This window comes from Roseivirga sp. AWQ4_251 (assembly GCF_056158225.1).
The window spans coordinates 115,344-173,014 of sequence record NZ_JBSWSW010000001.1 but is presented as its reverse complement, the minus strand read 5'-3'; the positions used below and the strand labels follow the sequence as shown (position 1 = coordinate 173,014).

Genomic DNA, 57,671 nt, shown 5'->3' with positions numbered 1-57,671 from the left:
TCAGTTCAGCAAAACCAGCTTTTGCAAGAACGGTAGTAATCGCTGCAGTTAAAGTGGTCTTACCGTGGTCAACGTGACCGATAGTACCAATATTAACGTGCGGCTTGGAACGGTCAAAGGTTTCTTTAGCCATGATTTGAAATTAGTTAATATTTAAATTCAATAAATTTATACAATACTCCGATCACTGAACCTACAGTAATCTTGAGCCAATGACGAGAATTGAACTCGTGACCTCTTCCTTACCAAGGAAGCGCTCTACCCCTGAGCTACATCGGCTTAAATAGTTATAAGTTCAGAGCTCTAAGTTTCAAGTTGAACTTGGAACTCTGAACTTCGAACCTATGAACTCAAAGTCAGAGCGGGTGACGAGGCTCGAACCCGCGACCTACAGCTTGGAAGGCTGTCGCTCTACCAACTGAGCTACACCCGCATCATAAACCCGTAAAATGCAAAGCCTCAAACTCGATTATAAAACCGAAAAAGAAGCATGAATTCACAACTTTAGATTGTTGTGGGGGGAGAAGGATTCGAACCTTCGAAGACATAAGTCAACGGATTTACAGTCCGTCCCAGTTGGCCGCTTTGGTATCCCCCCAACTGATTTTCCATCCCTAAAAGAACGACTTAAAGTATCCTTTCAGCGAAAGGGAATGCAAAATTAGACGCTTTTTTATATTATTCAAATTAAACAGAAAAAAAGATGTCTAGTTTTTTTCACCCCTAGAATTTGCCACCCGTTTGGGGCAATTGTGGCGCAAACTTAATTTTCTTTTTTCAAAATACAAGTCCTTTCTAAAGGTCTCTTCTAATCAAAATACTTCTCTATATTTGCAGGGTTTACAATAACAGCAAGGAACACACAGATAGTCAGGCTTTATCTACTCTGTACATCTTTTTTCTTAAATAAGCTCTATGTATAAAATAAGCCTTAAAGAAAACCAGCTAGCGGAAGTTGAATTCAAAAACGAAGAGGTTTTTCTAAACGGTTCGGTCATTGAATGGAACATTTCGAAATTATCTAAAAACCGTTTCCACATTATAAAGGATAATAAATCTTACAACGCGGAAGTCATCGGCTTTAACAAGGAGGAAAAAAAGGTTGATATAAAAATCAATAATCAAATTTACTCCACAACAGTTAAAGATAAGATGGATCAGCTGTTGGAACGCATGGGAATAAGCAATATGGCCTCAACATCCATTTCCGATGTTAAAGCTCCTATGCCTGGCCTCATTTTAGATATCTCCGTTCAAATTGGTCAAGAAATCAAAAAAGGTGACCAACTTATGGTTCTAGAAGCTATGAAAATGGAAAACGTAATCAAATCTCCTGGAGACGGAATTATAACTGGTATAGAGGTACAGATTGGACAAAGCGTTGAGAAAAATCAAATTCTGATAAAATTTTAACTGAAGCATAAATGAAATACAAAAGGATTCTTCTGAAACTGAGCGGTGAAGCCCTAATGGGCAGTCAACAATATGGTATAGACCCGAACCGCTTAAATCAATATGCAGAAGAAATCAAAAAGGTACACGACCAAGGGGTTGAAATAGCCATAGTAATTGGTGGCGGTAATATATATAGAGGCGTACAAGCCGAAGCTTCAGGAATTGACAGAGTTCAAGGCGATTACATGGGCATGTTAGCTACTGTAATTAATGCAATGGCTATTCAAAGCACCCTTGAAAGCCATGGAATGTATACCAGACTTATGTCGGGCATTAAAATGGAAGCCGTTTGCGAACCTTTTATAAGAAGAAGAGCCGTTAGGCACCTAGAAAAAAATAGAGTAGTGATTTTTGGAGCCGGAATTGGCAACCCATATTTCACTACAAACTCTACAGCCAGCCTTAGAGCAATTGAAATTGAAGCCGATGTGGTTTTGAAAGGCACAAGAGTTGACGGTGTTTATACCGCTGACCCTGAAAAAGACCCAACCGCAACTAGAATCGAAAAATTAACGTTCGATCAAGCGATTAAAGAAGGTTATAGCATTATGGATATGACCGCCTTTACCCTTTGTCAAGAAAACAATGTGCCTATCATTGTATTTGACATGAACAAATCTGGCAACCTTTTAAGCCTTATGGAAGGTGAAACTTCTGTTGGAACTTTGATAAGCTAATCTGAAATCATGGAAGAACTCGAATTATACCTAGACACTGCGAAAGAGATGATGGAAAAAGCCATCGTCCACACAAAACATGAACTAGCAAAAATCAGAGCTGGTAAAGCCATGCCAAGTATGCTAGATGTAATCAAGGTTGACTACTACGGAACATCAACGCCATTGAATCAAGTGGCTTCTGTTACCAGCCCCGATGCCCGAACTCTTTTTGTAAAGCCTTGGGAAAAAACAATGATCCAAGCCATTGAAAAAGCGATCTTGATTAGCGACTTGGGCTTGAATCCTCAAAATGACGGTCAGCAGATCATCATCAATATTCCTCAATTGACAGAAGAGAGAAGAAAAGAGCTTGTAAAACAGTCGAAAGCGGTAATTGAAGATGGCAAAATCAGTATCCGAAACGCCAGAAAGGAAACCAACGATGAGTTTAAACAACTTCAGAAAGATGGCTTATCTGAAGACATTGTGAAAATCGGAGAAGAAAAGGTTCAAGACCTTACTAATATCTACAACAAAAAAATGGACGATCTTCTAACAGCTAAGGAAGAAGAAATTATGACGGTTTAAACCAGAAGCGTTACCACACTAAAGAGGCTATCTTATTTTTTTAAGATAGCCTCTTTTTTGTTCTCAACTTTATCGTATTCAACTTAAAGTTGTCCTTAGGCGTTTTTCTTCACTCCCACTCTTCCTACAGTTCAGCGCTTAAAATCAACAGTTCAGTTTATTCCATTTTTTTCTTGATTGCGGTGTAACGAAATATGCACCATGGAAGTCTTAGCTATCAATATATTCTCTATTTGTATAATAAATGATTTTCGGCAAATCCATTTTTCATACATTTAAGGAATAAATAGTTTGGATAATTATGAAAGGAACAAACCTTGGCGAATTTGAAGAAGTGGTTTTGCTAACCATTGCTGCACTGCTATCCGAAGCATACAGTGTGGCGATTTGCGATGAAATAGAACGTGTAACCGAAAGGAAGATCAAACTGGGAGTTGTACATGCTGTTTTAAACCGCTTAGAAACCAAAGGCTATGTTAAGTCGCATTTGGGAGACGCCACCAAAACCCGTGGCGGAAGAAGAAAACGCTATTTCGAAGTTACCCATGCGGGCAAAGCCACTCTTCAAAAAGTAAAAGAACAACGCGACCAACTTTGGAGCCTAATCCCTGAGTTCAATTTAAAAATGATATGAACCAAAAAAGTGAACATATGCCACCCAAATGGGCTGACAGGTTTCTGGAATGGTACTGCCGACCAGAAATGCTAGAGGATTTGCAGGGTGATTTGTATGAGCACTTTGAGCGCAATCTGGTCAATAAGGGAAGAACAAAAGCACGCCTCACATACATCATAGATGTGTTCAAATTTATGAGGCCTTATACCATCAAGAAACTCAATTTTCTGAATCAAATAACTCAATTCATCATGTTTAAAAATTATTTCAAAACATCGCTTCGGAACATAGCGCGCAACAAGCTATTTACCGGAATCAACGTGTTCGGGCTGGCAGTCGGCATGTCCGTTTGCCTACTGATTATTTCAATGCTTTCGGAAATTACAAGCTACGATCGCTTTCATAAAGACGCTGATCGCATTTACCGACTTACCAATATTTACCAAGGCCTAAATGAAGACCCATCAACCTTTGCTTCTACTTCTATTTTAGCAGGAAAAAAAACTCAAGAAGAAATACCAGGAGTTGAAGCTGCTGTTGTTATGAGAAGAAGTTTTGGCGGAGATGCTAAGTTTGGAGATAAGGTCATTCCCATTTCCGGTCTGTATGCTTCCAAAGAATTCTTCGATGTATTTTCCTTTACCGTTTTAAGAGGAAATCCAGAAACTGCCCTTGCTGAACCCAATTCAATTGTGCTTACTGACGAAACAGCGTCAAAAATCTTTGGAGAAGGCACCGATGCACTCAATCAAACCATCAAACTCAACGATAAAGATTTTAAAGTAACTGCCATTGTTGAGAAACCACCTTTCAATTCTCATATGAAATTTCAATCGTTGGGTTCATTTGTAACCTTCGAAAATCAAGAGAAAGAAAAAAAATCGTCTATTCTTGGTTGGACTAACATGTGGATGAATTACTGCTACCTTAAACTAAAAGAAGGAACCACTCCAAACGATATCAATCAAAGGCTAGCAGAAATTAGTGTCACAGAAAATAAGAAATTTGACTATTTAGATATCGACATTAAGCTTCAATCTATCCTAAGTATTATGACGGGGCCCCAGCTCAGCAATGAAGTTGGAACCACCATAGGCTCTAAAGGATTATGGATTTTCGGCATACTTGTTTTCGTGGTTATTCTTTCCGCAGGCTTTAATTACACCAATCTTTCCATTGCAAGATCACTGAGAAGAGCCAAAGAAGTAGGCGTTCGCAAAGTTGTTGGAGCCACCAAAGGACAAATTTTCTCTCAGTTTATTGTTGAAGCGTGCATCATTTCAATATTCTCGCTCATTCTGGCTTATGTGTTTCTGATTGTATTAAGACCTCAGTTTCTCAATCTTTCCCCAGAAATTCAACACACACTTAAACTCGAATTAGAACCGAAACACTTTATTTATTTCTTTGCCTTTGCACTAATAGTGGGTGTATTAGCAGGCATTTTTCCAGCCCTTCTTCTTTCCAAATTGCGAGCAGCTCAAGTAATGAAGGGCGTGAGCAATACTAAACTGTTCTCAAAAATCAACCTTAGAAAAGTTCTGATCGTCATTCAATTTACGCTCTCTTTGGTGTTTATCATTTCTGCGAGCATTGCATTTAAGCAGTATAAATATGCCCTCGCATTCGATTTAGGCTATAAAACAGAAAACATTCTTAATGTAGAATTACAGGGAAATGAAGGAGACGAAGTGGTGAATCTATTCAAATCGATTCCTGAGGTTTCTGATATGGCCCTTTCATCTCATATGTTGAGTGTGGGCAGTCGCTGGGGTTCGGACATCAAATATGAAGATCCGTTGGATTCCGCAACTCTCTGGTATGCCAGCATAGATGAAAACTACATTCCATTGATGAAGCACAACTTGATAGCAGGGAGTAATTTTGAAAGAAAACTTGATCAAGAAGAGGAATCTGAAGTCATTGTAAATGAAGCCACTTTGAAACGCTTCAACGTTGGAACTCCGGAAGAAGCGATTGACAAATACCTTCAAGTGGACGACCATAAACTCAGAATTGTTGGAGTAATTGAAGACTTTCACTTCGCCAGAATCAGTGAAGGAATTGACTGCTTTGGTTTCAGGTACAGACCAAATGAGACTTACAACATCAATCTCAAAATTTCTTCTCCAGACCTTATCGGAACAATGAAAAAAGTAGAATCAGCTTGGAATGACTTCGATCAAGTTCATGAATTCCAGGCTACATTCTACGATAACAGAATACAACAGGCCTATTCTGAATATTCAGTGATGTTCACCATGGTTGGCTTCTTGGCTTTCTTAACCATGACCATCGCCTCTCTCGGGCTTTTAGGCATGGCCGTTTACACAGCCGAAACGCGTATCAAAGAAATTAGCATCAGAAAAGTTTTGGGTGCATCGGAAGGCAGTTTAATAACACTACTCGCTCGAGGCTTTATGTGGTTGTTAGTAATTTCTGCTGCCATTGCCGTTCCATTGGCTTATTATTTCTTTGACGGAGTTATTCTACAAGGCGCAGTAAACCGAGCTTCCATAGGAGTGATTGAGTTATTCAGCGGTGTTCTGCTAATCTTCACCATCGGATTTATTACCATTGGCTCCCAAACTTGGAAAGCCGCCAAATCCAACCCAGCACAAACACTGAGAAACGAGTAATCTCAGCTTACAATTTCATAAATGGGGACGGAAAATGATCAATGCATTTTCTGTCCCTATTTATATTTCAATCGGCCCCTACCCTACACATCCAATCATTCAACAAAAAATTAACCAGCATTAAATCGTCATTTACGAATTTTATCATTTATATTTAATCGTCATTTACGAATTAAATAAAATGAAAGGAACGAATCTTGGTGAATTTCAAGAACTCATATTGCTCACTATTGGCGCATTACACCCAGAGGCATATGGTGTGGGCATTAAGGAAGAAATTCTAGACCAGACAGGCAGAAAAGTCACGCTAAGTACAGTCCATGCAGCTTTAGTGCGTCTTGAAGAAAAAGGGTTTGTGAAAAGCGAGTTTGGCGAAGCCACCAACATGCGGGGCGGAAAACGTAAGCGCTATTTCACCATTACAGCCTATGGCGTAAAAATATTGGCTGAAGCCAAACAACAACGCGAAGCACTTTGGAATTCCATGCCTGATGTGGTTTTTAAACTCGATTTCAAATGATCAGCCATCACCCAAAACTTAAGCCTCCACGCTGGGCTCAACGGTTCTTACGATGGTACTGTAAACCCGATTTACTTGAAGACATAGAAGGCGACATCCACGAAGACTTTATAAAAAGAGGTATTGAATCCGGAGCCAGGTCAGCCCGATTCCATTATGCCTTGGATGTAATTCGCTTCTTCAAGCCCTTTGCTATCCGGAAATTCTCAAAAACTCAAAATACTACGCTCATGTTCAGAATCAATTCAAAGATTGCTTTCCGCAATCTCATCAAAGACAAGGTCTACTCCTTTATTAATATTACCGGGTTGGCCATTGGCATTGCGGCCTGCCTTATCATCACCCATTATGTGCTTTTTCAGCTCAGCTTCGATCGCTTTCATCAAGACTTGGATCGCATTTTCCGAGTCACAACCACATCTTACCGCAATGGACAATCGGGACATACAGGCATGTACTGCGGTTTTGCCCTCGCTCCTGCTTTAGAAAAAGATATTCCGGAAATCGAAGAAACAACCCGAATCCATGAATACTATGGAGGGGCTATTGTAAGAAACACAGCCAATGAATCGAAACCATTTCAAGAAGAAAATCTTCTTTTTGTCGACCCATCCTTCTTACAGATTTTCTCTTTCCCTCTGATTGAAGGAAATAAACAAAATGCGCTCAATGACCCTCTTTCGGTTGTCATTTCTGAAAAAATAGCCAACAAATACTTTGGAGAAAATCACGAATCAGTAATTGGCCAAACATTGAAAATTACGGGAAGATATTCCAATGAAGAATTTACAATTAAAGGAGTGGCTGAAAATCCTCCTTCAAATTCACACCTAAAGTTCGACATCCTGCTGCCTATGGAGAAGGTTCTTCAAAACAGCCAATACAAAGATGAAGGAGCAGATTGGGGCTGGAGCAATTTCTTTATGTATGCCAAAATCAACAACGGCACAACCGAAGCAAGTGTAGAAAACAAGATTGTAGATTTGATGAAAAACTACGATCCTGATCTTCAGCAGGACAGTTCTCTTAAAGTAGAGCTAGGTCTTGAGTCATTGCTCGACATCCACCTCAAATCTAGTGTTTCGGGTAAAAATGGTGCCGAATCTTTTGTTGGCAGTATGAACACTATCTATTTCCTCATTCTAATTGCTGCCTTTATCCTTGTTATTGTATGGATTAACTTTATCAACCTTTCTACTGCAAAAGCTTCGGAACGAGGTTTAGAAGTGGGAATCAAAAAGGCAATGGGAGCCATTAAACCTCAATTAATAGCTCAATTTCTAATTGAATCATTTTGGGTAAACCTACTCGCGTTAGTCTTGGGTATCGGCATTTCATACCTTTTACTTCCATCGCTGGGCCAAATTCTAGACGAACCCTTAACTATGGATTTACCCAATCCAGTCATATTCACAGGACTCTTATCCATTGCAATTGTTGGCCCTTTGCTGGCAGGTTTATATCCGGCATTCATCCTTTCTTCCTTTAAAACTATTCATACGCTAAAAGGAAAAATGGCTGCTTCAAAGGGGCAGTACAATCTGAGAAAAGGATTGGTGGTTTTTCAATTCGTGATTTCAACACTACTTATTGCTGGCACCTTTGCCGTATCGAGCCAATTGCGCTACATGAAAACTCGTGATACTGGCATTGATATGGATCAGATTCTAATTGTAAAAGGCCCAACTATTGGCGTGAGAGCCGATAATTTCGAAGCTTTTACCAATGGAGTAAAGAAAATTGCGTCAGTGGAAAATATGGGTACTTCGAGAAGCATCCCTGGAGCGGGCTATGCATTCGGAACAACCGCAAGTAAAGAAGGTGCTGAAGAAGGCGCCCAATATCGTATTGATGCCACTTGGGTTGACAATGGATTTATGGGCACTTATGGTATGGAATTAGTCGCAGGAAGAGATTTTTCCGATGCCACGCCAATTGAAAACAATCTCGACCATGGCCTAATCCTTAGCGAAACAGGTGTAAAAACCTTCGATTTGGGTTCACCCGAAGAAGCTATCGGTCAAAAGCTGATTGTAAGTGGAGAGACTATTCAGGTACGAGGTGTTGTAAAAGATCATAATTGGAGGTCGTTACATAATGGCTATGTGACCAGCGCATTTTTCTATACACCCGAATCGTTCCGGTATTTCTCGGTTCGAATGAATAGAGAAAACGTTAAAGCCACCTTAGAAGAAATAGAAAATCTCTACACTTCTTCATTTCCTTCAAACCCCATCGATTATTACTTCTTAGATGAATTCTTCAACCGACAGTATAGGCAAGATCAACAGTTCTCGCAGATTTTCAACGCATTCGCAGGCTTTGCCATCTTTGCAGCTTGTTTAGGTTTATTTGGACTTGCCTCTTACACAGTAGTTCAGAAAGCAAAGGAAATCGGGATCCGAAAAGTGTTGGGTGCGAAGAGCTTTCAAATTACCATACTCTTTTCTAAGCGATATATGATTTTGATATTAGTCGCCAACATTATTGCAGTGCCGATAGCATATTTCGGTATAAAATCATGGCTCCAAAACTTTGCATTCAGCATTCCAATTTCCGCTGAGCTTTTCGTATTTCCGGTTTTGATTTTAGCCATTATCGCCATCGTCACCATTTCCTTTCAAACGGTGAAAGCTTCATTAGCCAATCCAACAAAGAATTTAAGAAGCGAATAAGGCTCTTTAAAAACCACTGTTCCGAAGGCTTGATGAAATTGTCATCAAGCCTTTTATTTGCTCATTCACACAGCAATTCTTTGATCTTTCAAAAAGGATTTCAAGAAATTTTCTTATTTAGTCTTCATTTAAGAATTAAATAAAATGAAAGGCACCTATTTAGGAGAATTTCAGGAGGTGGTTTTACTGACCATACTCGTTTTGAATGAAAACGCTTACGGAGTTAGCATTCAAGAAGAAATAGAAAACAGAACTGGCCGAAGTGTAAGTCGTGGCGCACTACACACCGCACTCACCCGATTGGATGAAAAAGGCTTTATCAGTTCAGAGTACGGAGGGGCCACTGCCGAACGTGGCGGTAGACGCAAACGCTTTTACCAAGTGACCAACCTTGGAAAAAGTGCCTTGGAAGAAGCTAAAGCATTGAGGGAAGATTTATGGAGCAGCGTACCCAAAGTTTCACTTCAAAAAATCCGTAGCTGAGATGGAACAAAACACACCAAGGTTCTGGACAAAACTCTTCAAATGGTTTTGCAACGACAGCTTCTATGAAGAGCTACAAGGCGATTTGGAAGAAGCATATCTCAATAACTTTGAGTCCAAAGGACGGAGAAAAGCCAAGTCGATATACAGAAAGGAGGTTTTGAAAATGATCAGAGGTTCTGTAATTAAACCTAAAACTTATATTCCGAGGCAATTGAAATTTGCCCTCTTCAGAATGCATCTACTGCTCAGCATCAGAAGTATTCGCAGAAATATCTCATTCACAGTTTTGAACGTAGTTGGCTTTGCTGCCGCCATAAGCGTTTGCCTCTTTATCACCAACACCATCCTTACGGCTTACCGCCTCGATAAAGATTTTTCCAACAGGGAGAATAAATACAGAATCAGCACCCTAATTAATACAGATAAAGAAACTCAGTTTGTAGGAACAAGTCCCGTAACACTCTTTAGTCATCTAGCTTCAGCAATACCCGAAGCGAAAACAGTGGCAAACCTTAAATCGAACTCGGTTCGCATGAATTACAGAGGTAGAGATATTACGGTTAATGGAATTGAGGTTAGCCCTGATTTTTTCAAAATACTCGACTATAAAATCCTTAGTGGGTCGCTTGAATCTGTAATTAAAAATCCTTCTCACGTTGCTGTAACTGAAGACTTTTTAAAGAAATACTCTTTTGACAATGAGATTACTGTAAAACAATTTGGCCCATACGTCATCTCTGCAATTCTCGAATCACCAGGACTTAAATCTCATCTACAATTTGAATGGCTCAACTTTTCCGATGCGCTCAACAAGCCCCTCCCAGTCGAACTGCGTTTCGATTACTATATCGACCATTCACGTTCCAATTATATAGAGGTTCACGATAATGCAAACCTGGAAAGAATTCAAGAAAAGCTGAACATGTTGGCAGCTCAAATGAACGACTCCCTAGTTAATAAATCATATCACTTTCAACTTGAAAATCTTTCTGGCCTTGGCAGGTCCGAAGCATCGTCATACCAAGCAGATCTGCTGACTAACGATGGCATTCGGATTATGATCATTTTTATGCTCATTATGACCGGGATTGCCTCTATCAATTACACCAATCTGGCTAGCGCAAAAGCCATGAATAGACTGAAGGAAGTTGGCGTAAGAAAAGTAATTGGAAGTAAAAGACTTCAAATTTTCAATCAATTCCTTATTGAAACATGTCTTCTTGGATTTTTAGGATTGGCCATTGGCTTCTTTCTTTATTATTGGTTTGCCAAAGATTTCTCTGAAATCATTCCATTTGCCTTTGATTCAAAAATCAATTTTGATACCGTTGCTGCGTTTATATTAACTACCATTTCTATATCTCTTCTGGCGGGCATAATACCTGGTTTGTTTCTCGCAAGAATTTCACCTTTAAGTCTTTTCAAACCCAAAAACTCCTCCAAAACCTTCAGTTTCCAGACCGTCCGAAAAACACTTTTGGTAATTCAATTGACCATCACAGCCTTTGTTTTTGTGATGAGTGCCCTACTTTGGAAACAGTATAACTCCTATCAAAAAGAAGACATCGGAATGAATATTAGCGATAACTACTTGTTGGAGTTTGATTATCCCGATTCAGTTCAAAGCTTAATTGTCTTGAAAAATGAAATCGAAAAACTGCCCGAAGTTGCAGCCAGTAGTTTTATGTCCAAGCTCATTCCAATTGACGATGTAAATGGCTTAATGATGGTCAAAACAGAAAATCGCGAAGACTTAGTAATGACATCCATTGCCTGGGCAGACACTTCCTTTCTTCACACTTACAAACCCCAAATGACTGTTTTCAATCCATCATTTCTAGAAAAACCCTCGGTGTTGGTGAATAAGTCATTTATTACACAGCTGAGTATTCCTATTGAAGCAGCTCTTGGCACTAATGTCTGGACAGGTAAAGATATGGTTCCTATTTCAGGAGTTTTTGAAAAAACGATAAGTAGTAATTTCAATCCGATTTATACACCGGGAAAGGACGATGGAACCAACTTTTCAGAAGCCGTTATTATTTCTCCCAACTTAGTTCATAAACTATTGGTTGTGCGAACAGCCCCTAAAAGTGAAGCCTTCCCCAAGATTGAACAGACCTTCCTAAAAATATTCCCTGAAAAAAATCTCGCTTTTAGATCTGTTGAAGACTTATCCAAAAATCGGTACACAGAACTAAGGCAAATCGTTAAAGTGTTCTCATATATTTTCATTTGTATTGTGCTGATTACTTTAATGGGGCAAATGGGAATGGCCATTTTTCAGGCCGAAACAAAAGCTAAAGAAATTGGAATACGCAAAGTTCTCGGAGCTTCTGTCACCAGAATAAGCCTTCACTTGATTAAGGGAACATTAGTACAAATTGTTATTGCCATACTCATTGCGACCCCTGCTGCCTACATCGTCTTCAACAACATGACGCGCCAGTTCCGCAAACAGATTGAACTTAGTCCGCAATTGCTAGCGGTAATACTCATCCTATTCGTCAGTATTATCCTACTCTCCGTTATTTCTCTCACCGCACCCAGAGCAAATGCCAATCCAGTGAATGCCCTGAGAAATGAATAACCATCCTCCAAAATACTCGACAAAACTCTTCAAATGGTTTTGCAACGACAGCTTCTATGAAGAGCTACAAGGCGATTTGGAAGAAGCATATCTAAATAACCTTGAGACCAAAGGCCGGAGAAAAGCCAAGTCGATATACAGAAATGAAGTCCTCAAAATGATCAGAGGTTCTGTTTTAAAAACTCCGAAAGCTTGGACCTCTTTTGCTCAATTATCACTCTTTCAAATTCATTTGAAACTTGCTCTTAGAAATCTAAAAAGGAACAAGGTTTTCAGTGCGGTAAATATTTTTGGATTGGCAGCTGCGCTCACTATTTGTCTGTTTGCGGTCAATATGATTTTCACTGGCTACCAATACGACAAAGGCTTCAAAGATGTAGATCGACTTTACAGAATTACGACTACTGTGGAAGAACCTCAAGGTAAAATGAATTGGGCAACCTCCTCATTTGCCTTAAAATGGCATTTGGACAACATACCAGCTATTGAATCATCCACTACATTTCTTGAAAATATATATGGTTACTTTGACAAAGGAGGGGAAGACATTACAGTTCATGGATATGCTATAGATCGAAATTTCTTAAAACTTTTTGATTTTGAAGTAATTGAGGGAAATCCCGATGACTTGTTTAGGGATTTCAGTTCTTCGATAATCACGGATAAGTTGGCACAGAAACTATTCGGAGAAGAAAGCGCTATTGGCAAACAAAGCAAATCGGGTTCAATCGTTCGAGCCGTCATAAAAATACCAGATCAAAGAACTCATTTCAATTTTGAATTCCTTACGAATATCGAATTCATGGGAAGCCGAATGAACGAAGAAGAGTTTGAATCGAGGCTAAAACAATGGCAAAATTACAATCACAGCTATTATAACTATTTTAAGCTCAGCCCAAATTCCAGTATTGAACAATTAGAACCTCCATTCGCTCAACTCAATGTCGAAATGAATTCGGCCATGGCTGACGGCAACACCTATATCATGAGCTTTCAGCCTGTGGACGAAATTATGTTTGGAAGAAAATTGATAGCAGACTTTCCTCCGGTTTACTCCCAAGAAGCTCTTGTCATACTCGTAATCCCCATCGCTCTATTAATTATTCTCGCTTCATTCAACTACACAAACCTCTCTATAGCTAGAGCCATCCAACGATCCAAAGAAATAGGCATTAGAAAAATTAATGGTAGCACTCGCAGTCAAATTGTCGGACAAATCATTGTAGAAACTGTTGTATTCTCTGTGCTAGCCCTATTTTTTGCTATTCTATTCTATACTTACCTTGCTCCATACTTCGAAATGTATATCAGCGAGTTTTCAGGGCTTTTCACCAAAAATCTGAACCTAGAAATCTTTGTCTGGTTTTTCGGATTCAGCTTACTCGTAGGTATTCTAGCTGGCTTTCTTCCAGCACTCTATTTCTCAAAAGTTTCTCCTTTGGCTTCTATCAATGATTCATTCAAGAAAGGAATTAAAATCACAGGCTTGAGAAAAATGTTTGTCGGCATTCAATTGGTGTTTTCCACCTTTTGCATTCTGTTTATTGTCTTGAGCTTAAACCATAAAGAGCAGATTTTGAAAACCGATCTCGGTTATAAAACGTCCAACCTAATTTCATTTCCTCTTAAGAAAATAGATCCAAGAATAATTGAAGCTGAACTAGACAAAATTCCAGAGATAGAAAGCTATTCCTTTTCATCAATCATACCGGGCATTGGCGGAATGACAAGAAGATTTGGGTTTAGTGAAGACCGAATGGACACTTTTTCTACTCGATACGCTACTGTGGATGAAAACTTCAGTGAAATTTATTCGCCCCGATTAATTCACGGCTCAGCATTTACAAAAGACTTCGACAATCAAATTCTAGTTGACAAAAAATTCTTGGCAGCCATACACCTCCCAATTATGGAAGCTATCGATCAAGAAGTAATCATTGATCACTATGATGTGGAAGAGAAACTGCGGATTGTCGGAGTTCTGGATCAGTTTATTTATGATGGATTAGATCAAAACGAACTGCCATTGATGATCAGAAATAAACAGGACACCCTACTGACAAAATATGCAACCGTACAAATTCAACCCGAAAACTTCGAAGAAGCCTTCTTAAAGCTGGAGAAAAGTTGGAGTGCCATCGCAGAGGACAAAACGCTTGAAACAACATTTGTCAAAGATTTGATAGACGATAATTATAGCCCATTCTTCAACATGATGAATCTATTTAGCATCATAGGAACAGCCATTATCGTTATTGCGCTGTTGGGGCAATTTGGAATATCACTTTATGCTACGCAAAGCCGCACCAAGGAAATAGGCATTCGCAGGGTTTTAGGTGCCAATATAACTTCAATTATAACCTTGCTATCAAAAGATTCCATCAGATTGCTGGTGCTTTCTACACTAATCTGCATTCCATTGATTTACCTTATTTTTAAATCATTCATTTTCCCTTCAATTGCCATTTCACTAAAAATTTCTAACCTCTATTTATTTGCTGCACTTCTAGCTACGTGGTTAATCGTGCTTAGCATTGTTGCTGTTCAATCTTGGAAAACAGGCCAAATCAACCCCTCAGAATCTTTGAGAAATGAATAGAATGAAACCAAAAAAAGACGACCCATGGCAGCAGGTCGTCTTAGGGGTTGGGAAGGGTAGCCCCTTCCCAGGTTAGTATTTGAATTTAAATATTCGGAGTTGGTGGAGCAGGTTCTTCCATTATGCCATTAAAATGCCACTCATCTAGAACCCAAATGCTCAATTGAATCAATCTACATTGTCATGTAGAAACTTGTTATTTCCCATAATCTCATCGTCATCGGTAAGATTATAGCGAGAAACATTACTTTCTGATGAAGGAGGAGCTTCGTTCAAACGTACCTGTCTTCTTTGGTAAGCAGGCACTTCCAACTTCTCCTTAATGTCATCATTTCTGAAATGATCGCTGTTAGCTCCTCTCAATCTCTCTTCACGCATTCTTGCCTGCTCTTGCAGTTTATTACGCTTCATTTCAAGAAATTCTCTATAACGCTCTTCTTCGAAATCTCTTTCTACTCTTGAATTGCGAATTTCCTCCCTTGGATCGATCGGCTCAGGGCCAACTTCTTCAATTTCGTATTTAGCAGCCAAACGCGACAAGAATGAATAACCTGAAGTTGGTTCTTCATCCTGATCCTCATTTTTCTCCATAGCCTTTGGTTCTTGTCTTGGCTCTGGCTTTTCAAAACCCGCGCTGAACAAAGAAGCTTGGGCAGGCTTTGGAGCCGTGAAGATTCTTTCTTCTCTGTGTTCAATTGGCTGGTTGCTTTCTAGATCGATTACCGTTTTCTTGTTAGAAGCTGGTCTAGCTTCCACTTCTGGCGTATCGAATCCAGTAGCAATAACAGTTACGCTAATGCTGTGTGCATGCTCCTTGTCAATACCATGACCGAAGATCACCTCTGCATCATCACCAGCCTTATCCTGAATGTACTCAGTGATTTCGGTAAGCTCGTCCATTTGAAGCTCTGCTTCTTCACCCGAAATGATAGAAAGAAGGATTTTCTTAGCACCAAGAATATCTTTGCTGTTCAACAGCGGAGAAGAAATAGCCATTTCGGCTGCTCTCAATGCACGACCTTCGCCCTCTGCAGATGCAGATCCCATTACGGCTGCTCCAGCTCCTTTCATTACTGTCTGAACATCCATAAAATCGACATTCACATAACCAGGTACAGTAATGATTTCGGCAATTCCCTTGGCAGCAGTAGTTAAAATATTATCTGCTTCTGCAAAGGCCTTACTGATTGGCAGATTGCCGTGAATTTCTCTCAACTTATCGTTAAGAATCACCAAAACGGTGTCACAATTCTGCTTTAGTTCTTCAATTCCTTGGTTGGCAGCGAGCATTTTCTTTCTACCCTCAAAACCAAAAGGAGCTGTTACAATACCCACGGTAAGGAGGTCCATATCGCGGGCTACTTTTGCGATTACAGGAGCAGCACCAGTTCCGGTACCACCGCCCATTCCTGCTGTAATGAAAACCATTTTGGTGTCATCATTCAGCATTTCGCGAATATCTTCTTTGCTTTCTAGCGCAGCATTCTTACCCACTTCTGGGCTGGCTCCTGCTCCAAGACCTTCCGTTAGGCCAATGCCTATTTGAAGTCTGTTAGGAACCGGGCTGCTTTTAAGCGCTTGTGCATCGGTATTACAAACAATGAATTCCACATCTTTAATCCCTTGATTGTACATGTGGTTTACTGCGTTGCTTCCACCACCACCAACACCAATCACTTTAATGATTGATTTGTGATGCTTAGGAAGTTCGAACATATAAGAATCTGCCATGTGTCTATTATTTAATAGGTGTTCGCCTTTTATCTTTTTCTCGTTTGAAGATGGTAACCGAAGCTCCACCTTCCTTTCATAATTGTTAATTAATATTCTCCTCTATCTTGGAAATCGTCCATCAATAAGCCTTTGGTCTTATCAATCAAACCTTTGAAGAAGTCTGAACTTTTCTTCACGCTCTTCATGGTTTTTTTGCCCGTTGCTACCTGATTTTCCATGTAGCGGTTTTCTCTTTCATCGATAGCTCTGAAACCAGAAAGCACCAAACCAACCGTAGTGGCGTACATTGGGCTCTTAATAGCTTCAACTTTACTTTTACCAAGGTGCTCATTCGGATAACCCACGCGAGCATCCATGCCCGTCATGTATTCGAAGAGTTGCTTCACATAGGCCAATTGAGAACCACCACCGGTAATCACAATACCGCCAGCCAGTTTATTGCTGTAGCCAGAAGTAATGATTTCGGCATGCACCAATTCGATAATTTCTTCCATTCTAGCTTCAATGATGTTGGCTAGATTTCGGATAGAAATTTCTTTAGGAGGCCTGTTTCTCAATCCTGGAATGGAAACAATCTCATTTGGGTTGGCCTCTTCAGCAATCGCCTTACCGAATTTAGTTTTAAGCAGCTCTGCTTGGTTCTGCATTACCTTGCAACCTTCCTTGATATCGGTGGTAATGATGTTACCTCCGAAAGGAATTACTGCTGTGTGTCGGATGATGTTGTCATGGAAAATCGCAATATCTGTAGTTCCACCCCCAATGTCTACGAGGCAAACGCCAGCCTCTTTTTCCTCATCACTCAATACCGACATGCTTGAAGCCAACGGCTCCAATATCAAATTTTCTATTTCCAAACCAGCTCTGCGCACACACTTGTTGATGTTGCGAATGGCATTGGTTTGAGCTGTAATCACATGGAAATCTGCTTCGAGCTTCACACCCGACATTCCCACAGGATCTTTAATTCCATCTTCGTAATCCACAATGTAATCCTGTGGCATTACGTGAATAATTTCGCAGCCCGGAGGCATTACGATTTTATGAATATCATTGGCCAAACGGTTCAAATCGCCCACGGTGATTTCGTCTTCTACAGAATCACGCGTAATACTACCATGGTGTACCGAACTTTTAATATGCTGACCAGCAATACCTACATTTACCACATTGATTTCGATGCCCGATTGTTCGCTGGCTTCGGCAATAGCCTTTTCAATAGCTATTACAGTTTTATCAATGTTGGTAACAATACCGCGGATCACTCCATCGGAAACGGCTTTGCCCATTCCCAAAACTTCGAGCTTTCCATACTCATTTTTGGTGCCCACAATCACACAGATCTTTGTGGTTCCAATGTCTAGTCCGACAACTATTTTATCTTCTTGCATGGCGTTTGTTATATTTTCAGTTTTGATCAAAGTGTTTTAAAACAGCTTTCTCTAAACCGTGATTATTCACATATAATTTGGTTTTTGAATACGACACTTACCCTGTCGTAAGTATTCCAGCCTTTGTTTGGTAAAATCTGCTTAAAGAAAATATCAAGCCTCATAAACTTCGACTTAAAATCACTAGCATATCCAAACTCTAACATCTGACCTCCTACTTGAGGAATCATCGTGATTTCCCCACTTCTATCCACATCAATTTGGGCAATTTGCTTGCTCCAAAATTTATCCTCGTTGATGTAGTTCACTAAGTCGAAAATCTGCTGATCGTATTCAATATCTTTTATGCTTTCGCGCTTTGTCATTTCATTCATGTATTTACCTGAAAGAATGACCACCCGAGCAGTGTATTTTGGAGAAACCGGAAGAATATCACCGTCTTGACCTAAATAAGCGTTTGCTCCATTAGCCGCCACAATTCTGGCAATCGGTTTATTTTGTATCGCCTTCACCACCAAATGCCCTCTTAAATCCCGAAACACCTGAGCATCTTTAACAAAGCTGTGTTTCTCAATTCTGCTTTCGATTTCTTTCAGATTCACACGCCCCATATCATCGCCTAAAATGGAATCTCCCTCACTGGTCATAATCAGAGACATCACATCTTCTTCATCGATGAAAAAGTTCTCGAACGTGTTTTCAATATTTACTTCAATGTCACTCAGCTTATAGCCAACCACCTCTTTTTTACCAACAAAGCTGATCATTGTGAGCAAAAGGAGACAGACTCCAATGCTTGCTGCTACTTTCCAAATTGTCTGTTTTATTTTCATAACAATTCAGCTTTTAAGGGTTGAACAAGTTTATCTATATCGCCAGCGCCAATGGTAAGCACCACCTCTGGCTTCCATTCCTTCACCAAATTGGCTAAAGCCTCTTTGCTGCAAACCGTTTTTTTATTGGCAGAAATACCTTCAAGAAGCATTTCCGAAGTCACTCCTTCAATAGGCAATTCTCTGGCAGGATAGATATCCAACAGAATCACCTCATCGGCCAAACTCAAACTTTCGGAAAATCCATCGGCAAAGTCGCGGGTGCGGCTAAACAAATGCGGCTGGAAAATGGCCGTGATTTTTTGATTCGGATAAAGTGCCCTAACAGATTTCAGAAGCGATTCAATTTCCACAGGATGATGAGCATAGTCATCGATCAAAACCAAGTCTTCAGTTTTGATGATGTACTCAAACCTACGCTTCACACCTTTGTAAGAAGCAATTCCCTCACGAATAAACTCGTCATCGGCTCCAAAGAATTTGGTTACCGAAATAGCCGCCAAAGCATTTTCTACATTATGGAAACCAGGCACATTCAATCGAAGCCCTTTAATTTCCTTCTGCCGATTTTTATAATCGAAAACGAAAGCGGCTTCTTCAATTCTCAAGTTTTCAGCGGTGATGTCAGCTGAATTTAACGCGTAGCTTTTATGGTCAACTCTTGTTTCATCATCCACAATTTGGCTGCCAACACCCTGTTTAGAGAAGAATTTTCCTCTTTTCTCAATTCGCTTCACGAACTCCGCAAAAGAATCTTTCAAAGCGTTTTTATCTCCATAAATGTCCAAATGATCTGCATCTATGGCGGTGACCACAGCCACATCGGGCCTCAAGGTTAAGAACGAACGATCAAATTCATCGGCCTCAATTACCGCAATTGAATTTGTTTCTTCGTTCATCACCATGTTGGTATTATAGTTTGTGGCAATACCTCCTAAAAAGCCAGTACAGTCAATACCAGCAGCTTTCATTAGGTGCACAATCATGGAACTGGTTGTGGTTTTGCCATGGGTACCAGCTACCGCTACAGAAATCATGTTTTCCGTAATGATTCCCAATACCTCAGATCTCTTCTTAACAGAAAAACCTTCAGCCTTCAACCAGTTATACTCCTTGTGATCTTTTGGAATGGCTGGTGTATAAATGATGAGAGAATCCTCTTTTGAATCCTTAACCTGCTCTGCAATTAACTCTGGATTGTCTTCAAAGTGAACCTCAATTCCTTCTGACTGCAATCGGCTGGTTAATTCAGTTTCAGTTTTGTCGTAACCAGACACAACTTTCCCATTGTGCTTGAACCATCGGGCCAAAGCGCTCATGCCAATCCCTCCTATTCCTAGAAAGTATACGTTATGTATTTTGTCCAGCTTCACGCAATCAGTTTTAAAATTTCATTCACTATATCATCGGCAGCATTCGGTTTGGCCAACATTTTAATGTTTCGGCTCAGCTCTTTCTGCCGTTCTTTATCTTCTATCAAGGCCAAAGCCTGATCTATCATTTTCTCTCTGGCTTCACCATCTCTCACCAAAATGGCGGCATTGTTTTCTACCAAAGCCATGGCATTTTTAGTTTGATGATCTTCAGCCACATTTGGCGAAGGCACGAAAATGGTTGGTTTGGCAGCAATGCTAAGTTCTGAAACGGATAGTGCCCCCGCTCTGGAAATTACCACGTCCGCTGCAGCATAGGCCAAATCCATTTCGCGTAGAAATTCAAAAAGCCTAATATTTTCAGCGTGTTCCACTGTAGCCAACTTGGCTTTCATCTCTTCGTGATAAAACTTACCGCATTGCCATAAAACCTGAACTCCAGAGTCAATGAGTTTCTGAAGCCCTAGCACCATGCTATCATTCAGAGTTCTGGCTCCAAGGCTACCGCCAAGAATTATAATTACCGGAGCATTTGAAAGTCCAAAATGCTGCAATGCCAATTCCCTTTTTCCTTCCAGATTCACGATATCTTTTCTCACAGGATTACCTGTAAAAACCACCTTCTCTGAAGGAAAAAACTTGTCCATTCCTGGATATGCCACGCAAACTTTCTTCACCTTACTGGCCAACATTTTATTGGTTAAGCCAGCGTAAGAATTCTGTTCTTGAACCACCGCAGGAATTCCTTTTCGCGAAGCCACTCTTAAAAGAGGCCCACTGGCGTAACCGCCAACGCCAATCACGGCATCGGGCTTAAACCTTTTGATAATGCCTGCGCTTTTGTTCAAACTGCTAATTACTTTCAGCGGAAAAGAAAGATTATCGAGCGTGAGTTTACGCTGCAAACCGCTGATCCAAAGACCAATGATTTTATAGCCAGCCTCTGGCACCTTCTGCATTTCCATCTTTCCTTCTGCTCCGACAAAAAGGATTTCAGCATCCTCGAATCGATCACGGAAAGCATTGGCAATGGCGATTGCAGGATAGATATGCCCTCCTGTTCCGCCTCCGCTAATGATAATGCGATATGGTTCTTTTCTTTCTATGACTAAGCTGCTTTAACAGTATTTCTAATTCCGCCTGAAAGCGGCACAAATTCTTCTTGCTCTCCACGGCTCACACTGAGTACGATGCCCAGTGACAACCCTGTGAATAAAAGGGAGGTTCCTCCCATACTTATCAATGGCAAAGTTTGACCCGTTACAGGACCAAGCCCCACGGTAACACCAATATTCACCAAAGCCTGAATTACAATGGCAAAACTGAGCCCTGCCGAAAGCAATCCGCCAAAAGCGCGATCGCTATTCGCTACAATGCGCATACCTCTATAGAGCAGAACCAAATAAAGGACGAGCACTGCTACACCTCCAATCATTCCATACTCTTCGATGATAATGGCATATACAAAGTCAGAATATGGGTGAGGAAGGAAATTTCTTTGATCGCTTTTGCCGGGGCCCTTTCCAACCACACCTCCTGTGGCAATCGCGATATACGATTGTTGTGCCTGATAAGGCACTTCATCTTGGTTTATAAAATCAGTTACACGGCTGATGGCAGTACCTCCTCTTTGTCCAACTTTCAATGCGAGCACGCCAACAAAAGCACCTACCACTAAAAGCATTGCCAAATATTTTGCTGGTACCCTTCCAATAAATAAGAGCAACATACAAGTGAGAAAAAGCAAAATGGCCGTAGAAATATTGGTCATGGCGATAAGGCCACAGATGACTCCGCACCACGCCAACATAGGAATCAACAACTCTTTTATACTCGTGATATTCTGTTGTCTTTTGGCCAACATTCCTGCTAAGGCAGCAATCAAAGCCATTTTTGCCAAATCGGAGGGTTGAAATTGCAAACCGATAAATGGCAATGAAATCCATCTGGAAGCATCATTGATGTTATCTCCGAACAACCATGTGTAAAGCAACAAAGGCACGGAAATCAACAAGGCAAATCGAGTGATTTTAGAATAATATCTGTAATCAATTTTGTGAGCAATCCACATTACTAACAAGGCCAAACACACCATTACGGTATGTCGAACAAGGTAATACTCGGTGTTTCCCCCCATTTGCTTATAAGCCAAAGAACCCGTGGCGCTGTAAACCACAAGAATACTGATGACCGAAAGGCATAGCACCACAACCCAGATGACGGGGTCACCTTGTACGTGTTTATCGGTCCATGTTTTCAGTTTATCAAGCATTTTTACTTCTTCTAAAATTTTCTGTACATCATAAGCTCATCACGGCTTCTCTAAACTTGTCGCCTCTATCTTCATAATTTTTGAAGAGGTCGAAGCTGGAACATGCCGGAGAAAGCAAAATTGTATCTCCAGAATTGGCTAGTTCTTTTGCCATTTTCACCGCTTTTAGCAAATCATCAGTTGCCTTAACTTCAGGAACCACCGTTTCGAAAGCAGTAAATAGTTTAGAGTTATCCTTTCCTAAGCAGATCAAGGCTTTCACCTTTTTCTGTACCAAAGCCCTTATCAGGCTGTAATCATTTCCTTTATCAATTCCACCTGCAATCCAAACAATAGGAGACGAGAAGGCATCCAAAGCATAGAAAACTGAATCTACATTGGTGGCCTTTGAATCGTTGATGTATTGAACACCATCTATTTGCCTAACTGGCTCCAAACGGTGGGGAGCATTTTTAAAGCTTCCAAAGCCATTGATAATCGCTTCTTCGCTCACCCCTGCCAAACTAGCGGCATAACCTGCAGCCATAGCATTCAACATGTTGTGTTGCCCTTTAATTGAGATACCTGCTCTGGGGGCAGATATCTCAATATTTAAAGGACTAAAAAACAACCTATCATTTGTTTTCTCAGAAGCGTCTCTCCCGAGTGTAAAAGGATGAGCCTTTACACCGCGTGCGATGGAGAGGTTCTTCCCAATGTGGTGGTCATCCTGCCAATAGACTGCATGACCTCCCAGGTGTACGAGGTGAAATATGCGCATCTTAGATGCGATATATTTTTCGAAGCTGTGATCGTATCTATCCAGGTGATCTGGTGTGATATTCAACAGCACCGCTATGTCTAGTTTTAAATCGTAGCAATCGTCTAATTGAAAACTGCTCAATTCAATCACATACCAATCGTGATCGTCTTCAACAACTTGTCGCGCCAGACTTTTGCCAACATTTCCTGCCAAGCCCACATTCAATCCACCTTCTTTCAAAAGATGATAGGTGAGCAAAGTAGTTGTGGTTTTACCGTTCGTTCCGGTAATACCAATCAACTTAGCGGCTGTATATTTTGAAGCGAATTCAATTTCACCGATGATCAGCTTTCCGCTGTTTCTCAATTTTTGAATCAATGGAGCTGAATCGGGAATACCCGGACTCTTGATGATCAAATCGCTTTCTAAAATTCTTTCTTCGGAATGCTTACCACTCTCGAATTCGATACCGTTGTCAGTCAATTCTTGCACATACTGAGGCTTAATAGCTCCTGCATCTGAAACGAACACATCGTAGCCCTTTGCTTTTCCAAGCAAGGCCGCTCCTGTTCCGCTTTCTCCAGCGCCTAGTATGGTTAATTTTCAACTCAAGTATTATCTCAATTTTAAAGTTGCCAATGTCATAATGGCCAACAGAATGCCCACAATCCAGAACCTTGTTACGATTTTAGCTTCTGGGATTTCCATTTTTTGGTAGTGGTGATGCAAAGGCGACATTTTGAAAATGCGTCTTCCTTCACCATATTTCTTTTTTGTGTATTTGAAATAGCTCACCTGTAAAATCACAGAGAGATTTTCGATCACAAAGATTCCGCACAACACAGGAATCAACAATTCTTTTCTAAGCACAAGCGCCAAAACCGCAATAATTCCCCCGAGAGAAAGGCTACCTGTATCGCCCATAAAAACCTGAGCAGGGTAAGAGTTGTACCACAAGAAACCAACACAAGCTCCCACAAAGGCGGCACAGAAAATTACAAGTTCTCCTGAATTTGGAATGAACATGACGTTCAGGTAATCGGAGAAAATAGCATTACCAGAGATATAGGCAAAAATGGCCAGCGTTAAGCCAATTATGGCTGAAGTTCCTGCGGCCAAGCCATCAATTCCATCGGTTATATTAGCTCCGTTGGAAATAGCCGTAACGAAGAAAATCACTACCAGAATATAGATTCCTGCCGTCACCCACTGGTTATCCGTTGGGTTCAGCGCATCGTAATCCAGTTCATTATTCTTTACAAAAGGAATAGTTGTAATGGTCGACTTAGAGTCTACATAGTTGACGGCTGGCGTTTCAGCAACCACTTCGGTTTTTGCTGCGGGAGTGAATTCGCGAACGACAACCTCATCGTTAAAAAACAAAACACAACCTACTAATAGACCAATACCAACCTGCCCAACAACTTTAAACTTACCAGCTAGCCCTTCTTTATTCTTCTTGAAAACCTTGATGTAGTCATCCAAGAAACCGATAGAGCCCAAACCCAAAGTGGTAATGAGCAAAAGAATTACATATACATTTTCCAGACGCGCAAAAAGCAAGGTAGGCACTACAATGCCTGCAATAATGATCAGCCCGCCCATAGTTGGCGTACCCTTCTTTTGCATTTGACCTTGAAGACCCAAGTCCCGAATACTTTCTCCAACCTGTTTTTTGCGCAACAAGGCAATTAGGTTCTGGCCGAAAGTAATAGTGATCAACAACGAAATAAACGTAGCCATACCTGCCCTGAAGGAAATGTACTGGAATACACTTGCTCCTACCAGATCAAATTCTTTATCTAAATATTCAAACAGATAGTATAGCATAACTATTTGTTGGGTTCACTATGAATTATGTTCAACATGGTTTTAAGCACCTCTCGATCGTCAAAAGGAAATCGCTCTCCTTTTATTTCCTGATAGGTTTCGTGGCCCTTTCCCGCCACAAGGATGATATCTTTAGGTTCTGCCATTGCTGAAGCTGCTTTTATAGCTTCCTTTCTATCGGGCATAACCAGCGTTTTCTTGTAATTCGTTGGACTCACTCCCTTTTGCATATCTTCAATGATAGCGTTGGGCTCTTCAAAACGAGGGTTATCTGAAGTGAGCACTACTTTATCGCTCAGTTCGCAAGCGATTTTTGCCATTTCAGGACGCTTGGTTGTATCGCGATTTCCTCCACAACCCACTACGGTAATGACCTTTTCATTGCCTGTTCTAAATTCTTTGATAGTGGCCAATACGTTTTGCAAAGCATCTGGCGTATGGGCATAATCCACAATGGCGGTTATTCCTGTTCGGGTAATTACTTGCTCGAAACGGCCGGGAGCAGGATTAACATCAGAAAGTGCCTCTAAAACCATTTCCTGTTCTTCTCCCAAAAGAACCGCAGCACCATACACCGCCATAAGGTTATAAGCATTGAAATCACCAATAAGCTTAAACCAAACATTCTGCCCATCCATATCCAACTCCAAACCTTGAAGCGTATTGGAAAGAATGCGAGCCTTGAATTCAGCCATAGACTTCAATGCATATTTATGCTTAGAAGCTTTGGTATTTTGAAGCATCACTGCCCCCCTTTTATCATCAGCATTCACAAGCGCGAAAGCTGTCGATGGAAGCCCATCAAACAGCATTTTCTTCGCTTTGATGTACTCATCAAATGTTTTATGATAGTCCAGGTGTTCGTGTGAAAGGTTCGTAAAGATGGCTCCATTAAAGCTCAGCCCGGCAACTCTGTGTTGCACAATGGCATGTGAGCTCACTTCCATAAAACAATGAGTACAGCCTTTGGCCACCATTTTGGCCATAAGCTCGTTAATCTGAATTGCATCAGGCGTAGTGTGTGTTGCCACAACCACTTCGTCATTTATTTGATTGACCACTGTTGAAAGTAAGCCAACATTATATCCTAAATATCTAAAAAGCTGAAAGAGTAAGGTTACGCAAGTGGTCTTACCATTGGTTCCCGTTACTCCAACCAAACTCATTTTCTCGCTTGGGTTTCCAAAGAAGTTGGCAGCCATAATGCCCAAAGCCTGACTACTATCTTTCACCTGAACATAGGTAATTCCTTCTTTCAAAGATTCAGGAAGCTGTTCGCAGATCACCGCAATAGCACCAGCCCCAATAGCTTGATCTATATAATCATGACCATCGGACTGCGTTCCCTTAACCGCAATAAAGGCCGAACCTTGACTCACCTTGCGGGAATCAAAAGCAAGCTGCACTACCTCGATATCAGTATCACCCGATACAGACTGTAGCGACACCTTATATAATATGTCCTTTAATATTGCCATTACCCCAATTCTATGGTTATAGGTGAACCCTTAGAAATTCGTGTGCCCGAGCCTATTGATTGTTTTAAAACACGACCAGTTCCAGAAACCGACACTTTTAATCCTTGATTTTCAAGAATGAACAAAGCATCCCTTAAAGTCATGCCCCTAACATCAGGCACTAGATTATTCTCCTTATGATTTGATTTCCAAGCAATAGAATTGCTTACTACATCAGCCCTTACCCAATCTACATTTTCATCTTCCAGGTGATTTGAGACTCCCATTGAGTTCAGAATTTCGCTAAGCTCATCGTACTTACCTGCTCTTACCACTGGGAAAGTTCCATCTTTCGCTAAGCGCTCCGAATTGAATTGATCGTGCAAATCGAGGTTCAAAGAGTAAATCATATCCGCGATTTCCTTGAAAACTGGAGCGGACACATCTCCCCCAAAACGGTTCCAACCTTTAGGGTCGTCAATAACCACGATACAAGAATAAAGTGGTTTATCTGCTGGGAAATATCCCGCAAACGAAGCGTAATAACGTTGCTTATAATATCTTTTATTAATCAGCTTTTGAGCTGTGCCTGTCTTCCCAGCTATTTTATAATAGCTATTCTTAATATTTTTCGCGGTTCCTCTTTCTACCACACCTTCCATCATGGCTTTCAAACTCTCAATGGTTTTATCTGATGCGATTTTTCTGTTCAAAACTCTACCTTCAAACTCTTCAACCACCTGATTACCATCCTTGATACTCTTCACAATAATTGGCTGAACCATTTTACCATTGTTGGCAATGGCATTGTAAAAAGTTAGAGTTTGCAAAGGCGTTAAACTCGTTTCATACCCTACAGACATCCAAGGCAAACTCACCTTACTCCAACTTTCATCGTCTGTATTTTTGATGTAAGGAACCGCCTCTCCCATCATCTGGAAATCCAGTGGTTTCCCAAGGCCTGTAGATTTAATTACATCGATGTATTTCTGAGGATTTTTTCCAAAGTATTCATCTACCAATTTTGAAACCCCAACATTGGAAGACTTTTCAAAAACCTCTTGAACGGTCAGTTTCCCATAGCCGCCTTTCCAAGCGCTCTGATCTTCCATAACACGATCGTAAAACTTGATTGTACCGTCATTTGTGTCTACACTATCAGTTAGTTCAATGTCCGTTTCTTCAAACAATGCCAACATCGAAGCCAGCTTAAAAGTAGAACCGGGATCGTTGGTACCTTGAACCGCATAATTGTAATCCTCCACATAATCTCCAAACTCCGTTCTGGTAAGATTCGACATCGCCTTAATCTCGCCAGTTTTCACTTCCATGAGCACTACGCTTCCGTAGTTTGCCTCAAATTGCTGAACCGATCTTAGCAGTGCATTCTGCGCCACATCTTGGAGATTGATATCTATAGTGGTATACACATCGTAACCATCGTGTGGTTTGACATCTGAAGAAGCGTCAACAGGCTTCCAGTTTCCACCAGCCACTTTCTGATAGAGCCCTCGCCCGTTTTTACCTGCTAAATATTCATCATAACTTCTTTCCAAACCCACTCCTGTTCCGTCTCTCATCCAACCGATGGTCCGCTGAGCCAAACTTCTGAATGGGCGGTGACGAACGTCTCTGCTTATCGAAAATCACCCCGCCAATCATTTGACCTTTTCTGAAAATAGGCCAAGTTTCCATTTCTTCTTTTTGCTGATAATTGATGGTTCGATTGCTCAACAGCAAATACCTTCTTCTTGACTGTCGAGCCTCAGAGATCCTCTTTTTGTATTCGCTAGAAGAAAGATCTCTGAAGAAATTCGACAACAGGGTTGAAAGGGAGTCTATACCTGACTTAAAGGTTTCATCATCGGCCAACGAGGGATCGAAAGCCACTTTATAAAATGGTAATGAAGTAGCCAGAAGATCGTTATGATCGGCATAAATACTGCCTCTGGTAGCTTCAATTGTTTTATAGTCTAAACTGTTTTGTTCAGCCTCCAGCCTCCACTGATCACCTTCAACGAACTGAATATCGCCTATGCGCCAAACGACCACCAAGACAAAGGCGACCACAGCCACAAAGGCCAGTCTCACTCTCAGCAATATCGACTTCTTAATATTCACTTTCGTCAACAACTATTTTATATGGTGGTTGCTTGCTTTCTTCTAATCCTAATGTTTTAACCTTTTTGGCTACTTCAGACTGCTTACTACTGAACATGTAATCTGCTTCAAGCGTAGTTACATCAGCCCTCAAGTCTTCAACTTCATCTTCTAGTTTGGTAATTTTTCGGTTCGCTTTTTCGGCATAATGACTGTTGCCCACATAGATGATTCCGAGAATCACCACAAAAGCAACTTTAGGCAGATACTTCACAGGGAAGCCCGCCTCCAAATCTTTAGCAATTTTCAATTTGGCCATATAGCCAAATAGGCCACCTCCAGAGCTGGCCTTGCTTTCTTTTTTTGCCTTGAACCTATTAACTGCCATGTCTATAGTTCATTCTTGCGGGAACTAACCCACCAATACCCCTTATAATCTTTGCGCTATCCGCAGCTTTGCACTGCGCGCGCGATTGTTCAATTTCAGCTCTTCAGCAGAAGCCTCTATTGGCTTTCTGTTCACTGCACTAAAAGGCTTAAGTTGATTGCCGAAGAAATCTTTTTCAACTTCCCCGAACACCTTGCCTTTATTGATGAAATTCTTCACCATTCTATCTTCTAAAGAATGATAAGACTCCACCACTAGCTTACCTCCCGGTTTTATTACCTCTGCCGCCTGACTTAGAAAATCTTCTAACGCCCCCATTTCATCATTCACTTCAATGCGAATAGCCTGAAATACCTGAGCGAAATATTTGAACTCTCTATTTCGCGGAGCATGCTTTTCCAGCAGCTTGATTAAATCACCGGTTGTTCTAAATGGCTGAGCAAAACGCTCAGACACAATAGCAGAAGCTAATGTTTTCGCATTCTTTACTTCGCCATAAATCCCAAGCACCTTATGCAACTGATCTTCGGTATACTCATTCACCACATCGCTCGCCTTCAAAGGTGATTTTGTATCCATACGCATATCCAAATCAGCTTCGGAACGCGTAGAAAACCCTCGAGAAGGCTCATCAATCTGATGTGAAGAAATACCTAAATCAGCCAAAATACCATCCACTTGCTTAATGCCGCAAAGCTTTAGATAGCGCTTTAAATGCCTGAAATTGGCTTGAACAAACGTAAAAGAACGATTTTGAATCCCCTCTGCATTTCGCTTGGCATCGCTATCCTGATCGAACCCAAATAGCTTACCTTCTGCATTCAAATGCTTTAGGATTTCAGTTGAGTGCCCGCCACCACCAAAAGTGACATCCACATAAATTCCGTTGGGCATAATCGAAAGGCCTTCAACACATTCCTTAAGCATTACTGGCACATGATACTCTGACATTGATTATTGATTTTACTCGTCTGCCAAAAACTTCTCTGCCATTTTGGAGTATTCGCTGGAATCTTGAATCAGATATTCTTCGTACTGATCTGGATTCCAGATTTCCACCCGGTTTCCCAACCCCACCAGCACTACATCCTTCTCAAGACTGGCAAACTCCATCATCCGCTTGGGAATGTTAATTCTACCAGCACTGTCCATTTCAACATCTGCATTTCCTCTGAAAAAGCTACGCTGAAACTTTCGGTACTCTTCATTGAATTCGCTTAGCGATTTCACCTTAGCATATATCTTTTTGTACTCAATCATGGGATACAACACAAGGCATGGCTCAAAGCCTCGCCTCAACACAAGCTCATCGGCATTCTCTGGCAATGCTGCCCTTACCTTAGAAGGCAAAGCCAACCTGCCCTTTGCATCGAGCTTACAGTCATATTCACTTGTAAAAAAAGACATTGCACACCTGAACCTTTACAAAAGTAAGAGTTTTTCCCACACTCTACCACTTTTAATCACTTTTTCCCACTTACCCTTAAATCTATTTTTTAAAACGCTCAAAAGCAAGTAAAGTTTAAAAAAGAAAGAATAGATTTCAGGCACTCAAAGAACAACACTAAAACACTGAAAAATAAATACTTAAGAGAAATACGGGTGTGATTTCACACAGTTAAAAAAGTCAAAAATTATCCAAACTAGGAATTATGGATTCAACACTAAGGGAAGTTAGGCCAAATGGAGCAACTCGATCAAAACACACTAAAAATTGACGATTTCGAAGTTTTTCAGAAAAAGTGGGGCGCTGTGGGAGAAGAATTCTACCATTTAGAAATTAGTGGAGAAAACCGACCAAACATTTTTTGGCACCACTTAACACTCAATTAATGCTAACCGTAGCTTTCTGGGTGGTTTTCTACAGCTTAATTAATGCAAAATGATTTTTTTGAAAATTTTTAGTTTTCAAAATAAGGGGATTTACTTCGGGGGTTGTTATATTGGCACCAGAGAAAGGAATGGAAGGAAAAGACATCCTTACTCAACAAACAATAAACTACTAACTAACTTATTAGAATGACGCCATTTTCTGAATGGCGTTTTTCTTTTTATACAGTCTTGTTAAAGTTTATTTGGAGCGCTCGATGGTAAACGTAACCAATTGTGAGAGAGAATCGCGGTACACACTAGCGGGAAAAGTGTCTAGAATAGTCAATGCTTCTTGATAGTACTGATTCATTACTTTTTGAGCATACTCGATACCCCCAGATTCACGAACAAAAGCAATTACTTCTTTAACTTTTTTCGGTTCATCGCCTTTGCTCTTTATTGTGCGAATCACCTTCCTGCGCGTTGCGCCATTTGCTTTTTGAAGTGAAAAAATAAGCGGCAAAGTCATTTTTTGTTCTTTGATATCGATACCAAGTGGCTTGCCGATTTCTTCAGTACCATAATCAAAAAGATCATCCTTGATTTGGAATGCCATACCCACCTTTAGTCCGAACTCACGCATTTTTTCCACATCAGATTCAGCAGCACCAGAAGCTGTAGCACCAACTGCGCAACAAGAAGCAATTAAGCTAGCGGTTTTTTGCCGAATAACATCGTAGTAAATCTCTTCGGTGATATCAAGATTTCGCGCTTTCGCCATCTGAAGCAACTCACCTTCACTCATTTCTCGAACGGCTCTCGAAACAATCTTCAGCAAGTCAAAATCTTCATTATCTACAGAAAGAAGCAAACCTCTTGAAAGCAGATAATCACCTACTAAAACTGCGATTTTATTCTTCCAAAGGGCATTAACACTAAAAAATCCTCTTCTGTAATTAGCATCATCTACTACATCGTCATGCACCAAGGTGGCAGTATGCAGCAGTTCTATGAGGGATGCTCCACGGTAGGTTCTATCTGAAATTTCACCCGTAACACCAGCAGAAAGAAAAACGAACATGGGACGCATCTGCTTCCCTTTACGCTTCACTATATAGCTCATGATCTGATCCAAAAGGAACACTTTGCTCTTCATGAACGACCTGAATTTCTGCTCGAATTCAGTCATTTCATTGGCAATCGGGGCTTGTATTTCTGTAAGCTTGAGTGGCATTTCAATTGAGAGTCACAATATTAATAGGTTACAACCCAACGGCAAAGGGTGCTGGCTATATTTAATGAAAGGAAAATAAGATTTAGGTGCTTTTAGGTTCATTTTCTCTGTCGAAAAATAAAGTCGAAGCCTATATAACTATGATTTCGCGCCCCTCTCACTTCTTTGCTCAGCCAATGGTACGTCATTTTGAAAGTAAAACCATTTGAACCTGTAGCCCATCCTACCCTGAAATGCCGAACCCAAGGCATTACTACTTCGGTATGCTCACTTTCATCGTTAAACATACTACCTTGAATAGTGATGTCATATAGCACATAATCTAAACCATAGCCCAACAAAAAGTAACCGTGCTTACCCAATGCATTACTTCCTGAACCTATTGCCCCATTCAAATAAGGCGAACGATTTAAAGGCAGCAGATTTCCAATTCTAACATCAAAACCATTTGATACTTTAACATGCCCTGTGCCTAAAACAGCACCCGACATTGTAACCAAGTCCAGATTATTGCTGTGCAAAAAGAACTGCTTGTTGTATTCAGCATTCAAATCGAGCACTGAGGCCGTTCTGATTTGATGCTGCCAGCCTCTTGGCCTAGCAAAACCAAAGGCATTATGATACCAAATTTGAACAGCATCGCCAATGGCAGGATGCCCCGTAACACCCAAAAGAGCCCCGTATTTAAATCGCGAAGTAGCATTGTTGAACTTTAACCGATTGACTGCTCCAAAAAGCAAAGCCGCATAAGGGCGATCAAAATCTTCAGCACGAGGACTCAGTAATCCATCAGGCGTAAAGAACATATGTCCTAGCTGAAAATCGGTTATCCCTTTTTTGTTTAGAGAAGAATCAGAACGATCAACTTTTCTATAGTTCAGGAAAATACCATTGGAATAATAATAGTCCGTTCCATTCAGAAGAAACGCATCATTTTCGCTTGTAATCGAGAATTCCGAATTTCTATATGCATCTTGCCCCAGCAGAGGAAAACCAATGGCAAGCAGAAATACGGCAGTTAGGTAGTGTTTGATAATCTAGGGTTTTGAAAACTCAGCCGCAAAAGTTGCAATTATTTATAATTTAGCCAACCCATTCCACTTCTATGGCGAATAACACTTCAAGAATAGAAACTCAGCTCAGCAAAAGAAAGATCGCGGGCAATTTGCGTTCGCTTTCTATCCCCAATAATCAGTTAATAGATTTCAGTTCGAACGACTATTTGGGTTTGGCAAAATCGCAAGAGCTCAAAAGCAGAATCTTTGAAAAGTATCAGCATTTTAATTCCAAAAATGGTTCAACGGGGTCGAGATTGTTAACAGGCAACTCTGAAGTTGCCCAAGACACCGAACACACGCTCGCTCAACTCTTTGGTTTTCAGCGCACATTAGTTTTCAATTCAGGATACGCAGCCAACTTAGGGTTCTTTTCGTGCATTCCTCAACGAGGAGACACTATTATATACGATGAACTTTCGCACGCCTGCATTAAAGACGGCAGCCGACTTAGCTTGGCCAAAACTTTAGTTTTCAAGCACAACGATTTAGAAGATCTAGAAAGAAAAATAGCCAAATCAGAAGGCCAGGTTTACATTGCCTGCGAATCAGTTTATTCCATGGATGGCGACTTTGCTCCATTGGAGGCACTTTGCACGCTGGCTGAAAAACATAAGGCTAAGCTGGTAGTAGATGAAGCTCATAGCACCGGCATTTTCGGTTCCAAGGGAAATGGATTGGTAGCTCAACTAAGGCTAACAGAAAGAGTTTATGCTGTAATCTTCACTTTTGGCAAAGGCATGGGCATTCATGGTGCCTGTATTGCTTCTGACGGCATTACTATCGATTATCTCATCAACTTTTCGCGGCCGTTTATTTATACCACAGCTCCATCGGATTTTGATTTTATTTCGATTCAAGAAGCCTTCGCTTTTCTTGATTCGCACTCAGAATACATTGACCAACTGCATGAGCGAATTCATATTTTCAAAGAAAACCTATCGGTTGAGGCTGGCTCAATGCCTTTTTCTAACAGCGCAATTCAAGCTCTGGTTATTTCAGGAAACGATAAAACAAGAGCTGCCGCCCAACAGTTAAAAGAGCGTGGATTTGATGTTCGCCCCATTCTTTCACCAACTGTTCAAGAAGGAAAAGAAAGGTTGCGCATCTGTTTACATGCTTTCAACAGCAAAAAAGAGGTAATCAGTTTGGCTCACGAACTGAATTCACTACTTTGTTCATAGCAACAGTGGGCAGAATAATTTTTGTCATATCTTTGGGGTTTTGATAAAACTGGATGAAGCCGATCGGCAAAGACTACGTTAAGAAGAAGTATGATCAGGTGGTGCCTGGAGGCATTGACGAATGGCCTGTTGTAAACCTGAGCAGAAATAGGGAAGCTTTTATTAAGGAGGTAACGGAAGAGAGCATTGCGAGGATTAAAAAGCTAACGCCAACACGTGCCGGACTTATTGAAGAAATTGAAACCACCCTTTTTAGAGAAAAATTAAGAGTAAAGCGAAATCCTTGGGCTGTAGATCCGCCCGATGAAGCAGATTTCCTTCAGTCGATTAAAGACAGGCTCTTAGACATTTCTAAAAATGATGATAAGCAAGAAATTGATGGAACGCTAGAAGACATCCTCTATGAAATAGTAGAGCGCTACGCGAGAGAAATTTCTGGCAATTTCAAAAAATCGCGTTACCGCATGGCGCGTTCCATAGTAACCTTTGGCTTTGCTAGGTTATTGAACGCATCTCGCGCACGAGGTTTTTGGTCAATTTTCAGTACCCGATTTTCACTTCAGGATAAAATCCACATTACAGGAGAAGTTGAACAATTGCGAACCTTAGCTAAAAAGGGAACCATTATTATGGTACCCACTCATTTTAGCAATCTCGATTCTATATTAATAGGCTGGGTTATAAGCGCTTTGGGGTTGCCAGCCTTTATTTACGGAGCAGGCCTTAACCTTTTCAACATAAAAATCTTCGCTTACTTTATGGAAAGCCTTGGTGCTTATAAAGTAGATAGAAGAAAGAAAAACCTGCTTTATTTAGAAACGCTGAAGAGCTATTCGAGCTTAGCCATTCAGAAAGGTTGCCATAGTTTGTTTTTCCCTGGCGGAACGCGTTCCAGATCTGGCCAGATTGAAAAAAGGCTTAAACTGGGTTTATTGAGCACCGCTATTGAAGCTCAAAGGGTAAACTTTCAAAAAGGAAAAAGAGATGGACTTCACAAAGTGTTTATCGTTCCGGTAACTTTGAATTATCACTTTGTACTTGAGGCTCCTTCTTTGATAAAAGAATACCTTAAATCTAAGGGGCAAGAGCGTTATTATGTAGAAAACGATGAGTATTCTACATCATACAAAATCTTTGCTTTCCTACTGAAGTTCTTTACCAAAGGCTCTGATATTTCGGTTTCAATTGGCCGTGGCCTGGATGTTTTGGGTAATTATGTTGATACTGACGGAAACAGTTACGACAAAAATGGCCGACAAATAGACACCCAGGAATACTTCACTAAAGACGGAAGAATAATTTCTCACGATCAACAGCGAGAAGATGAATATACTCGCATGTTGAGCGATAGAATTGTAGAGGAATACCATCGCATTAATAAAATTTTCGCGAGCCATTTGGTGGCCTTTACGGCCTTCGAAATGTTCCAGAAAAAATATAAAAAGCTGGATTTATATAACCTTCTGAGGATTCCGGAAGAAGATCAAGTCATCCCTTATGATGAATTCAGGGAAACCTTTGAGCGACTTCTGAGAAGAGTTCACGAAATGCATAATAATAGCGAAGTAAGCATTTCGCCATACCTCATGGGCGACCCTGACGAAATCATCAGTCATGGACTTTACAATGTGGGCATGTACCACGCAAAAAGACCATTGATTAAAAACAAAAAGGGCGAAATCATTACCAAAGATCTAAATCTATTATTTTACTACCATAATCGATTGCTCGGCTATAATTTAGAGAAGTATGTCTAACGAATGTGTAGGTGTAATTGGCGCAGGAAGTTTCGGTACGGCCGTTTCCAATATTCTTTCCAGAAATGTGGATGTGCTGCTTTATGCCCGCAATTCAGACACCGTTGAAGAAATTAGAAAAACGGGAATTTCTAGTGGCCAAACGCTTCAGCCTAATGTTCGAATCACAAATGATTTGGAAGAAGTTGCCTCCAATTGCAATGTGATTTTCCCCATTGTTCCGTCTTCGGGTTTTAGAGAATTAATCAGGCAATTCGCCCCTTATCTTCACCCCTACCATGTTCTAATTCATGGAACGAAGGGTTTAGACCTTCAAATTCCAGAAGAAAAATCATCTGACTTCAGAATTAACAGAACTCATATCAGAACCATGAGCGAAGTAATCCGTGAAGAAAGCGTTGTGGTAAGAGTCGGCTGTATGGCTGGGCCAAATCTTGCAAAAGAATTGGCTTTGGGTCAACCAGCGGCAACAGTTATAGCTTCTCCTTTCAATGAGGTTATCAACGAAGGAAAAAGGCTGCTTCGCTCTGACAAATTCCAAGTGTATGGCAATTCCGACCTTAAAGGCGTTGAGCTTTGCGGTATATTAAAAAACATTATAGCGATTGCTTCAGGAATAATTTCTGGACTTGGTTATGGAGATAATGCCAAAGGGCTTTTGGTGAGCAGAGGTTTGGTAGAAATGATATACCTAGGCCGAGCTTTAGGCGGTGAAATTTCTTCGTTTATTGGTTTAGCGGGCATTGGTGACCTTGTAGCCACAGCAACCAGCCAAACCAGCCGCAACTACACCATTGGATACAAGTTGGCTCAAGGCAAAACCATGACAGAGGCACTCAACGAAATGGAGGAAACCGCGGAAGGTGTCAACACCATCAGAATCGTGAAACAACTTGCTGATGCCCAAGGCATAAAACCGCTAATTACCGACATGCTTTATAGAATTCTTTATGAAGACATGAAACCGCAAGAAGGCTTAAGTTACTTGATGAAGTACCCTGGCAACATCGATATCGACTTTCTGTAATTTTTTAGCCAATTCTATTGGCCTCATTCATAAAACAGAATGCGTTTTTTGAGTTATATTAACAAAGGTCCGTTTAAAGAAACTCTACATTAAAGCGCTTTCCCGAAATATCACCTTCACATTGCTGTTGATTTGGCAATGCCATTGCCTTTCTGCTCAAGACAAAAAGGTGAAGTATGATACATTAAGCCTTCCTAAAAACACGACCATACTGCTGAAAAACTTCAGCCTTACTTTTGATAAGGACACGGTTTTGGTTCTACCCGATACTGTTTTCTATAAAGTGAAGGGAGATTTTTATAGCCGACTGAAAAATCAATGGTATCAGAGAAGATGGACCAAAGAGCTTTTCAACCTACTATTTTCCTTGCCTTCTGATGATTTCCGTATCGACACGGCCAATTTTGTTAAAAGTGAAAACCCCTTTAAGCAATATGATGGTAAAATCATTGGCACCATCAGTTTAACAAAGTTAAGGCCTTTGGGCACTAACATGGACAACCCCGAGGTAACGCCTAAATCGGTGGTGCAGAAACTGGGTAATTCTGTCAATTTTAAAACCCGAAATCGAGTCATTCTTAACAATCTGCTGTTTAAAGAAGGGGATCCTGTTGACCCATTGACCATAGCCGATAATGAAAGGATTTTGAGGGCATTGCCTTACATTAAAGATGCCCGTATTTATTTGACTCCCAGAGAAGACACGCCCGAAATTGTTGATGTTGAAATCCTCACCAAAGATGTACTTGCTCTTTCTTTTGACATTCAACCTCGGGACATAGATGCTGGAATTCTGAGAGTGGACCATAAAAACATATTTGGGTCTGGTCATGAGCTAGATTATAGATTTCGGGTAGATAACAGTTCGGAACAAAAGCTAAGTCACGATATAAAATACAAAGTGCCTAACATCAAAAAGTCTTTCATTTCGTTCGAAGCCAATTATGCCAACACGCTGAACACCGATATTGGCAGGATTTTGCTTCAAAGGAGTTTCATTTCTCCAAAAATAAAATGGGGAGGCGGCATAGACATAAGCCACCAAAGGCTAAGAACCAGTGAAATCACTAACATCATTTCTGATGACGAAAGAGACCTCCAGGTTTACAATCAAACTTTCGACTATCAAGATTTCTGGATTGCCAGAGCCTTTGCGCTCGGCCTGAAAGACCCTGTCTTGAATGAAAGAACGCGCTTAATTCTTTCCGGAAGGGTTTCCAACATCGATTTCCTACAACGGCCAGCAGTAAGTGCAACCATGAATCACCGCTTTCACGACAGGGTTTTGGGTATGTTCTCGATCGGGCTTTCGCAGAGAAGATATTTTAAAGATCAACTGATTTTCGGTTATGGTAGAACGGAAGATATTCCTTACGGAATGCTCATTGAACTTGAAGGCGGCTATGAATGGGGCGAATTCTATAATCGCTACTTTATGGGAGGAAATATTAGCAGAGGCGGTTATGCCGGGAATTTCGGCTATCTGTTCGGCCAAATATCGCTAGAAAGCTTCCTTTATAACAAACGCTTTGAACAAGGGATTTTTCAAACCAAATATGGTTTTTTCAGTCCATTGATTGACCTTAACCGCTGGAAATTCAGACAATTCATCAGCATCGATTACGCCTATGGAATTGGCCGTTTCAACTATGAATACATAGACATCCGAGACAAAAACGGCATCAGAGGCCTTAAAAGCAATACGCTTCGCGGAAAGCAAAGATTTTTAATCAACATAGAAACCGTGAGTTTTACACCTGTAGAACTCTTGAATTTTAGGCTTGCTGTTTTTGGTTTCTACGACCTCGGTTTTATCAACGATGGCAATGGAGATATTTTCAGCGAAAGGCCTCAGCAAGGCGTAGGCATTGGACTCAGAATTAGAAACGACAACTTAACCTTTAAAGCCATTGAGGTTCGTTTCGCCTATTATCCAAATCCTCCCCTGGGTATTAATCATTCGGATTTGGATGCTTCTGGAAATAGCGGCTTCCGTTTTTCAGACTTCCTTATCAATCGGCCAGAACCGCAGCCTTTCAAATAGATTCAGCTTTAAACTTATCCATAGCCTCAAGTCGCTGCAACAATGTTGGATGCGAGTAATTAATAAACACATAGGCAGGATGTGGCGTCAAATTGCTCAAGCTATCCACTGAAAGTTTCTTCAAGGCCGACTGCAAAGGTTCGGCAGCATAAGTGGAAGAAGCGTAAGCATCGGCCTCATATTCATTTTTCCTGCTAATTAAGTTCATCATCAGGCCTGTTAATCTAGAAATTGGAGTATAAAGAATCCCAAAAGCAATCAGATTCAACGGAACAGACAAGTTCTCCGCTCCCAAAGCCATTGAAAGGGTTTCATTAAAAATAAGAAGCGAGAGTATGTACAGCGTTATGCCAATTTGAGCAAAAGAAATAATCATGCTCGTAATGATATGTTTCTTCTTAAAGTGTCCGACTTCATGTGCTAAAACTGCCACCAATTCTTCATTGCTTTGCTTTTCAATCAAGGTATCGTAAAGTACTATTTTCTTCTTCTTTCCCATTCCTGAAAAGAAAGCATTGGCTTTGCTCGACCTTTTTGAACCGTCAATTACAAAGATATTATCTAGCGGAAACTTCACTTGAGCAGCATAAGCATTAATCTGATCCTTTAATGCACCATCTTCTAATGGCTTCAACTTATTAAATAAAGGAAGAATAAGACTGGTGTAAAAAAGATTCATGAGCAAAGTAAATGCAGCCACAACCACAAGCGCATAAATCCAAAACTGCTCTTTTAGCTCAAAAACCAACCAAAGCAAAACGTAGCCAATAAAGCCACCCAAAATGATTGCTATTAGGTACCCTTTCAGCTTATCGATGACAAAAGTTTTCCATGTGGTTTTGTTGAAGCCAAACTTCTCTTCAATCACAAAAGTGGAATAGATTTGAAAAGGAGTGTTAATGATATCGGACAAAACCATCAAAACTCCGAAAAAAGCCAAAGCCTGAAGAATAGGGTTCGAAAAATAGCTAGCAACCCATGCATCCAATTTACCAAACCAACCCATCGAGAGCAGCACAATGGTTAAAGCCGTACTGAAGGCAGAGGTGAGAAAAGAAAATTTGGACCTCGATTTCTGATAATGCTGAGATTTCGCATATTCCTCAGGTGCATACAAATCCTTAAGTCTTTCAGGCAAAGTGCTTTTGGAAGTCTTTACATTCAAGTAATCTAAAAATTGATCGAAGGAATAATCGGCCACAACAATGCCTATGATCAAAAGCAGCAGTTGATCGGGAGCCATTTCTATCAGTTTTTAGGACAAGGAATTCTCCACTTATCGCGAGGCACGCGTAGCGGTTTGCCCAATTGTAAGAAATATGAAATTGAAATTTCGTGAGCACCACCAGTAGCATTACTCAATTCTGAAAGCGTGTAATCATAGCTATATCCAAAATTGAAATCGTTGGTAGTAACCCCAAAAGAGAAAATCAAAGCTTCATTATTTGGGAATTCTTCAAAGCTCTTCATAGGCAAGCCTCGATACTGAAGGCCAAGGTTAATCGGCTCTAAATGCAGGAAGAATCCTACGTCCATCTGGCTAAACTCACCTTGTGCTTTATATTGAAAAACAGGTGTTATACTTCTTTCTTTTCTCGTGTAAGTCAAATCCCTTCTTAATGCACCAGGCTTCAGGGAAATTTTATATCCCCCATGAATACTGATCCTTTTTGGCAATGGGCTATTACCATCCAAAACACTTTGATTAGGTTCAGTAATGTGTTGAACCGAAGCTCCGATAAATAAATTTCTTGAATAAAGTAGACCTCCAAATCCTATATCCAAATAGCTAACATTGAAGTTCGAACCTGTAATACTTGGGTCTCCCGGCAAGGTTGGATCGTAGCCATTTATCGGGTCTAACTGACTGGCAAAAATTAAATCAGAAAAGTTAGTGTTGCGCATAAAGTAGTTGGCCTGAATACCTGGCCTGAACACCAGATTATCAGAAAGCTTAAGCTGATAGGCGTAACTCAAACCTACATTAGTGCTTTGAATACCCGCTTTCCCAGCTCTATCTGTTGTGGCAATAAACCCTATTCCACTGTTGTAACGCTCCAAATAATGGTCGGCATAAAACGAAAAAGTAACGAAAGAGGCATCCAAAGAAGGCCATTGATTACGATAGTTTATTCCGAAGCGAGTATACTCAGAAGCACCCGTAAAAGCCGGATTGATATATAAGGGAGCCGCATAAAATTGCGAAAACTGTGGATCTTGAGCTTTCAGCTGACTTGTTGCCCCTACCAAACTTATTAATAGCAAAAATAAAGTTTTACGCATGTAAACTTTTAATCTTTAACGTTCGAGTACCCTCAAACTATTGTGAACCGTAAAGTTATTTTTTTTCTCGGAAACCCAACATGCTACAAGTATCTTCCTAAGAGAAATCCGTTATCTTAGAGCAGGTTTTAAGAAGCGATGAATATACTAAAAACTCTATTAACCACGTAATAGGGTTATGGATTAGCTTCGATGTTTTACAATTAGACAAATCTACGCGTGGCAGGAAAAACTCGAATTTTACTACTCCTTTTTGGAATCAGCTTTTCAGTTCTCACTCAAGCTCAGAATTTTACCCGTCACAACTGGTACTTTTCTAACAATGATCAAGCGCTGATATTCGGCAAATCCAGCAATGCCGAAGCCTTTCTGGAAGACGGCAAAATATCACAGGCCAATGTGGGAGAAAAACTAACAGCTACAGACCCAACTACTGGCGACTTACTCTTTTATTCTAACGGCATCAATATTTTTGACGCCACTCACGCCAATATTTCCAATGGATCAGGAATTACTTCTGACCCAAATGGAATTCAAGCCATGGCAGTCAGCCCAATCCCGGGAATGGATGGCTTTTACTATGTATTTACCCGAAATGTAGCTGGTGAAATCCTTTACACTGCCATTGATATGAACCAACAAGGCAACCGTGTAAATGGACCTCCGGCCGGAGCGGTTGTAGCAGGCGAAACCAACCAAGCTACAGGAATTACCAACAGAGGCGATGGCATGATTACCATAGCCAATAGCGATATGAGCCAGTTTTGGCTGGTGACTCAAAATTCCAGCAATGGAAATTTCGAGATTCATGAAATCCCAACACTCGGCACCCCTTTCGACCCGGCTGGAGCCCCAACAGACTTAGATGTAAATATTCAAGCTGCACACTTATCATTAAATCCAGAAGGCACTCAATTGGCCATTATGCCAAAAAACAACGTTAACATTCAGATTCTCGATTTCAATAGAGATTCTCCAGAGTTGATGTTTAATAGATCCGTTGCAAGCTCTTTTGTGGCCAGCCAAAGCCTTGCAGGCTCTATAGGCTGGTCGAATGATGGCACAAAATTGTATTTCAGTAGAAATAGTGGTTCTTCAGGAAATCTGTACCGAATTGACTTATCTGATGAATTCGCAACTGTTGAACCTGTTTTCAACACTCCACTGGGAGCCAGCCAAAGTATAATGTTAGCCCCTGACAGTTCGCTTTATCATATATACAGAGAAACGAATAGTGGCCCCAGAATGCTAGGAAGAATCAATCAGCCCGATAGCGCTCTAACAAGTTTAGATTATGAAACTGCCCTTTTTGAAGGTTTCAATCCAAGTTCTAATTACTTTCAGCAGTTTACCCCAGCGGCCTATATTGGCCCTACTGTTACCATTGCCGAAAATGGCGATTACTGCATGAATAACCCTGTTCAATTTTATGTGAGCATTGATCCTTCAGGTTCTATTCCAACTTCTTATTTCTGGGAAGTTCAACCTTTTGGCCTTACTTCAGCGCAGCAAGCTCCAATCTTTACTTTTGAAGAAGCAGGATTTTACACGGCAACTTTACAAGTAGAATTTGAAGGCGGCATGACCATGACTTCCAACACATTGATGGGAGAGATCAAAGAAAACGATATTCAGGTGAGTTTACAGGACACCACAATTTGCCCTGGTGAAACCCTAACCTTAAATGCTGAACCTCAAAGTAGCGGCCAAGGCCAACAAGGTGGCGCATCGGGCAGACCATACACTTACAGATGGTCTACGGGTGAAACTACAGCGACCATTGACGTTTCTGATGCTGGTACTTATTGGGTGGTTATCACGCCAAGCACCGGCTGCCCTATTTATGAATCGGCAGAAGTTAAAGTATACGGAGACGAAAACCCAACCGCTAACATCTGGTATTTCGGTAATGGAGCCGGTATTGATTTCAACCAGATTGATGGCCTTGATCCGCCTCCGAGAAGTATAACAGATGCACATGCCATGAATGCGCCTGAAGGAACTTCAACCATTTCTGATGCAAATGGAAATGTGCTTTTCTATTCTGATGGAGTTTCGGTTTGGAATTCTGAGAACGGTGTGATGCCAAACGGAACGGACATTGGAGGCGATTCTACTTCAACCCAATCGGTGATTATTGTGCCTTTTGCAGAAGACAACACACTGTATTACGTTTTCACAACCCAAGAAATTTATGGTTCCAATGAGTTCATGCTCAAGTATTCGGTTATCGATATAAAAGAAGATGACGGGCTTGGAGATGTTATTTCCAAAGACAACGTGCTTTTCTCAAAAAGTACAGAAAAAGTAGCCGCCCTTGAAGGTGGAAATGGCTTCTGGTTGTTGGCACATGAATATGGAACCAATAGTTTCCGCGCTTATGCAGTTACAGAAGAAGGGATTTCACCTCCAGTGATTTCATCTGGTGGTTCTGTTCATAGCATTAACGATGCGCTAAGTGGACAAGGAGGAATGAAGTTTTCTGGGGATGGTTCTCGCGTAGCGGTAGCACTTATTGAAGGTTCCGAAGATTATGTCGAGCTCTTCTCGTTCGATCAAACCACAGGCGAACTTACCTTCGAGTATCAAATTGACTTGGCAGAAGGCGGCCCCAATTTGAGCGACCAAGTGTATGACGTTCACTTCTCACCGGGAGGTGATAAAATTTTCGCTACCATGAACAACCGAAATGGAGGTAGTGCAGGAGGTCGAATTTTAGAATACAGAATCGATTCTGCTTCAACTGACGAAAGTCGATTGGCTTCCAAAACAAATATTGCCAACAATGCAGGTGTAAATGTAAATTATGGTGCCATTCAAACTGGCCCTGATGGTCAATTGTATGTAGCTGTTGAAACTCCTGGCAACCCTTCAGGAAGCGCATTTATAGGGTCGATTGCGGCAAATGAGGATACAGCGGCAACTTCTTCATTCACGGCAATGCGCGTTGCACTAACCGTTGGAAATTCAAGATTAGGACTGCCGAATTTTGTTCAGAACAATGTAAATCCTCCACAGCCACCTTCAATGACGGCTCCTGACACTACTTGTGTGGAAGAAAGAATAGAATTATCTGGTGTAGGTACTTCGGATATTGACGAGTTTCTCTGGACCATTGTGGATGACGCCAACAACACGGTTTTCAACGCATTGGGACAAGACACTGCCTATGTGTTCCCTCAGGGGCAAGCCGGCAGGTTCAACATTGCTTTGAATATTTCGAACCGATGTGGATTCGACACTACACTAGTTCAAACCATTGATGTATTCGATATTCCTCCGCGTCCCGCAGTTCCTACAGCAGTAGTGATGTGCGAGGGCGCTAGTTACGATTTAGATGCTTTAGGTGGCGACCCTGATGATGCTAGTTTAAGGTATGAATGGAGAAATAGCCAAGGCACGGTAGTTGGCACTTCGCGTTATTACACCATTACAGAAGAAGAAATATATACAATAACTATCCGAAGCATTGCTGGAGGCGGTTGTATATCCAGTGCCGATATTTATGCGGCACCACCATTTGAAATTGAATTACCTGAATCTGCGTCAATTTGTGAAGGCGAAGAGCTAACCCTTGACCCGAACGTCAATGCAGATAATTACATTTGGTCCAGAATCAATCCTGACAATTCGACTTCCACTTTAGGAACTGAAAGGACTCAGGCTGTAGACAGCAGCACACCTGGAGTTTACACTTATATTGTTTCTATCGAAGACCCAATTTCTGCTGGTTGTTTTGCAAATGATTCTACCGTGTTAACTATTAATGGTTCTCCAAATGTTTCCTTAGTTAGTTCTCAAGATGCAACTTGTCCCCAAGTTGGGCCAACACCAGACGGAGAATTTGTTTTCAACATTGGAGGCTCAAGCAACTATTCCTACACGGTACGCGATGCGAGTGGCACGACAGTAGAACAAAACAACTCCGTAGATGGCCCATCCGACTTTACAGTTTCTAGTTTAGATGGCGGAATTTACTCAGTTACGGTTACAGACAACAGTACCAATTGTACAGATGAACTCACGGATATTGAAATTGAAAACAATAATTTCGAGATTAATGAACCAGTCACCACCACTGCTGCCAGCTGCGATACTGAAGACGGAACCATTACGATTTCCTTAGACGACCCCGCGGTTTTCCCTGTGAACTATGTGCTGACAAGAACAGAACCCGGTTTTACTCCAAGATCTGTAGCTGGAGTGGTCGCAAATGATTTCTTAATTGAAAATCTTCCTGGAGGAACCTATTCCATAGAAGTTACTTCAACAGTAAGTGGTTGTACTGCTACCGCTACTGACATTGTTGTTGACCAGCCAGATGAGGTTCAAAATCTTCAAATCAATGGTGTAACCGAAGTTTGTGACATAAATCCATCTACTATGTTGACCGCTATTTCTGATGACGGAACCGACTATGAGTGGATTACACCAAGTGGAAATGTAATTTCTGGTGCTACGATTACGGCTGACGAAAGTGGTACTTATACCGTAACGGCTGAGGCTCCTGGCACGGCTTGCCCTACTTCGGAATCTGTAATTGTAACCTTAACAGTAAGGCCAGATGTTGATGTTCAACAAGTCAGTGGCAACCCTTGTGAAGGAAGTGTGGTTTTAGAAGCTATAATTCAAAATGAAAACCCAAATGCACGATATAATTTTAACTGGTCTACAGGCGAAACTTCAAGAAGAATAACCGTTACCTCCACAGGTGATTACTCCGTAACAGTGAGAGAAGCTGGGGATTTAACTTGCGAAGGAATAGACAACTTGGCGGTTACAATTCCTGAGGAATTGGAAGCCGTACTTACGTCTGGCCCAGCTTGTGATGATGGCTCTCCCATCACATTAACTGTAGATGTACTTTCAGGCACACCAACATCATACACATGGACCAGAGATGGTCAAGTCGTAGGCAACACATCTGTACCTTCTTTCCAAACATCTGAGGAAGGAAGTTATACTGTAGAAATCAGTAATGGAACCTGTTCAATCGAACGCAGTATTTTGATCAGAAGAGAAACAGTTCGAGAAGGACTTCTTCCCGAAACAGATTATTACTGCGCTACAGGCACAACGAACCCTATTTTATTGGCCGGCTATGGATTTACCTCCTATGAATGGACAAAGAATGGACAACCTTACGCTGATGCGGGACAATACTTAGAGGTAAAAGGCCCCGGTATTTATGAAGTAACTATGACAACAGCTACGGGATGTGTAAGAATTGATCAGGTTGAAATTATTGAGAGTTGCGACCCTCAAATTCTTGCACCTAACGTGATTGTCCCAGAAGGAACTGCACCAAACAATGTGTTCTCTGTGGTTCCAAATGCCTTTGTAGCAGATTTCGAAGTATTCATATACAACCGTTGGGGAGAATTGATTTACCAGAGCAATGTAATTGACTTCCAATGGGACGGAACTTTCAACGGAAAAATTGTTCCGATAGGAACCTACCCGTATGTGATGAAATTTACGAGCCGTTATGAACCTTCCCGAGGGCAATTCGAGCAAAGAGGAGCTATTACAGTGTTAAGATAACTTCTGGTGAAAAGTTCGAGGTACATAGGGGTTCTCATATTAATTGTATCTCTTTCTCATCTTGCTCTTGCTCAAAAAAAGCGGCCTCGCGATTTAGGAATTGAAATTGGCGTGATTCCTACGGGGAAACATAATGCCATAACCGATGTGCCTGACGTAACGGTTGGCCACACCACTTTGATTCAAGGTGAAAAAGTAAGAACTGGAGTTACGTCCATTTTAGTGCATTCGGGTAATATGTTTCAAGAGAAAGTGCCTGGAGCAATTTATATAGGCAACGGTTTTGGTAAACTTGCAGGCATTAGCCAGGTGCAGGAGCTTGGAAACATTGAAACACCAATCATTCTTACAAACACTTTGAGCATTCCTATGGGAGTTCAAGGAACCGTAAAATACACCTTGAATTTAAAGGGGAACGAGAATGTAAGGTCAGTAAATGCTTTGGTTGGCGAAACCAACGATGGCTACTTGAACGACATTCGTGGAATGCACGTTTCCGACCAAGATGTGATTAGAGCGATTGACAGTGCAAAGTCAGGAGCAGTAAAAGAAGGTAATGTAGGGGCTGGGACTGGAACTGTGGCTTTTGGCTTTAAAGGTGGAATTGGCACTTCTTCCAGAAAATTACCTGAAGTATTGGGAGGCTACACAATTGGCGTTTTGGTTCAAACCAACTTTGGAGGCATGCTCACCATCAATGGTGCCCCTGTAGGTAAAGAATTAGGGGATTACCCTTTCTCCCGAGCTTTAGAAAAAAGCGATGGCTCATGCATGATTGTAGTACTAACAGATGCTCCTTTGGATGCTCGACAGCTACAAAGAGTAGCCAAGCGAGCCATGCTTGGGCTTGCAAAAACTGGAGGAATTGCATCAAATGGAAGTGGTGACTATGTGATTGCAGCTTCCACCGCGAAAGAAATGCGAATCCCTTACCAAAGCCGCTCAACCACAGACAATGGAGACGTGCTCCGAAATGATAATATATCAGCCATTTTTATGGCTACCATTGAAGCAACCGAAGAGGCTATTATTAATTCCTTATTCGCTGCCGAAACAATGACGGGCATGGATGGGCACACGGTTGAAGCTCTCCCAGTAAAAAAGATTCTCCCCATTCTAAAAAAACACGGAGCCATTAAAAACTAACACAATTACTAAGTGCGCTTTTTCTTGCAAGAAAGTAGAGAGTAATGCAATTTTCCTTCTGGCAAAAAACACAACGATGAAATACAGAAAACTCGGCAAAACCAATTTTGAAGTATCGGAAATCTCTTTGGGCACTTGGCAAGTTGGAGGCAAATGGGGCCAACCTTTCGACAATGAAAGTGCAGACAGCATTATCAATACGGCAATCGATCAAGGCGTAAATTTTATCGACACAGCCGATGTGTACGAAAATGGGTTGAGCGAAATCGCTGTTGGCCGAGTGGTTCGTTCTCGTTCTGAAAACATTAAAGTGGCCACAAAATGTGGACGCCAAATTTCTCCCCACATCAATAAAGGCTACACTCCAGATGCGCTACAGCGATATGTAGAAGACAGTTTGAAGCGAACTGGCTTAGAAACTTTGGACTTGATTCAGCTCCATTGCCCTCCTACAGAAGTTTACTATCGACCTGAAATTTTTGAGCGATTCGACCGACTAAAAGAAGAAGGTAAAATTCAGAATCTAGGTGTAAGTGTCGAAAAGGTAGAAGAAGCTTTAAAAGCCATAGAGTTTGAGAATGTCGCTACAGTTCAAATCATTTATAACATTTTCCGCCAACGTCCATCAGAACTTTTCTTTAAAGAAGCACAAAAAAGAAATGTTGGGGTGATTGTTCGTGTGCCTTTGGCCAGTGGTTTATTGACAGGAAAATTCAGTGCGTCTTCTTCTTTCGAAAAAGGAGATCATCGCAATTTTAATCGCCAAGGAGAAGCCTTCGACAAAGGAGAAACCTTTTCGGGAATAGACTACAACCTCGGCTTAAAAGCGGTAGAAGAAATCAAAAGGCTTTTCCCAGAGAAAGAAAATCTCGCATCCATTGCCCTACAGTGGATTTTAAAATCAGAGGCCGTCAGCTGCATTATCCCTGGGGCTTCTAAAGTGGAGCAGGTTAATTCTAATCTTTCCATTTATGATGAACCTGAACTAACAGAACAACAGGTAGCCAAACTAAACGCCATTTATGAGAAGTACATCAAAAAGGAGGTTCACCATTTATGGTAGAGCCATTTCTCAAAGAGTTCTGTTTGATTGAAATTGATTAGATTCGGAAGAATCATCAACCAAACCATGAGCAAAAAACTCAACCTGAAAATCAATTGGAAATATGCATTAGGCGAAATTTTGCTGATTTTTATCGGTATCAGTTTGGCCATTGCCTTTCAGAATTGGTACGACAACAAAAAGGACAAAACACAGCTCAACGGCTATTTAATGGCCATCGGCAATAACCTGAAAACCGACATTTCTTCCATTGAACATTTCGGAAACCTTAGGAAAGAAGAGTCGGCTCTAGGCAAAAAGCATATGGCCTTGTTCTTAAATGACTCAGTTTCGTTGGAAGTCTTTGCTCAAACCAGTTCGATTTTGGGAGAAAGCTATTTACAGCTGGACCAAACAGGATTTGAATCGCTTAAAAATTCGGGGTATTTCAGCAGCCTTCAAGGAAAAACCGTAGAAAAAGCACTTTTGGAGTATTACCAGCTTTACAACAATATTCATGAAGAGGAAGTGAGTTTCAACACTTTTGTAGAAAACATGGAATATCGGTTGTATGAGATTGACACCGAAAGCTTAAAAGGCTTCTTTTCGGCTTTCTACAAATTTGGAAACGGATCAAAAAATCTAACGGCTTCAGAGAAAAAGGCTGTTGAAACCGCATTTACCAATTCAAATGTGATTGGTGTAATGCAACGTGCTGCCGATATGAATGATTCTTTTCTGGCGAAGTACGATTCGCTCGCAGCTAAAGCAGAAAAACTACAAATATTAATTCAGGAAGAGGTCAATCATTAACCTCTTCCTGAATTCTCTATTCATTTTCTACTTCCAGGGTGATAGGTTTCCTCTGCCCTAGCCTCCACATCTTCTTTATAATAGGCCACATCCTTAAACTGACCATCGGCATAGCGTTGAGCTTGATCGTAAAAGTGAGGCGAATCGGGATGACCGCTTTCACCTCCAGCTAGTAAACTTTTGGCTTTCACTTTATCCCCGAACTCTACAACGGCTACGAAGCTGTTGCCCGAAGAACCATAAATTCGCTTTGTATTTGGGCGTGCGCTAGCACCGAAAGAAGCCAAAGCGCCCCACCTTCCTGAGGCCAAACCAACCGGAATACTTTCTTTGCTGTCATCAAACTGCAAATCAATATCGCCATTGAGCCTTTGGAAACGATTAATTTCTCCCCAAGGTGTATTCCAAGTACCAAAATCATCTTCCATTTGCTGAATAGCCTCTCCAAAAATCTCAAGTCTTTCGCTATAAGGCGAGCCCGTTCCATAGTAATCCATGCGCTCGTTGCCATTCAAACGCTCAGGATTTTTGCCCTTTCTGCTGTAAAGCGAACCATAATAATGAGCAATCGACATGGCAACAGACTCTTCAGAAGTTGCAAAATCCCACTTGCGCAAAACATCAATAGCAGGCTTCAAATCCTTTGGTTTGTCTTTCGACTTGTCATAGGCTTCAACCACACCAGGAATTAGCTTTTCAAAGGCTGGCAAATAAGGATCATAAGCCAATTTGATTAAACCATCCAAGGTCAAATCATTAGCTTTCTCCAAAAGCCTAACTGCATGAACTGCTCTGAAATTCTCTAAATCAGGCGCCATATAAACAGGATAATCTTCAGGTTTTGGACTGAACTCCGCTGCTGCAGTAAAAGGTGTTGAATTACAGTTTTGAATCCAGCCATTTTCAGGGTTCACCAATGTGATGGTTTCATCCACAGTGTGAATGCCATTCCAATCAGTTGCTGGATTACTTCCATCTACCGGACGTGAATAATCAAACTCTGCACTTCTTTTCGGAATAAAGTTTCCGTGGTAATAAGCAATATTGCCTTCAGCATCAGCAAACACGGTATTGTTTGAAGAATTGGTTCTGATGTCCATCATTTTTCTGAACTCCGCGTGATTCTTCAACTTGGTTCTCGAAAAACTCTGTTTCAACGCATTCACTGGATCCCAATTGATTTTGGTCACCACCCATTTATCATTCAACTTATGAGTTACAGGCCCATGGTGCGTGCGATACATCGGAAAAGTCTTCTCCTTTATCTCACTACCATCTTTATATTTCAAGGTGACTTCAGAGACTTCCACATCGCGCATTTCATCGCCATATTTATACTGAAGCTTTCCATCCACTTCAGAAACTTCTTCTACGAACTCATCAATAAAATCGACTCTAGTAGAAGTATGCATCCATCCTGTTTTATCGTTAAACCCTTGGTAAACAAAAAACTGCCCCCAAGTAACGGCTCCGTATGCGTTCAAACCTTCATCGCTCACTACATGAATTTCAGGTCTGAAATAAAACGAGGTGTGAGGATTGATTAATAACATGGCATTTCCAGAAGCTGTATGTTCACCAGAAATCGCGATTCCATTTGAACCTTTAGGTTCTTCATACGGATCAGGATGCGCTAGGCCATCGCCAAACTCAGACAAAGCCAAGGATTGATCTTGACTATAAAAAGCTTCAATTCTTCTGATAGGAATCTGCTCAATATCGCCACCGATTGAACCTTCGCTAAAGAACATGGGAAACCAAGGCTCGAAACGAGTTAAAACCTTAGGCTGAACTTCAGGATGTGTATGTAGATAATAATTGACACCATCGGCATAGGCATCACAAAGCTTTTTCAACCATTCAGGAGCCGAATTATAAGCTGCTTTTGCTTCGTCTGTTGTCATATACAAACGTGCACGCAAATCGCTATACAAAGCATTTTCGCCTTCCATTTCAGCCAAACGGCCTGTTGCCCAAACATAATTTCGCTCTACTCTGGGGAAATCATCTTCGCACTGCGCGTACAACATTCCAAAAACTGCATCGGCATCGGTTTTACCATAAATATGAGGCACACCGTAATCGTCTCGAATGATGGTTACGCGTTCAGCTGTTTCTTCCCAACGGCCAATTTCATTGTCCTGATTAGGCTCACAGGCAAAAAACAAAGGGATAAAAAGTAGGGCTAGTAGTTTTTTCATATAGCATCGGTTTGTTGAAATATGAAACAAGCCCTTCGATTAAACAAGGGGAATTCTATGGATGGAAAGGCAAGCAGCAGTCCGCTATTCCATACCATATTTCTTAAGAAAACGAACATGGGAGCTAATGGCGCCAAAAAACGTTTCATGTTCGATATAGGGTAAGTTATGATCACTGGCAGTTTGCTTAACGATTTGAGCAATTTTGGGGTAATGAACATGGCAAACCTTTGGGAAAAGGTGATGTTCTACCTGAAAATTGAGTCCCCCGAACAAATAGTTTACTACCCGATTTTTAATAGCAAAATTGGCAGTGGTATGCAATTGCATATCGGCCCAAGGTATATCCACATGACCTGTTTCTTTGGGCTCTGGGAAAGAAGTTTCTTCAACAATATGAGCCAACATGAAAATTACAGCCACTAAAAATCCTTCGAGAAGGTGAGCCATAAAGAAGCCGAATACCACCCAATACCAAGGCAAATCAATCACAAAAATAGGGATGACCAAGAAAATAGAATAGTAGAGGGCTTTATAGAAAAACAGTCTAAAAATCTCTTTACGCGGAAAAGATTTTCGATAGTGCCCACCTAGCTGCTTTTGAAAGAATTTGACGTAATCTTTTACAAACACCCAAGAAACAGTAGCCAAGCTATAAAGAAAAAACGCATAGATAAACTGAAACCTGTGAATCCACCAAAGTTCCTGCTTGGGTTGAAGCCTCAAAATTGGGGGCTGATCTATATCCGCATCGTGATCGGGAATATTCGTGTAAGTATGATGAACCAAGTTGTGGCTGATCCGCCAAACGTAGTCGTTGGCGCCCATAAAATTGAAAGAAAGCCCCAACCGTCTGTTCATTTTTTCGCATTTGGTATAGGAGCCATGAATGGCATCGTGTGCAATATTGAGCCCGATCATAGCCGAGAAAAAACCATGTGACAAAGCCAATAAAAACATTGCCCAAGGAGCCAACAAACCACTGATGATTAGAACATAAGAACCTACCCAACCCAAAAGAATCCAAACGGTTTTAAACACCATTTCGCGATTAGCTGTTTTCGAAATATTGTTTGAAGCGAAATACTGATTCACCCTTTGGTTTACATCCTTCTGAAAACACTCTTTGGTAAGTTTATTAAATATTACTTTCTGGAAACGATTGCGTGAACCGCAGGCACCTGATTGTTGAGACACACTATAGATTTAAATGATAAAACTGCCCAAGAGAAAAGAACAGAAAAGTTCAGACTTTGCCTTAAGCTAATCCGGCCAAGATACAATTGCTCTTTCAACATTCAAAACGCGCTGATGCAGAGGGCAATCTATATCTAACCTTAAGAGCCATTTTCTATTCGCATGAATTTTGCTTTCGCAGAGCAAACATTCTTAAATCCTAAATCATGAATAGAAACAAATTTATCGCCCCTGCTTTACTTTTAGTTATTGCTGCATTCATTATGTCAGCTTCATCTCACTATATTCAGGCAAATGAGAAATTCGAATATTTAGAAGTCGAATTCGTAATTGGACTTGCCAACGGAGTAAAGGTGAAAACTCACCACCAAGAGTATGAAAATGTGTTTGGAAAACAGAAGTATGGAAGCACAAGTGAAGCCATGAATCTTCTTGGCCTTGAAGGCTGGGAATTAGTAGACGTACACCACAGCCAATATTATGATACGCAAGGCTATATTTTTAAGAGAAGGATAAAATAGCGATTACAACTCACTTATCCTCCCCCGGATCTCTTTTGCCTTTGGGATAGCCAGCTTTCCAGCGCGCATGAGGAGATGGCTCAAATCTATAGCCTCTGTGCTGGGCATAGGCCTGAGTGAATTCTGCACCAAAAAAGAGGATCAAACAAGTGTAATTGATCCAAAGCATAATCAAAATCACGCTACCTGCGGCACCATAAGACGATGCGGGCTCTGCTTCTCCAAAGTAGAAGCTCAAAACTGCCTTACCTATTAAAAAGAGTACGGCCGTAAAAAAGGCGCCCAACCAAACACTTTTCCAATTGATTTTAACATCGGGAAGCACCTTGAAAATTACTGCAAACAAAACCGTTCCCATTCCCAATGTGATGGCGAAATCAAGCACATTTATGATCACCAACAGATAATCCGGAAACTGGCGATGCATCCATTCGCTTAAGGCGCCCAATACTGCGGAAATCACCAAAGAAACCAAAAGCAGAAATCCTATTACGAGAATTAGCCCCAGTGAATAGGCTCTGTCGAAAATAAGCCTTTTAAAACCGCTGTTTGGCCCTTGTTCCACACTCCAGATATTATTAAGCGATTTTTGAAGCTGAAAAAACACCGTGGTAGCACCAAACACCAAAATGACTATCCCAACGGTTCGCATTAACAAACCCGTATCGCTGTGGTAAGCATTGGCAATCATATTTTGAACCCCTTCAGCGGCATCGCGTCCAATCATGCTTGAAATTTCGCCTACCACCCGTCCCTGCACTGCGTCTTGGCCATAGACAGATCCGCTAATGTAAATCAACAAAATCAGTAAGCCGGGCAAAGAGAAAATTGAATAGTAAGCAACAATTGCGCTTTGGCGAAAAGCCTCATCTCTGTTCCAAGCAGAAAAGGATTTCTTCAGAAGTTTAAACCATGTTTTCAGACTTAATTTCATAGGGTAGCTATAAACATACCCTAATAACCTATTGAAGGCTGGAATGTTAGTGCCGATGAAAAAGTCTGCTGAAAATTCCTTCCTTAAATCACTTTAACCCCATTTTTCCAAACGGAAGAAGGTTTTAGCTTTCCTTGTTGATAAGTAATTTCTTGATAATTCTGGGTTGGAAAAATAACGAAGTCGGCCAATTTACCTTCTGAAATCGAGCCTCTGTCTGAAAGGTTTAAAGCCGCTGCAGCTCTAAAAGTAATGCCAGCTAATACCTCAGCATTGCTCAATTTTTCAGCAGAACCCAAAACGGCAGCTTGCATAATCAAATCGCCCATGGGTGCGGAACCTGGATTCCAATCCGTAGCGATGGCCAAAGCGGCACCCTCATCGAGCAATTTTCTAGCTGGCGTGTAATTGCAGCCTAAACCTAAGGAAGCACCTGGCAATGCCATAGCAACCACATCGCTATTCGCTAAAAGCTCAATTTCTTTCTCCGTGCTAGCTTCCAAATGGTCAGCACTGAGTGCGCCTACTTCTACCGCCAATGCACTTCCTCCAGTTGAAAATTGATCGGCATGAATGGTTAAATCGAAGCCCATTGCTTTTGCTTTATTTAAGTAGAAGCTTCCTTCTTCAGGAGAAAAAGCACTTTGTTCCACGAAAATATCAATGCGGTCTGTCAGCTTTTCTTCTTTCAGCTTAGGGAGAAGTTGCTCCACAATCATATGAAGGTATTCCATAGCATTGCCTTCAAAATCTCTTGGCCTCATATGAGCCGCCAAGCAGGTAGAAATCAAATCAGCTGATGTTTTTTCATTGGCCGATTTGATCGCTCTCAAGATTTTCAATTCTTCCTCCGCGCTTAAACCGTAGCCGCTTTTCACTTCTATGGTCGTAATCCCTTCTGAAAGATGACGCGCTGCTCGAAGAATGGTATTTTCAAGCAATTCCTCCTCCGTAGCCAAACGCGTTTTGGTAACCGTATCCCAAATTCCACCACCAGCAGCCGCGATTTCTAGATAAGTTTTGCCCGCGTTTCGCATAGCGTAATCATGAGCTCGGGTTCCCCCGAAACAAATATGAGTGTGTGCATCAATCAATCCTGGAAGCACAACGAAGTCTCCATCCAATAGATCAACTGCATACCCTTCCTTTTCGGCCTCAAGGTGTAATGATCTAAAACCATCAACCTTCACGATTTTAGCACCTTCAATCAAAATCCCAGCGTTTTCCAGAATTTCCAATTGCTCATCTTTTAAGGCTCCTTTTAACGGAAGCCCAGACATGGAAACCAATTGTTTAAAAGGGCCAATTAATTTAAGGTCGTTCATTTCAGATCATTAATTTTAGTTAACTCCTTCTTCCGAAGTATCGGAGAAAGGACAAAAAGTTATAACCTGCACTCAGCTTTAACTGTATCCAGAACCCTCCAAAAGTTAGCTCCTCAATTTCATCAAAAACAAATAAGATCATCAACAGTATGAAACGAAACTTTTGGAGGGATGCCAGCTGTGTAAAAGTCTTCTAGAATGACTTTATGTCATTTATTACGAGTTCAGGTTAATATTTAAATACTTTATCAGTTATATGTATGTTCATGCCTGCTCAGTCCTTCCAAACTAATTCTGGCTGTTTCTTTCCCAGAATAACGAAGGGTCTGTTCCTTCGCTTCTTTCAGGGTGAAAGAATTTAAAAACGGTATTTATTGACTTGACTGCTACAGCGTCAAACCAAACTCATCACTTTTTTGAATGGCAGTTTCATAACCTGCATCTCTGTGGCGGATTACGCCCATTGCAGGATCGATATGCAAAACACGCTTCAAGCATTTTTCTGCTCTATCGGTACCATCCGCCAAAACCACCATGCCTGCATGCTGAGAATAGCCCATTCCTACGCCTCCACCATGGTGAAAAGAAACCCAAGTAGCGCCTCCACTGGTGTTACCCATCAGGTTCAACAAAGTCCAGTCTGAAACGGCATCACTCCCATCTTTCATTCCTTCGGTTTCACGGTTTGGAGAAGCTACGGAACCACAATCCAAATGGTCGCGACCGATTACAATCGGAGCTTTGACTTTACCAGTTCTCACCAATTCGTTGAAAATCAATCCGGCTTTTTGCCTTTCTCCCAAGCCTAACCAGCAAATACGGCAAGGCAAACCTTGAAATGCCACGCGTTCCTTAGCTTGTTTCAGCCAATTGATCATGTGCGTATTTTCAGGAAAAGCTTCCATCAAAGCCTGGTCTGTAGCGTAAATATCTTCAGGGTCACCAGAGAGAGCCGCCCAACGGAAAGGGCCTTTCCCTTCGCAAAACAACGGACGAATATAGGCTGGGACAAAGCCTGGAAAATCGAAGGCATTTGCTTCGCCCCCTTGTCTAGCAAATTCGCGAAGGTTGTTTCCATAATCGAAAGTGATAGAGCCGCGTTTCTGCATTTCCAGCATAAAACCAACATGCCTCGCCATACTCTTCAAAGACTTCTCTTTGTAAGCCTTCGAATCAAACTCGCGCAATGCGTTAGCTTCTTGCAAACTCAAGCCATTAGGAATGTATCCGTTGATTGGATCGTGCGCAGAAGTTTGGTCTGTCAAGACTTCGGGAATGATGTTATCCTGAAGCAATTTCTCTAGCACATCGCCAATATCGCCTACCAAACCAATTGAAATAGCCTCTCCTTTTTCTTTGGCCTCCAAAGCCCAATCGCGAGCTTCTTCATAAGAATGGGTCATTTTATCGATATAGCGAGTATCCAATCGCTTTTTGATTCTGGCCGGATCTTTATCAACACCCAAAAAAGTAGCACCAGCAAGCGTAGCGGCCAATGGCTGAGCGCCCCCCATTCCTCCAAGACCACCAGTAACCACAAGTTTATGGCGTAGGTCACCTTGGAAATGCTTTTGTCCGCAAGCAACAAATGTTTCGTAAGTGCCT

The 57,671-nt window shown here is 41.2% G+C and carries 44 protein-coding genes and 3 tRNA genes (2 of these 47 cut by a window edge); 20 read left to right on the top strand and 27 right to left on the bottom strand.

What is annotated here, in order from left to right; translation table 11 throughout:
• The 4 genes from tuf to ACXACJ_RS00800 all read right to left on the bottom strand — a co-directional run.
• Window positions 1-133: the beginning of an elongation factor Tu gene (gene tuf / locus ACXACJ_RS00815; RefSeq protein WP_475132359.1), read on the bottom strand. 1,055 nt of this gene lie to the left of the window's left edge; 133 of the gene's 1,188 nt are visible here — the first part of the coding sequence; it begins with the start codon at window positions 131-133; the stop codon falls past the left edge of the window.
• Between the two features lie 74 nt (window positions 134-207).
• Window positions 208-279: transfer RNA gene (locus ACXACJ_RS00810), tRNA-Thr, on the bottom strand.
• An 81-nt stretch (window positions 280-360) separates the two neighbouring features.
• Window positions 361-433 (bottom strand) — tRNA-Gly (locus ACXACJ_RS00805).
• Window positions 434-515: 82 nt separating this feature from the next.
• Window positions 516-598, bottom strand: a tRNA-Tyr gene (locus tag ACXACJ_RS00800).
• A 317-nt stretch (window positions 599-915) separates the two neighbouring features.
• Here ACXACJ_RS00800 and ACXACJ_RS00795 point away from each other — a divergent pair.
• The 10 genes from ACXACJ_RS00795 to ACXACJ_RS00750 all read left to right on the top strand — a co-directional run bounded on the left by ACXACJ_RS00795 (window position 916) and on the right by ACXACJ_RS00750 (window position 14,827).
• A complete protein-coding gene (locus tag ACXACJ_RS00795; RefSeq protein WP_475132358.1) occupies window positions 916-1,413 on the top strand; it encodes an acyl-CoA carboxylase biotin carboxyl carrier protein subunit in 498 nt (165 codons plus the stop codon).
• Window positions 1,414-1,424: 11 nt separating this feature from the next.
• Entirely contained in the window at window positions 1,425-2,132 is a 708-nt protein-coding gene (gene pyrH / locus ACXACJ_RS00790) for a UMP kinase (RefSeq protein ID WP_475132357.1), read from the top strand.
• Window positions 2,133-2,141: 9 nt separating this feature from the next.
• Window positions 2,142-2,702, top strand: coding sequence for a ribosome recycling factor (gene frr, locus ACXACJ_RS00785; RefSeq protein WP_475132356.1), 561 nt, complete (start codon window positions 2,142-2,144; stop codon window positions 2,700-2,702).
• A gap of 301 nt (window positions 2,703-3,003) precedes the next feature.
• Window positions 3,004-3,336 carry a PadR family transcriptional regulator gene (locus ACXACJ_RS00780; RefSeq protein ID WP_475132355.1) on the top strand — a complete coding sequence of 111 codons (333 nt, stop codon included), beginning with the start codon at window positions 3,004-3,006 and terminating at the stop codon, window positions 3,334-3,336.
• Window positions 3,333-5,957, top strand: coding sequence for an ABC transporter permease (locus tag ACXACJ_RS00775; RefSeq protein WP_475132354.1), 2,625 nt, complete (start codon window positions 3,333-3,335; stop codon window positions 5,955-5,957). The genes ACXACJ_RS00780 and ACXACJ_RS00775 overlap by 4 nt, the downstream gene beginning before the upstream one ends.
• A 181-nt stretch (window positions 5,958-6,138) precedes the next feature.
• The gene (locus ACXACJ_RS00770; protein WP_475132353.1) at window positions 6,139-6,477 is read left to right on the top strand and encodes a PadR family transcriptional regulator; all 339 of its coding nucleotides are present in this window, start codon (window positions 6,139-6,141) and stop codon (window positions 6,475-6,477) included.
• Window positions 6,474-9,152 carry an ABC transporter permease gene (locus ACXACJ_RS00765; protein ID WP_475132352.1) on the top strand — a complete coding sequence of 893 codons (2,679 nt, stop codon included), beginning with the start codon at window positions 6,474-6,476 and terminating at the stop codon, window positions 9,150-9,152. Before ACXACJ_RS00770 ends, ACXACJ_RS00765 begins: the two co-directional genes overlap by 4 nt.
• 144 nt (window positions 9,153-9,296) lie before the next feature.
• On the top strand, window positions 9,297-9,635 hold the full coding sequence (locus tag ACXACJ_RS00760; protein WP_475132351.1) for a PadR family transcriptional regulator: 339 nt from the start codon (window positions 9,297-9,299) through the stop codon (window positions 9,633-9,635).
• Between the two features lies 1 nt (window position 9,636).
• On the top strand, window positions 9,637-12,228 hold the full coding sequence (locus tag ACXACJ_RS00755; protein ID WP_475132350.1) for an FtsX-like permease family protein: 2,592 nt from the start codon (window positions 9,637-9,639) through the stop codon (window positions 12,226-12,228).
• Window positions 12,221-14,827, top strand: coding sequence for an FtsX-like permease family protein (locus ACXACJ_RS00750; RefSeq protein WP_475132349.1), 2,607 nt, complete (start codon window positions 12,221-12,223; stop codon window positions 14,825-14,827). The genes ACXACJ_RS00755 and ACXACJ_RS00750 overlap by 8 nt, the downstream gene beginning before the upstream one ends.
• 168 nt (window positions 14,828-14,995) lie before the next feature.
• Here ACXACJ_RS00750 and ftsZ read toward each other — a convergent pair whose 3' ends face one another.
• From ftsZ to mraZ, 14 genes are all read right to left on the bottom strand, one after another.
• Window positions 14,996-16,558, bottom strand: a complete 1,563-nt coding sequence (gene ftsZ / locus ACXACJ_RS00745; protein ID WP_475132348.1) for a cell division protein FtsZ — start codon at window positions 16,556-16,558, stop codon at window positions 14,996-14,998.
• Between the two features lie 89 nt (window positions 16,559-16,647).
• Window positions 16,648-17,952 carry a cell division protein FtsA gene (gene ftsA, locus ACXACJ_RS00740; RefSeq protein ID WP_475132347.1) on the bottom strand — a complete coding sequence of 435 codons (1,305 nt, stop codon included), beginning with the start codon at window positions 17,950-17,952 and terminating at the stop codon, window positions 16,648-16,650.
• Window positions 17,953-18,014: 62 nt separating this feature from the next.
• Window positions 18,015-18,785, bottom strand: coding sequence for a cell division protein FtsQ/DivIB (locus tag ACXACJ_RS00735; protein ID WP_475132346.1), 771 nt, complete (start codon window positions 18,783-18,785; stop codon window positions 18,015-18,017).
• Window positions 18,782-20,158 carry a UDP-N-acetylmuramate--L-alanine ligase gene (gene murC, locus ACXACJ_RS00730; protein WP_475132345.1) on the bottom strand — a complete coding sequence of 459 codons (1,377 nt, stop codon included), beginning with the start codon at window positions 20,156-20,158 and terminating at the stop codon, window positions 18,782-18,784. Before murC ends, ACXACJ_RS00735 begins: the two co-directional genes overlap by 4 nt.
• Entirely contained in the window at window positions 20,155-21,264 is a 1,110-nt protein-coding gene (murG, locus tag ACXACJ_RS00725) for an undecaprenyldiphospho-muramoylpentapeptide beta-N-acetylglucosaminyltransferase (RefSeq protein ID WP_475135060.1), read from the bottom strand. Before murG ends, murC begins: the two co-directional genes overlap by 4 nt.
• A gap of 2 nt (window positions 21,265-21,266) precedes the next feature.
• Window positions 21,267-22,430 (bottom strand): FtsW/RodA/SpoVE family cell cycle protein, encoded by a 1,164-nt coding sequence (locus tag ACXACJ_RS00720; RefSeq protein ID WP_475132344.1) that lies wholly within the window; start codon window positions 22,428-22,430, stop codon window positions 21,267-21,269.
• Window positions 22,431-22,458: 28 nt separating this feature from the next.
• A complete protein-coding gene (murD, locus tag ACXACJ_RS00715; protein ID WP_475132343.1) occupies window positions 22,459-23,730 on the bottom strand; it encodes a UDP-N-acetylmuramoyl-L-alanine--D-glutamate ligase in 1,272 nt (423 codons plus the stop codon).
• 57 nt (window positions 23,731-23,787) lie between these two features.
• Window positions 23,788-25,002, bottom strand: a complete 1,215-nt coding sequence (gene mraY, locus ACXACJ_RS00710) for a phospho-N-acetylmuramoyl-pentapeptide-transferase (RefSeq protein WP_475132342.1) — start codon at window positions 25,000-25,002, stop codon at window positions 23,788-23,790.
• Window positions 25,003-25,004: 2 nt separating this feature from the next.
• A complete protein-coding gene (locus tag ACXACJ_RS00705) occupies window positions 25,005-26,480 on the bottom strand; it encodes a UDP-N-acetylmuramoyl-L-alanyl-D-glutamate--2,6-diaminopimelate ligase (protein WP_475132341.1) in 1,476 nt (491 codons plus the stop codon).
• On the bottom strand, window positions 26,480-28,063 hold the full coding sequence (locus ACXACJ_RS00700) for a penicillin-binding protein (protein ID WP_475132340.1): 1,584 nt from the start codon (window positions 28,061-28,063) through the stop codon (window positions 26,480-26,482). Before ACXACJ_RS00700 ends, ACXACJ_RS00705 begins: the two co-directional genes overlap by 1 nt.
• Window positions 27,999-28,550, bottom strand: a complete 552-nt coding sequence (locus ACXACJ_RS00695) for a hypothetical protein (protein WP_475135059.1) — start codon at window positions 28,548-28,550, stop codon at window positions 27,999-28,001. Before ACXACJ_RS00695 ends, ACXACJ_RS00700 begins: the two co-directional genes overlap by 65 nt.
• A gap of 19 nt (window positions 28,551-28,569) precedes the next feature.
• Complete coding sequence (locus tag ACXACJ_RS00690; protein ID WP_475132339.1) at window positions 28,570-28,947, bottom strand: FtsL-like putative cell division protein; 378 nt, start codon at window positions 28,945-28,947, stop codon at window positions 28,570-28,572.
• A gap of 42 nt (window positions 28,948-28,989) precedes the next feature.
• Window positions 28,990-29,898 carry a 16S rRNA (cytosine(1402)-N(4))-methyltransferase RsmH gene (gene rsmH / locus ACXACJ_RS00685; RefSeq protein WP_475132338.1) on the bottom strand — a complete coding sequence of 303 codons (909 nt, stop codon included), beginning with the start codon at window positions 29,896-29,898 and terminating at the stop codon, window positions 28,990-28,992.
• 12 nt (window positions 29,899-29,910) lie between these two features.
• Window positions 29,911-30,354, bottom strand: a complete 444-nt coding sequence (gene mraZ / locus ACXACJ_RS00680) for a division/cell wall cluster transcriptional repressor MraZ (protein ID WP_475132337.1) — start codon at window positions 30,352-30,354, stop codon at window positions 29,911-29,913.
• A 276-nt stretch (window positions 30,355-30,630) separates the two neighbouring features.
• Here mraZ and ACXACJ_RS00675 point away from each other — a divergent pair, with 276 nt between their 5' ends.
• A complete protein-coding gene (locus tag ACXACJ_RS00675; protein WP_475132336.1) occupies window positions 30,631-30,780 on the top strand; it encodes a hypothetical protein in 150 nt (49 codons plus the stop codon).
• A 238-nt stretch (window positions 30,781-31,018) separates the two neighbouring features.
• Here the strand turns inward: ACXACJ_RS00675 and ACXACJ_RS00670 are convergent, their stop codons facing one another.
• Both ACXACJ_RS00670 and ACXACJ_RS00665 read right to left on the bottom strand, forming a co-directional pair.
• Window positions 31,019-31,993, bottom strand: a complete 975-nt coding sequence (locus tag ACXACJ_RS00670; RefSeq protein ID WP_475132335.1) for a polyprenyl synthetase family protein — start codon at window positions 31,991-31,993, stop codon at window positions 31,019-31,021.
• 98 nt (window positions 31,994-32,091) lie between these two features.
• A complete protein-coding gene (locus tag ACXACJ_RS00665) occupies window positions 32,092-33,000 on the bottom strand; it encodes a lipid A-modifier LpxR family protein (protein WP_475135058.1) in 909 nt (302 codons plus the stop codon).
• 98 nt (window positions 33,001-33,098) lie between these two features.
• Here ACXACJ_RS00665 and ACXACJ_RS00660 point away from each other — a divergent pair, with 98 nt between their 5' ends.
• From ACXACJ_RS00660 to ACXACJ_RS00645, 4 genes are all read left to right on the top strand, one after another.
• Window positions 33,099-34,232: an aminotransferase class I/II-fold pyridoxal phosphate-dependent enzyme gene (locus ACXACJ_RS00660; RefSeq protein WP_475132334.1), complete on the top strand. Its 1,134-nt coding sequence runs from the start codon at window positions 33,099-33,101 to the stop codon at window positions 34,230-34,232.
• A gap of 53 nt (window positions 34,233-34,285) precedes the next feature.
• Window positions 34,286-35,989, top strand: a complete 1,704-nt coding sequence (locus ACXACJ_RS00655) for a 1-acyl-sn-glycerol-3-phosphate acyltransferase (RefSeq protein WP_475132333.1) — start codon at window positions 34,286-34,288, stop codon at window positions 35,987-35,989.
• Window positions 35,982-37,016, top strand: a complete 1,035-nt coding sequence (locus ACXACJ_RS00650; protein ID WP_475132332.1) for an NAD(P)H-dependent glycerol-3-phosphate dehydrogenase — start codon at window positions 35,982-35,984, stop codon at window positions 37,014-37,016. Before ACXACJ_RS00655 ends, ACXACJ_RS00650 begins: the two co-directional genes overlap by 8 nt.
• Before the next feature lie 121 nt (window positions 37,017-37,137).
• Window positions 37,138-39,060, top strand: coding sequence for a BamA/TamA family outer membrane protein (locus ACXACJ_RS00645; protein ID WP_475132331.1), 1,923 nt, complete (start codon window positions 37,138-37,140; stop codon window positions 39,058-39,060).
• On the opposite strand, the gene ACXACJ_RS00640 is transcribed toward ACXACJ_RS00645, so the two are convergent.
• Window positions 39,053-40,303 carry a M48 family metallopeptidase gene (locus tag ACXACJ_RS00640; protein WP_475132330.1) on the bottom strand — a complete coding sequence of 417 codons (1,251 nt, stop codon included), beginning with the start codon at window positions 40,301-40,303 and terminating at the stop codon, window positions 39,053-39,055. The two genes, ACXACJ_RS00645 and ACXACJ_RS00640, sit on opposite strands and share 8 nt — an antisense overlap.
• 5 nt (window positions 40,304-40,308) lie before the next feature.
• On the bottom strand, window positions 40,309-41,343 hold the full coding sequence (locus ACXACJ_RS00635) for a PorP/SprF family type IX secretion system membrane protein (protein ID WP_475132329.1): 1,035 nt from the start codon (window positions 41,341-41,343) through the stop codon (window positions 40,309-40,311).
• 219 nt (window positions 41,344-41,562) lie between these two features.
• Between ACXACJ_RS00635 and ACXACJ_RS00630 the strand changes: the two genes are divergently transcribed.
• The 4 genes from ACXACJ_RS00630 (at window position 41,563) to ACXACJ_RS00615 (ending at window position 49,888) form a co-directional block, all read left to right on the top strand.
• Window positions 41,563-46,887 (top strand): T9SS type B sorting domain-containing protein, encoded by a 5,325-nt coding sequence (locus ACXACJ_RS00630; RefSeq protein WP_475132328.1) that lies wholly within the window; start codon window positions 41,563-41,565, stop codon window positions 46,885-46,887.
• Window positions 46,888-46,893: 6 nt separating this feature from the next.
• A complete protein-coding gene (locus ACXACJ_RS00625; protein ID WP_475132327.1) occupies window positions 46,894-48,033 on the top strand; it encodes a DmpA family aminopeptidase in 1,140 nt (379 codons plus the stop codon).
• Between the two features lie 76 nt (window positions 48,034-48,109).
• Window positions 48,110-49,096, top strand: coding sequence for an aldo/keto reductase (locus tag ACXACJ_RS00620; protein ID WP_475132326.1), 987 nt, complete (start codon window positions 48,110-48,112; stop codon window positions 49,094-49,096).
• Window positions 49,097-49,123: 27 nt separating this feature from the next.
• A complete protein-coding gene (locus ACXACJ_RS00615) occupies window positions 49,124-49,888 on the top strand; it encodes a DUF6090 family protein (protein WP_475132325.1) in 765 nt (254 codons plus the stop codon).
• Between the two features lie 20 nt (window positions 49,889-49,908).
• Here the strand turns inward: ACXACJ_RS00615 and ACXACJ_RS00610 are convergent, their stop codons facing one another.
• Together ACXACJ_RS00610 and ACXACJ_RS00605 are read right to left on the bottom strand one after the other, a co-directional pair.
• Window positions 49,909-52,089 carry an acylase gene (locus ACXACJ_RS00610; protein ID WP_475132324.1) on the bottom strand — a complete coding sequence of 727 codons (2,181 nt, stop codon included), beginning with the start codon at window positions 52,087-52,089 and terminating at the stop codon, window positions 49,909-49,911.
• Between the two features lie 84 nt (window positions 52,090-52,173).
• Window positions 52,174-53,286, bottom strand: coding sequence for a fatty acid desaturase family protein (locus tag ACXACJ_RS00605; protein ID WP_475132323.1), 1,113 nt, complete (start codon window positions 53,284-53,286; stop codon window positions 52,174-52,176).
• Window positions 53,287-53,492: 206 nt separating this feature from the next.
• On the opposite strand from ACXACJ_RS00605, the gene ACXACJ_RS00600 reads away from it, so the two are divergent.
• Window positions 53,493-53,807 (top strand): hypothetical protein, encoded by a 315-nt coding sequence (locus ACXACJ_RS00600; protein ID WP_475132322.1) that lies wholly within the window; start codon window positions 53,493-53,495, stop codon window positions 53,805-53,807.
• 10 nt (window positions 53,808-53,817) lie between these two features.
• On the opposite strand, the gene ACXACJ_RS00595 is transcribed toward ACXACJ_RS00600, so the two are convergent.
• From ACXACJ_RS00595 to hutU, 3 genes are all read right to left on the bottom strand, one after another.
• Complete coding sequence (locus tag ACXACJ_RS00595) at window positions 53,818-54,741, bottom strand: YihY/virulence factor BrkB family protein (RefSeq protein ID WP_475132321.1); 924 nt, start codon at window positions 54,739-54,741, stop codon at window positions 53,818-53,820.
• Window positions 54,742-54,824: 83 nt separating this feature from the next.
• Window positions 54,825-56,066 carry an imidazolonepropionase gene (hutI, locus tag ACXACJ_RS00590; protein ID WP_475132320.1) on the bottom strand — a complete coding sequence of 414 codons (1,242 nt, stop codon included), beginning with the start codon at window positions 56,064-56,066 and terminating at the stop codon, window positions 54,825-54,827.
• A gap of 386 nt (window positions 56,067-56,452) precedes the next feature.
• A protein-coding gene (hutU, locus tag ACXACJ_RS00585; protein ID WP_475132319.1) for a urocanate hydratase crosses the window boundary here: on the bottom strand, window positions 56,453-57,671 show its 3' portion. Its footprint extends 452 nt past the window's final position; the window shows 1,219 of its 1,671 coding nt (coding positions 453-1,671); the start codon falls outside the window, past its right edge; it ends in the stop codon at window positions 56,453-56,455.

Bases quoted from the DNA above. Each gene is read 5' to 3' on its own strand.
- ACXACJ_RS00720 (WP_475132344.1), bottom strand. From the start codon at position 22,430: ATGCTTGATAAACTGAAAACATGGACCGATAAACACGTACAAGGTGAC.
- ACXACJ_RS00610 (WP_475132324.1), bottom strand. From the start codon at position 52,089: ATGAAAAAACTACTAGCCCTACTTTTTATCCCTTTGTTTTTTGCCTGT.
- ACXACJ_RS00770 (WP_475132353.1), top strand. From the start codon at position 6,139: ATGAAAGGAACGAATCTTGGTGAATTTCAAGAACTCATATTGCTCACT.
- ACXACJ_RS00705 (WP_475132341.1), bottom strand. From the start codon at position 26,480: ATGGCAATATTAAAGGACATATTATATAAGGTGTCGCTACAGTCTGTA.
- ftsZ (WP_475132348.1), bottom strand. From the start codon at position 16,558: ATGGCAGATTCTTATATGTTCGAACTTCCTAAGCATCACAAATCAATC.
- frr (WP_475132356.1), top strand. From the start codon at position 2,142: ATGGAAGAACTCGAATTATACCTAGACACTGCGAAAGAGATGATGGAA.
- ACXACJ_RS00750 (WP_475132349.1), top strand. From the start codon at position 12,221: ATGAATAACCATCCTCCAAAATACTCGACAAAACTCTTCAAATGGTTT.
- ACXACJ_RS00595 (WP_475132321.1), bottom strand. From the start codon at position 54,741: ATGAAATTAAGTCTGAAAACATGGTTTAAACTTCTGAAGAAATCCTTT.
- ACXACJ_RS00765 (WP_475132352.1), top strand. From the start codon at position 6,474: ATGATCAGCCATCACCCAAAACTTAAGCCTCCACGCTGGGCTCAACGG.
- ACXACJ_RS00675 (WP_475132336.1), top strand. From the start codon at position 30,631: ATGGAGCAACTCGATCAAAACACACTAAAAATTGACGATTTCGAAGTT.
- ACXACJ_RS00795 (WP_475132358.1), top strand. From the start codon at position 916: ATGTATAAAATAAGCCTTAAAGAAAACCAGCTAGCGGAAGTTGAATTC.
- ACXACJ_RS00620 (WP_475132326.1), top strand. From the start codon at position 48,110: ATGAAATACAGAAAACTCGGCAAAACCAATTTTGAAGTATCGGAAATC.
- rsmH (WP_475132338.1), bottom strand. From the start codon at position 29,898: ATGTCAGAGTATCATGTGCCAGTAATGCTTAAGGAATGTGTTGAAGGC.
- ACXACJ_RS00660 (WP_475132334.1), top strand. From the start codon at position 33,099: ATGGCGAATAACACTTCAAGAATAGAAACTCAGCTCAGCAAAAGAAAG.
- ACXACJ_RS00755 (WP_475132350.1), top strand. From the start codon at position 9,637: ATGGAACAAAACACACCAAGGTTCTGGACAAAACTCTTCAAATGGTTT.
- pyrH (WP_475132357.1), top strand. From the start codon at position 1,425: ATGAAATACAAAAGGATTCTTCTGAAACTGAGCGGTGAAGCCCTAATG.
- ACXACJ_RS00670 (WP_475132335.1), bottom strand. From the start codon at position 31,993: ATGCCACTCAAGCTTACAGAAATACAAGCCCCGATTGCCAATGAAATG.
- ACXACJ_RS00775 (WP_475132354.1), top strand. From the start codon at position 3,333: ATGAACCAAAAAAGTGAACATATGCCACCCAAATGGGCTGACAGGTTT.
- ACXACJ_RS00635 (WP_475132329.1), bottom strand. From the start codon at position 41,343: ATGCGTAAAACTTTATTTTTGCTATTAATAAGTTTGGTAGGGGCAACA.
- ftsA (WP_475132347.1), bottom strand. From the start codon at position 17,952: ATGCAAGAAGATAAAATAGTTGTCGGACTAGACATTGGAACCACAAAG.
- ACXACJ_RS00690 (WP_475132339.1), bottom strand. From the start codon at position 28,947: ATGGCAGTTAATAGGTTCAAGGCAAAAAAAGAAAGCAAGGCCAGCTCT.
- hutI (WP_475132320.1), bottom strand. From the start codon at position 56,066: ATGAACGACCTTAAATTAATTGGCCCTTTTAAACAATTGGTTTCCATG.
- ACXACJ_RS00760 (WP_475132351.1), top strand. From the start codon at position 9,297: ATGAAAGGCACCTATTTAGGAGAATTTCAGGAGGTGGTTTTACTGACC.
- ACXACJ_RS00655 (WP_475132333.1), top strand. From the start codon at position 34,286: ATGAAGCCGATCGGCAAAGACTACGTTAAGAAGAAGTATGATCAGGTG.
- ACXACJ_RS00650 (WP_475132332.1), top strand. From the start codon at position 35,982: ATGTCTAACGAATGTGTAGGTGTAATTGGCGCAGGAAGTTTCGGTACG.
- mraY (WP_475132342.1), bottom strand. From the start codon at position 25,002: ATGCTATACTATCTGTTTGAATATTTAGATAAAGAATTTGATCTGGTA.
- ACXACJ_RS00640 (WP_475132330.1), bottom strand. From the start codon at position 40,303: ATGGCTCCCGATCAACTGCTGCTTTTGATCATAGGCATTGTTGTGGCC.
- ACXACJ_RS00780 (WP_475132355.1), top strand. From the start codon at position 3,004: ATGAAAGGAACAAACCTTGGCGAATTTGAAGAAGTGGTTTTGCTAACC.
- ACXACJ_RS00735 (WP_475132346.1), bottom strand. From the start codon at position 18,785: ATGAAAATAAAACAGACAATTTGGAAAGTAGCAGCAAGCATTGGAGTC.
- mraZ (WP_475132337.1), bottom strand. From the start codon at position 30,354: ATGTCTTTTTTTACAAGTGAATATGACTGTAAGCTCGATGCAAAGGGC.
- ACXACJ_RS00600 (WP_475132322.1), top strand. From the start codon at position 53,493: ATGAATAGAAACAAATTTATCGCCCCTGCTTTACTTTTAGTTATTGCT.